A 55648-nucleotide genomic window follows, 5' to 3' on the forward strand; every position below is an offset into this window, starting at 1 on the left:
GCCTGCTCGTAACTGTGAATGCCATGTACCCAGGCCACGAACAGCGCGGCGATCACCACGATTTGACCGAATAGCCCGGCCGTCTTCGGCGAGGTTCGATCAGCCAGCACGCCCAGTACCAGGCGCAGCACCGCGCCGGAAAGGATCGGCGTCGCGACCATAAAGGCGCGCTGTTGCGTGGTCAGGCCGAGGTCAGCGGCGATCTGCACGCCCATCGGGCCGAGCACATACCAGACCATGAAACTCAGATCGAAGTAGAGAAAGGCGGAGAACAACGTCGGCGTATGGCCGGATTTCCAGAAACTCGTATTCATCGAACACCTCACTAGACAAGGGCAACCGACGCGCCGAGGCGGGCGACGGAGAATGCGATGGCCGCCAACCGATTCGATCTGGCGCCGCGTGAAGCTGTTGCGAGCCGCTGGGTCGTTGCCGCTCGCGCCCCGGTCCTTTGGGGCAAAAAAAAAGCGCCGCGAAACCGCCGTCAGTCTCAACGGGGCAACGCGACGCCTTTGTCATGTCTGTGAGTAACCGCCTTTGGCTACCTGTCTCGGGATAAGCAGAAGGTGTGCCAAGAGACGAAACTGCCGGTTTCAGCCGTATGCAGAGCCGTCAGTAGGCTTTTGATCGGAGGGAGCGCGCGCCCATGGTGCGCCGTGCTTCGAAGTGGGGCGCATCAGGCGAGGCGATTGACCTTGGGAAACTTCGCTCCGAACTCGGCGGGCATGGGCACCACCCGCGTGTCCAGATAGTTGTAAAAGACGAAGCCCGACTTGGCCATGGCGATCAGCGTGTCGTCGGCGGGGCGAGTGATGCGGAAGATGATGTCGCCGCCGTACTTGTTGAAGTCCATCACGCCAACCTCGAACAACAGCACGTCGCGGGCGTGAGCCTCGGCTTTATAGGTGGTCGCCAGATCCGTGACGATGATACCGCTGCCGTCCTTGCGAGTCTCGGCGATGCCATAGGCGAACAGGAAGCGCGCACGGGCTTCGGAAATCATCGAGATCATCGAGTCGTTGGCGAGGTGGTTGCCCGCGTTGATATCGGTGATGCGTACGGTCAACTGCGTGGTGAAACAGAACTGGTCTTCGGGAAATTGCAGGGTCAGGCGGGCCATGGTGCTCTCGTTTACTGGATGCTTGGTGCGGGCGCTGATTCTACGTGTCCGCGCGTCAGCCCCAAGCATGATTCAACCAACTGATAGCCCGTACGTCGCGCGCTGCAGATCAGGCAATGCTGTGGCGAATGCCCTGCAAGCGCTCGTCGATGATCGGCGTGATCAGCGCGTAGCATTCGGCTGGCGCCAGACTGACCCGCGGCGCGTTGATCAGGTTGCGTTCCAGGTGTTCGATGAGGTTGCTCAGGGTCTTGCCACCGAGCGGATCAGTGAGGCGCAGGCAGAGATAGCGCATCTGGATCTGCATATCCAGCGGGCATCTTTCGAAGTTGGCTGCACGCACCGCCAGGCCGCGCAACCGGCCGAGGTCTTCCAGCGCGCGACACGCCTCGCATAGGCCGGCCACCTGCGGGTTGCCCAGGTAGGCCAGGCGAAGCTCGAGCACATGAATGCTTTCGAGGACCTGCTCGATAAGGAGGCAGTGGGGTTCGAAGTTTGCCGGATTCCGGCGGACCTGCTGCCACAGAGCCCGCATCGTGGGGCGGTTTTCTTCGCCTTTCCATTCCTGCCAGAGTCGGTCGAGATGGCTCGCAACCGCCAACCGCTGCGCGGCTGCCGCGGCATCAGATTGCCCGCCCAGGCCGCGGTGTTTCTGCACGTATTGAAGGATTTCCAGCGAATGCTGCAGCGCCTGGACATCGGTTGCGCTCAGACGTTTGCGATGCCGTTCGGCTGCAACGCGGCTGAGATGGTTGCCGAGCAGCACCAGGCAGGCGGCCAGGGTCAGGGCGATCGATACTTCCATGGTCAGGCTTCCGTACGGCTGAGACGAGTGAGGTAAAGGGTCAGGCTGTGCAGTTCTTCGGCTTGGGTGCGCTGGCGCTCGACGCCGGTTTCGACGTGGTCGAGCTGTTCGCGCAACAGGCGGTTGCTGTCTCGCTGTTCGTCGAGGGCGGTTTGCAGGTGATCGAGTTCGGCCAGGCTCGACTGGCTGCGCCGCGCCAACTGATCGAGTTCGGCGGCCAATGCGCTGCTCCGCTCGCCGCTTTGCTCGAGCAATTGCTGATGCTGGACGACTTCGGCCTCGACGCGGCGAACCGCGTTTTCGGTGGTGGCGACCACGGCGGTGATGTCCTGAGCCGCGCGATCGCTGGTCAGTGCCAGCTGGCGAACCTCGTCGGCGACCACGGCGAAACCGCGGCCATGCTCGCCGGCGCGCGCCGCTTCGATGGAAGCATTCAGAGCGAGCAGCTGGGTCTGCTTGGCGACGTTCTGGATGCTCAGGGCGGCTTTGCCTACGGCGGTCGTGTCCTGCAGTAGCTGGCCGACCGCATCGCAGGTGCGCTGCATGCTCTGGCGCACCTCGCCCATGCTGGTGCTGACCGACGTCGCGTTGTCGCGGCCGGCTTGGCTTTGCCGATGGGTGTCGGCAAAGGCTTGCATGGCTTGCTGGCCCAGGGTGCTGACGCGCTCCAGGTTGTGGATAAGCGCCTTGCTGGCGTCGGTCATCGCCAGCACTCGCTCGGCTTGGTCGACACTGCTGTGCTCGGCGGTTCCGGCCATGCGCTCCAGGGCATCGCTGGCGAACCGCACTTCACTTCGCAAACGTTCGCTGCGCAGCGATTGAGCGCCAAAGGTGGCGACCAGATCCTCACGAGGCGCGCTGAGCCCCTGCTGCTGGCCGAGCACTGCCAGCAGATGATCACTGTGGCGCTGTTGCTCGCGGCGTTTGCGTTGTTGGGTCAGTTGCAGACCTACGGCGATGCAGGCGAGGGCCAGCGCCAGCAGTTGCTGCTGCCAGAGCCCCGCAATACACGCCATGGCCCAGGCGGCGAGCAATAGCCAATCCATGTACGACTGCAGGGCGGCCGATGACGCGAGTGGCGCGTGGTGCACCGGGTGCGTGCCGTTCAACGCTCTGTCCATGCTCATGATCCTTTTCTCGATTGCCTTCCTGATGGCTTGTCAGGCCGCTGGCCGTTGCTGGCGCTGGTAGAGGAACTCCAGGACCTGTGCCCGACAGGCGTGGTACTGAGCGTCATGCGCAAGGGTCATGCGATCACGTGGACGCTCGAGCTCGACGCGCAGGATTTCGCCGATGGTTGCGGATGGGCCGTTGGTCATCATCACGATGCGATCGGAAAGCAGCACGGCTTCGTCGACGTCGTGGGTGATCATGATCACGGTGTTGCCGAGGTCGGCGTGGATCTCCATCAGCGAGTCCTGAAGGTGCGCGCGAGTCAGTGCGTCGAGCGCGCCGAAGGGCTCGTCCATCAGCAGCACCTTCGGCTGCATCGCCAGCGCACGGGCGATGCCGATGCGCTGTTTCATGCCGCCAGAAATCTCGCTGGGGCGTTTGTCGCGGGCGTGGGTCATGTGCACCAGATCGAGGTTGTGCTCGATCCAGTCGCGCATCTCGCGTTTGCTTTTCTGGCTCTTGAAGACCTGTCGCACGGCCAGCTCGACGTTTTCATAACAGCTCAGCCACGGCAAGAGGCTGTGGTTCTGGAACACCACGGCGCGTTCCGGGCCGGGTTCGTTGACCTCGCGGCCATCAAGGATGACGCCGCCGGTTGTGGCCTGATACAGGCCGGCGACGATGTTCAGCACCGTCGACTTGCCGCAGCCGGAATGGCCGATCAGCGAGACGAACTCGCCCTTGGCGATGCGCAGGTTGACGTTCTGCAGCGCGCAGTAGAGTCCCTTGTCAGTGGGAAAGCTGATACCGACGCCGGTGAGTTCGAGATGGGCATTGTGCATGGTGGATTCCTCAGCGCAGGTCTGCGTTCTTGTCCCAGCTCACGCGGCGCTGGAGCATCAGCATGATGCGATCCAGGGCGAAGCCGATCAGGCCGATGACGATCACTGCGACCATGATCCGGCCGAGCGAGTTGGAGCTGCCGTTCTGGAACTCATCCCAGATGAATTTTCCGAGGCCAGGGTTCTGCGCCAGCATTTCCGCGGCGATCAACACCATCCAGCCGGTCGCCAGCGACAGGCGCAGGCCGGTGAAAATCATTGGAATGGCCGCGGGCAGGACGATGCGGCGCACGTGGCTGAGTGGCGACAGGCGCAGCACCCGGCTGACGTTCTGCAGGTCCTTGTCGAGGTTGGCGACACCCACGGTGGTGTTGATCACGGTCGGCCACAGGCAGCACAGCGCCACGGTCAGCGCCGAAGTGACGAAGGATTTCGCCATCAACGGGTCTTCGCTGACGTAGACGGCGCTGACCACCATGGTCACCAGCGGCAGCCAGGCCAGCGGCGACACCGGTTTGAAGATCTGGATCAGCGGATTGACGGCGCTGTACATCGTCTTGCTCAGTCCGCAGACGATGCCCAGCGGCACCGCGATCAGCGAGGCGAGGGCAAAGCCGGTCATCACCGTGTAGAGGCTGGTGAAGATCTGTTCGAAAAAGGTCGGCTTGCCGGTGTAGGGGCGAATCTTCACATCGGCATCGGGGTTCTTGGCCAGTTTGGCGGCGTTGCGTTCTTCCTGACGCTGGTAGAACGCCTCGGCTTTCTCGCGCGACTGGATGTGCGCATCGACCAGCCCGTTGAACTGCTCGGCCACCTGGCTCGGGCCGGGAAACTGACCGAGGCTGGTCTGGATATTCGCTGCCACCAGTTGCCAGAACAGCAGGAAGGCGAAGATGCCCACCAGCGGCATGAGCACCTGCGGTAGCCAGCGCTTGAGCCGGGCCTGACGGCCAGCCCTCAAGGTTTCTTTGATGTTCTGTACGACGGCTGGATTGCTCATCGACATGTCCTCTCCAGAAGGGGAGCCGCGCTCGGCTCCCGTAGGGCGGAATCAGAGCGTGGTATCGCCTTTCAGGCCGATCGCGAACTGTTCGAGGTAGGCGTTGGGCGTGCGTCCGTCATAAGTGATGCCGTCGATGGTGTCGGTCAGCGGCTCGCGCATACCGTCCTCGTCGGCGGCTGGGAAGTCCTCGGCGCTGAGCAGGCCATCGGCGATCAGCTCCGCTGCCGCCTCACGATAGATTTCCGGCTGGTAGACGCGTTTGGCGGTTTCCAGATACCAGCTGTCCGGCTTGGCTTCGGCGATCTGGCCCCAACGGCGCATCTGCGTCAGGTACCAGATGGCGTCGGAGTAGTAGGGGTAGGTCGCGTGGTAGCGGAAGAACACGTTGAAGTCCGGCACCTCGCGCTTGTCGCCTTTCTCGAACTCGAAGGTGCCGGTCATGGAGTTGGCAATGACGTTGGCATCGGCACCGACATATTCGGGGCGAGAGAGGATTTCTACTGCTTCCTGGCGATTGGCGTTGTTGCTCTCGTCGAGCCACTTGCCGGCGCGGATCAGGGCCTTGACCAGGCGTTTGTGGGTTTCCGGATTCGCTTCGGCCCAGGCCTTGGAGACGCCAAAGACCTTTTCCGACATGTTCTTGCGGATCGCATAGTCAGCCACAACCGGTACGCCGATGCCCTTGAACACCGCCTGTTGGTTCCACGGCTCGCCCACGCTGTAGCCATGGATGGTGCCGGCTTCCATGGTCGAGGGCATTTGCGGCGGCGGGGTGACCGAGAGTAAAGCCTTGGCGTCGATCTGCCCGCTGATGTCGCCTTTGTTCGGTGCGTAATAGCCGGGGTGAATGCCGCCAGCGGCGAGCCAGTAGCGCAGCTCGTAATTGTGGGTGGAGACCGGGAAGACCATGCCCAGGTTGAACGACTTGCCGCTGGCGTTGAGTTGATCGATCACCGGCTTCAATGCGTCGGCCTTGATCGGATGCTGAGGTTTGCCATCGACCATGGGCACGTTGGGCTTCATCTGCTCCCAGATCGCGTTGGACATGGTGATGGCGTTGCCGTTGAGGTCCATGGTGAAGGCCGTGATGATGTCGGCCTTGGTCCCGAAGCCGATGGTCGCGCCGATCGGCTGGCCAGAGAGCATGTGCGCGCCGTCCAGCTCGCCATCGATGACGCGGTCCAGCAGCACCTTCCAGTTCGCCTGGGCTTCGAGGGTCACGTAAAGCCCTTCGTCCTCGAAGAAGCCCTTCTCGTAGGCGATCGCCAGGGGCGCCATGTCAGTGAGCTTGATGAAGCCGAGCTTGAGTTCTTCCTTCTCGGGCTCGGCGGCCCAAGCGGCCATCGGCACCAGCTGCAGCAGGGCAGAGCAGCCAATGCTGGCCACCAGGGTTTTCAGCCATGTACGGCGGGTCTTGCGCATGATTTATCCCTCAATCGCGAAACGAAAAAAAGGCGCAACGGACGCCCCTTCTGCATAAGCAGAGCGAGCACCGTTGACGCCTTTGTCAATTCGTCCCGATCACCGCCGTTGGCGACCCGAAGACGTGGTATCGAAGGGTCTGCAAGGGGCTTGCCAGTTTGGAAAAAAGCACAACCGGTTAAATGGATGGTTATGGAAAACCCTTTAGATTCATAGAGTTGTAAGCCGTCGATGGGTTGTTTTAAGCGCGCATCCCAAGGATTCGCGGCCAAGCGTTCTCGGCATCAGGCGCACTTCGCGTGCAACCGTTGTTTGGCTGGGCTCTGTTTTGGTTCGCTTTTCAGGAAGACGGGGTGCAGGCCAATGTCAGCCGTGGCTGTGGATGGCTTTCCAGGTAGTGATTTGTACGTTTCAGAAGGCGTGGCCGAACACGTTCGGCCCTACGGATGGCGGTGGGCTGGAAGGTTTGAGGGGACATGCCTGCTTCGTAGGGCCGAATTCATTCGGCTATGGGCTATCCGGAAACAGCGATTGATGAGTGACGACACACCGTGATCACTGCCCCAGCAGATCGTTCATCGCGATGATCTGTTCGGCCACCTGGATCAACTTCTGCTGGCGGCTCATGGCCTGGCGGCGCATCAGGGTGTAGGCGTCTTCCTCATTGCAGTTGCGCATCTTCATCAGCATGCCCTTGGCCAGTTCGATACGCTTGCGTTCGACCAGTTGCTGGTCCCGTGCCTGCAGTTGCGCGCGGATCGCCTGGTCGCTTTCGAAGCGGGCCATGGCCACATCGAGGATCGGTTTGAGGCGTTGGGCCTGTATGCCTTCGACGATATAGGCGCTGACACCCGCGCGGATCGCCTGACGCATGGCGTCGGGATTGTCGTCATCGGTAAACATGACGATGGGTCGCGGCTGGTCGCGGCTGACCAGTACCACTTGTTCCATCACATCTCGGCCAGGGGAGTCGGTGTCGATCAATACCACGTCGGGACGAATCGCTTCGACCCGTTCGGGCAGGTCGATGGTCAGGCCGGATTCTTCGATCACTTCGAAGCCAGCCTCGACCAGGGCGGTGCGAAGGCGACCCACCTTGCGTGGCGTGTCGTCGATCAGGAGGACGCGAAGCATGGCTGTCTCCCTCAGCAAGGCAAGGACTGCACGGCGGAGTCCGCCAGGGCGTGCAGGGCAAAACTGCGGGCGTATCCGGCCGGATCGCTGCCATCCCAACGGCTGCCATCCATCAGTTCGGCGCTGCGCATGAGGGTATCCGGCAACGAGATGTTCAGCGCCCTTGCGGCGTCGCGAAACAGGCTGGTCTGCTGCACGCTGCGGGCAACGCCAAGGTAATCAGGGTCCTCTCGCAGCAGGCCCCAGCGGCGCAGCTGAGTCATGAACCAGAGGCCGTCGGAATGGTAGGGCATGTTCACCTCACCGTTACCGAAGAAGCGCAGCGGGTGTCTGTCGAGCCAGGCGTGCCCAAGGCCGTCTTCATATTGCCCCAGGAAGCGTGGCTCGATGGCCGACACCGGCGCGTCGACGTAGGCGCTGCCGGCGATCAGCTGTGCGGTGCTGCGTCGGTTCTCCTGGTTTTCATCGATGAAGCGGCTGGCCTCGAGTACGGCCATGACCAGCGCACGCGCGGTGTTGGGATTCTCTTCGACGAAGGCGCGGGTGCAGCCCAGCACCTTTTCCGGATGGTCGGGCCAGATCGACTGGCTGGTGGCCAGGGTGAAGCCCGTGTTTTCCCGAATCGCCTGGGCACCCCAGGGCTCACCGGCGCAGAAGCCATCGATTCGCCCTGCTTGCAGGTGCGCCACCATTTGCGAGGGCGGCACCACGAGGGTGCGCACGTCCTCAAGTGGATGAATGCCGTTGGCGGCCAGCCAGTAGTAGAGCCAGAGCGCATGCGTGCCGGTAGGAAAGGTCTGCGCCAGGGTGAGTTTTGCACCGCTCTGGCGCACGCAGCTTCGAAGCGCCTCCGAATCGGTCACTCCGGCGCCCTTGAGTGTGCTCGACAGGCTGATGCTCTGGCCGTTCTGCGCCAGGCCCATGAGCACCGCCATGTCCACTGCCGCGCTGCCGCCGATGCCCAGGTGTACGGCATAGATCAGTCCGTACAGGCCATGGGCTGCGTCCAGCTCACCCTCGATGAGCTTGTCGCGCACGTTGGACCAGGAGGTCTGCCTCTGGAGATTGAGTGTCAGGCCATAGGGTTGGGCGAAGCCCTGGGTGGCGGCGACGATCAGCGAGGCCGCATCTGTCAGGGCCATGAATCCGAGATTGACGACGCGCTTTTCCGGTGCATCGCTGCCTGCTACCCAGGCCAGTGGATCGGGTCGTAAGGGGGGATTGGAATGGGTCATGCTGACGGAACCTTTGCCATGCGGGGCGCGCGTGCTGTCGCAGGTGGCTGCTGGCGCGCAGGGGAATCATGCCCCGTGACGAAGCAAGCCACATGCCAAAGCAGGGCGCTGCCCCGGCCCGCCTGAATCTGGACACCGGGCTGTGCGATAAGTCCGCTCGCGGCGATCATGCCGGCGGGCGTAACGCGGTATCCGCGCTGCGATCAGCGGGGGTACAGCGGCGGCAAGGTGCCTGTGTCCTGCACGGCGGCTGCCGGTTGGGCCGTTGGCAGGTTCTGGATGGCCTGCCACAGCGCCTCACCTTGCCAGCGCTGGCCGGTCTCGCTGTAGAGCGCACCATTCAGGCCATCGAGCGCGTCCGACAGCGGGACGAATCGCGCGGCCATGTCCGCCAGCGTTTCGGGTTGCTGGCGTGCCCAGGCATCGAGTGCATGGCGAGTCGCCAGGGTGTCGTTGGCCAGGCAAGCCCGTTTGAGATCGTCGAGCAGGCTGCGCGGGGTAGGGCCGCTTTGAACCGTGCGGATCACCGCAGGCTGGCTACGGGCGCGCAGCCACAGGCCGAAGCCAAGCAGGGTGGTCAGGGCGAGGACGGCGCTGCTCAGTTGCCAAGGCCACAGCGATGGCGTCGGCGATTGCTGCTGGGGTGCATCGATGTCGGCCGGCGCGGGTTGTTCAAGCGCGGGGTTGGCAGCGACCTGAAGTGTTCGCTCGGGCAGCGTGCTTCGCTCCAGCCGGTCTTCAACCGTGTTCCACCAGACCAGCTCGACGGACGGCAGCAGGAATTCGCCGGCTCGTGTCGCCACCAGGGCTTCTCGCTGTTCGCGGCTGCCGCTGATCCCGGTTTCGGTGACCGCGTCGTTCAGCGTGGGTTGATCAGGGTATCGGCGCAGGCCCGGCACGACGGTCGATTCGACCGGCGGCAACTGGGCGCTGGACAGCCCCTCGGCCTTGACCAGCAGGCTGCGTGTCAGGGCTTCACCCAATTGAGCATCCTGCGGCTGCGGGCTCCAGGCTTCGACCAGGGTGACACGGGTCGCCGGTAACCAGGGCGCATCGGCCGGATAGTCGGCCGGCTTGGGTTTGACCTGCAGCGGGATTTCCGGCGATTTGACCTGGGTGGACTTGCCGAAGCGAGAGCCATAGTAGTCGCCGTTGGCCGCAACCGTCGTTGCGCTGAACAGTTGCGCCGGAATGCTCAGCGAACCGCTTTTCTGCGGAAACAGCGCATAGCGGACTTCAATCACGCCGTGGCGAATGCCATTGATGTCCTTTTCGTAGGTGCGCGGTTCGCCGAGCCGCTCGACCAGCGCGTCGCTCATCTGCAAGGGCGACAGCGTACTGTCGTCGTAGAGCGAGACCGAGTGGAAGATGCGTAGCGTCAATACCACCTGCGCTTGTACATAAACGGTTTCCTGGTCGAGGCTGGAGTCGATGAATATCGGCGCAAGCGTGTCGCCGCCCCCGGTGCTGGGTTCGGTGACATTCAGCGTGATGGGCTCGCTGCGCCATTCGCCCAGTTGCAGCGGCGGGATGACCACGTAGCCGGTCTGTCGGGGCTGAAGCGTGACCAGCCAGCGTGTCACGGCGCGCGCCTCGCCGTTGCTTGCCGAGAGCTGGTTGACCTGGCGGGAGCCGAATATCTTGAAGAGGTTGTCGAGCGGCTGCAGATCGGGTTTGCCGAACGCCGCCGAGTCGCCGGTCTCGAGCGTCAGTTCGACCGTCTCGTCCAGGCTCAGCTGCGTGCGGTCGACCCGTGCGGTGAGTGTCGCCGCACCGGCCTGAAAGCCGAGCAGAAGCAGAAATACCAGTGTCGTCAACCGCGTCATCGATTCGTTTCCTGGCGCTTGCGTTGTTCGTAGAGAAACTTGCGGCGTAGCAACTCGCCGGGATCGTCGGGAACCTTGCGCAGCCATTGCTGCATGGCCTGGTCCTGCTCAGGATCGATGTCTTCCTGGGGCTGCGCAGGTGGCTCGCCGGTCTCGCTCCGTTGGTTCGATTCAGGCGTCTGGGCCGCGTTCGCGCCTGCATTCGGGTTGCGGCTACTTGCCTCGTCCTGCTCGGGCGCCTCGGTTGCATCGCCTTGGGCGGCGGGCGAGCCATTCGTCGCGGACTGCTCGGGCTGATCAGCGTCGGACGGCGCGTCCTGGGACGGTGAGTCGCTGGAGGGCGGGTCCTGCCGCGCCTGCTGCTGGCGTTGGCGCAGCATATCTTCGACGATCGCCTTGTTGCGGCGGGCCGGCTCAAGCTCCGGGTCCATTTCCAGCGCCTGGTCATAGGCTTCGATTGCAGCCTCAAGCGCCTCGTTGCGGGCCAACGCATTACCGCGATTGTAATGGTCAACGGCGGTATCGCCCTGGGCGAATCGCTCGGCGGCGCCGGCAAAATCACCCGCCTGGTAGCGGGCATAGCCTTGCCAGCGGGGATCGTCGAAGCGCTCGGCCGCCTCGGCGGGTCGCTGGGACTCCAGCAGCCGCATGCCTTGCTGGTCCGGCCGCAGCCAGAGATCCTGTATGCCTGACGCGCTGGCAGGTTGCGGCATGACGATGAGCAGCGGCAGGCAGAACAGCCAGCCGCGGCGGCCGGCGCAGGCTGCCATTAGCAGCAGCGGCAGCAACAGCCAGTAGCCCTGGTCCAGCCAGGTGTCGAGTCGGGTAGCGTCATCGCGGGGCAGAAGCGCGCCGCTGCGCTCCAGCAAACCGAGGGCACGCAGATCGGCATCGTCGATGCGGGCATGCTGATAGCGTCCGCCGACGTCGGTTGCGAAACGGCGCATCGCACCCTCGTCCAGCCGCGGGATCAGGATCGCGCCCGTATCGTCCTTCAGAAAACTGCCGTCTTGCGTGGCGATGGGAGCACCTTGCGCCGTGCCGACGCCCAGTATCAGCAATGGCTGATCGTTCTCATCGAGCAGCGTGCGGATCGCGGCGCGCTCCGGTTCGTCCAGGCTGCTGCCGATCAACAGCAGCCGGCCGCGCCCATTGGCGCCTCGTGCGAGCAGCTCGATGCCATGGGCCACGGCCAGGTCCGCGCGGTGGCCGGGGGCAGGCATCAGGTCCGGTTGGAGCGCGTCCAGCAGGTTCTGGGTCGTGGCGATGTCGTTGGAAAGCGGCACCAGGGTGTGTGCGCTGCCGGCAAAGGCCACCACCGCGGTCTGGGCGTCCTGGCGCGTCTGCAGCAGGTCGAGGATCTTGCGCTTGGCCTGCTCGATACGCGTGGGATGCACGTCGGCTGCGAGCATGGCTGGCGTGGTGTCGAGCAATATCACCAACGGATCGGCGCGTGACGCGCTGGGTTGTTCGGCGTGCTGCCAGCTTGGTCCGAGCAGCGCCAGGCAGGCCAGTAGCCAGGCTGCACCGAGCAGCAGCCACGGGCGTCTGCTGTTGCGCAGCCTGCCGCGGGTCAGCAGCGCGGCGTGGAAGGCTTCGGGTAACAGGCGCTGCCAGCGGCCGATCTGCCGCTGACGGTGCCAGAGTCGCCATAGCAGCCAGATCGGTAGCGGCACGATCAACAGCCAGAAAGGCCTGAGCAGGTGCGGAAGCCATTCGATCACGGCCGTTCCCCACGCCAGACGAGGCGTTGCAGCGCGGGACGCCACAGGCTGTTTGCCACCAGCAGCAGGCTGATCAGTAGCGCGGCCGACAGTGGCCAGGCGTAGAGGGCATCGGCGACCCGCGCTTGCGTAGGCTGCTGCGCGGCCGGCTCGAGTTGATCGAGCGTGTCGCTGATGCTCTCCAGCTCGCCGCTCGATCGCGCGCGGAAGTATCGACCGCCGGTTTGCTCGGCGATGGCCCGCAGGGTCGGTTCGTCCAGTTCGGCACCTGCGAAGCCGAAACGCTGAAGCACGCCGCTGGCCTGTGATTCGGAGCCGATGCCAATGGTATGGATGGTTATCTCTTGCTCCGCAGCCAGGCGAGCGGCCACCAGCGGCTCGATCTCGCCGCCGTTGTTGGCGCCATCGGTCACCAGCACCAGGACTCTGCTTTGTGCCGGACGTTCGCGCAGTCGCTTGACCGCCAGCCCGATGGCGTCACCGATGGCCGTGTTGCCGCCGGCGATGCCGATGGCAGCCTCGTCGAGCCAGGTGCGTACCGTCTGCCGATCGAAGGTCAGCGGTGCCTGCAGGTAGGCCTTGCTGCCGAAAAGGATCAGCCCGACCCGGTCGCCGCGCCGTTCGATGATGAAATCGCCGAGCAGGTGCTTGACCAGCTCCAGGCGACTGACTTCCTCTCCCTGCCATTGCATGTCCGGGTAATCCATGGAGCCTGAAACGTCCACCGCCAGGAGCAGGTCGCGCCCGCTGGTGGGCAGTGGCAGGGGTTCGCCGAGCCACTGCGGTCGGGCGGCGGCAAACAGCAGGAGCAACCAGACCAGCAGGTATGGGAGCTGCTGACGCCACGCGGGCAGGGTGACCGCCGCGCGGCGACCGGCCAGCGATTCCAGCTCGCCGATGAAGCTGACCTTCAATGCGGCATCGCCGCTGTCCGCCGCTGGGAGCAACCAACGCAGCACCCAGGGCAGCGGCAGCAGCAGGAACACCCATGGCCAGGCCAGCTCAAACATGTTTGCGTATCCAGATTTGCACGGCCTGTTCAAGACCCTGGATGGCTTGATCGTCCAGCCGGCATTCGGCACGGTAGACGCCCTCGACCAGAACCATCCAGCGCGTCAGGCCCGCAGCCGGGCAGCGATTATCGAGAAAGGCCAGCCAGGCACGGCCGCTGAGCGTATGCGGATGATGGTCCGGATAGCGGGTGCGGCACAGGCGCTTGAGCAATGCGTTGAGCTGCTGCAGCCACTGGTTCGCCGGCTGCCCCCCATAAGGCTTGCTCAACTGGGCGAGTTCGTCGAGGGCAACCTGTCGTTGAGGGTCAATGGCCGCTTCGGTTGGCACCTCCTCGCGCAGACGGTGCTGCCAGGGCCGCAAACGCAGCAACACGATGATCGCGAGCACCAGCGCGGCCAGGAACCACCAGCCGGGAGCCGGCGGCCACGCGCTGATCGCCTCGGGCGCGATCAAGGGTTCGAGCTGGTCGAGCGAACTCATCGGTGCGCTCCGCTGGGTTGCACGCTGAGGTGTTCGCGCAATTGTTCGATAAGGTCACGCTGTGTATCCAGCGGCATCAACGGCAACCGCAGACGGTCGGCCAGGCGCCGCCACCGAGCGGTGCGGGCATCGGCCTGGCTGCGGTAAGCCTGGCGTATGGCCGGATCGTGGCTGTCGAGTTCCAGCCGCGCGCCGAACTGGGCGAAGCGCAACAGGCCGGCGGCAGGCAAGGCATGGTCGAGCGGATCGAAGACCGGCACCAGCAACAGGTCGACGTGGCGGGCCAGAAGCGTCAGTTGTTGTTCGGCTGAATCGCCCAGCGCGCGTTCGTCACAGATGATCACCGCCAGGCTGCCGGGACGCAGGACTTCGCGAGCGCGTCTCAAGGCGAGGCCGAAGGCATCTGGATCGGTGTCCTGATCGGTGTTCAGTCCGGCATTGGCGCGGGTCAGGCGGTCGAGCAGCTGCAACAGGCTCTGCTTGCTGCGCCTGGGTTTGATTTCGTGCTGCTCGCCATGGCCGAAGACCAGCCCGCCGACCCGGTCGTTGTGGCTCAGCGCGGCCCAGCCGATCAGGCTGGCTGCCTGCGCGGCGAGCACGGATTTGAAGACCAGGCCGCTGCCGAAGAACAACCGCGTGCTTTGCTCCACCAGAATGTAGATGGGTCGCTCGCGTTCCTCATGGAACAGTTTGGTGTGCGGCTCCTGGGTGCGGGCCGTGACGCGCCAGTCGATGGTACGAACGTCGTCGCCTGCCTGGTAAATGCGCACCTGGTCGAAATCCACCCCGCGCCCGCGGAGCTTGGAGTGATGCAGACCGACCAGTGGGCTGCGACGGTGCGGGGTAGAAAACAGCGGGACTTCACGAACCCGGTGACGCATGTCGATCAGCTCGGCCAGGCTCACGCGGATCCCCGCGCCCGGAGAAGGCGACTCATGGCCGCCGGCCGATGGCAGGGGTTGCATCAGGCCACCGCTACCACATCGAGAATTCGTTGCAGTACCCGATCCTGATCGATGCCGGCGGCTTCGGCCTCGAACGACAGGATCAGCCGGTGGCGCAGCACATCGAACAGCATGGCCTGAATGTCTTCCGGGCTGACGAAATCGCGCCCCGCCAGCCAGGCGTGGGCGCGCGCGCAACGATCCAGCGAGATCGAGCCGCGGGGGCTGGCGCCGTAGGCGATCCAGCCCGCCAGTTCGGCGTCAAACTTGGCGGGTGTACGGGTCGCCATCACCAGCTGGACCAGGTATTCCTCGACCGCATCGGCCATGTACAGGCCGAGGATTTCCTTGCGCGCGGCGAAGATCGCCTGCTGCGAGACACGATGATCGGGCGGGGTTTCGCCATGAATGGCCTCGCCGCGGGCCTGCTGAAGAATGCGTCGCTCCACCGAGGCATCTGGAAATCCAAGCTTGACGTGCAACAGGAAACGGTCGAGTTGCGCCTCGGGCAATGGATAGGTGCCTTCCTGCTCGATGGGGTTCTGCGTGGCCATCACCAGAAACAGCGGCGACAGGTCGTAGGTACTGCGGCCGACGCTGACCTGACGTTCGGCCATGGCTTCGAGCAACGCCGACTGGACCTTTGCCGGGGCGCGGTTGATCTCGTCGGCCAGCACCAGGTTGTGGAAGATGGGGCCTTGCTGAAAAACGAAGCTGCCTGTTTCCGGGCGATAGATCTCCGTCCCGGTGATGTCGGCGGGCAACAGGTCAGGGGTGAACTGGATGCGATGGAACTCGGCCTCCAGGCCTCCCGCCAACTCCTTGATCGCGCGGGTCTTGGCGAGACCCGGAGCGCCTTCGACGAGAAGGTGGCCATCTGCCAGTAATGCGATCAACAGCCGCTCGATCAGCCGTTCCTGGCCAAGAATCTGGGTTGAAAGAAACTGTCGCAACGCGACGAGTGCTTCACGGTGGTCCATCGCTGGGCTCTTCTGCTGGGGCGTGTCAGGGCGGTCGCTCGACGGTCACGACTTTAATTCATTTGCCGAGCGACAGGCTATGCGCCGCTCGGCAACTTCGTCATGCAAGAGGGCCGCAGAGGGGCTCGCATTATCGTCACGTCGACCGATTAAATGTGACGGCGTAGCCGCCCGCGACGCCAGAACAGGGTAGGTTCGCGTTAGCGCAGTCCCTGCCTTGTGGACTAACGTGGAACTTACACGTTGCGTTGCCAGTCAGGTGCCGCGACTGCCCAAGTCGAATTTCCAGCCAGAATGGAGCGAAAAAATGGCGTTCTTTACAGCTGCCAACAAAGCCGACTTTCAGCAACAACTGCAAGTGGCGTTGGCGCAGCATGTCGACGAGAAACTCCTGCCACAAGTGGGACTTTTCGCCGAGCAGTTCTTCGGGATTGTCGCGCTACCGGAGCTTACCGAGCGGCGCATGACCGACCTTGTCGGCTCCACCCTGGCCAGTTGGCGTCTGTTGGAACGTTTCGATCCGGGCCATCCGGAGGTACATGTATTCAACCCTGACTACGAGAAGCATGGCTGGCAGTCGACCCATAGCGTGGTCGAGGTGCTGCATCCGGATATGCCGTTCCTGGTCGACTCCGTGCGGATGGAGCTGACCCGCCGTGGTTATGCGATTCATACCTTGCAGAACAGCGTGCTGCAGGTCCGTCGGGACGCCGATGGCGGCCTGCTCGAATTGCTGCCCAAGGGCCGCTCCGGCGAAGGCAGCGAGGCCGAGTCGCTGATATTCGTCGAGATCGATCGCTGTGCCAGCGCCGCAGCCTTGCGCGAACTGGAGCAGTCGCTTCACGGGGTCCTGGCTGAAGTGCGCCTGGCGGTGAGCGACTTCCCGGCGATGAAGGCCAAGGCCGAAGAACATCATGCCCGGCTGAGCACCCTCCAGCCGGCGAGCGATGCCCAACTGGCCGAAAGCATGGATTTCATGCGCTGGCTGGCCGATGACCATTTCACTTTCCTGGGCTATGAGGAATTCACGGTCATCGATCAGGGCGACGGTGGCCGCATCATTTATGACGAGTCGTCCTTACTGGGCTTGTCGCGCATCCTGCGCACGGGACTGCAGGAAGACGATCAACTGATCATGCCGCCGGCGCTGGCCTATCTGCGTGAGCCGCTGTTGCTGTCGTTCGCCAAGGCGGCGACGCCGAGCCGGGTGCACCGGCCGGCCTATCCGGATTTCGTTTCCATCCGTGAATTCGACGAGCAGGGCCGGGTCGTCCGCGAGTGCCGCTTCCTTGGCCTGTTCACCTCATCGGTCTATACCCAGAGCGTGCGTCGGATCCCCTACATCCGCAGCAAAGTCGCGGAAGTGGTGAAGCGCTCGCAGTTCGATGACTCGGCGCATCTGGCCAAGGAGCTGATCCAGGTGCTCGAAGTGCTGCCGCGCGACGAGCTGTTCCAGATGACGCTCGACCAGCTGTTCAATACCGCCATCGCCATCGTGCAGATTCAAGAGCGAAACAAGCTGCGGCTGTTCCTGCGTATCGATCCTTACGGGCGGTTCTGCTACTGCCTGGCCTATGTGCCTCGCGACAGTTATTCGACCGAGACCCGTTTGCGCATCCAACAGGTGCTGATGGATCGCCTGGGGGCCAGCGGCTGCGAGTTCTCCACGTACTTTTCCGAGTCCGTGCTGATCCGCGTGCAGTTCCTCCTGCGCCTGGATCCGAACAAGCAGGTGCAGTTCGATCCGCTGCAGTTGGAGAACGAGGTGGTGCAGGCCTGCCGGACCTGGCAGGACGACTACACGAGTGTTGTCATCGAGCGTTTCGGCGAGGGGCAGGGCACCGGCATTCTGGCCGATTTTCCGAAGGGCTTTCCGGCGGGTTATCGCGAGCGCTTCGCACCGCATTCAGCTGCGGTGGACATGCAACATGTACTCAGCCTGAGCGAAGAGCGCCCGCTGGTGATGAGCTTCTACCAGCCGATCACGGCGGCGGAAAATCGTCTGCACTGCAAGCTTTACCACGTCAATACACCGCTGCCGCTATCGGACATGCTGCCGATCCTTGAGAACCTCGGGCTACGCGTGCTCGGCGAGTTCCCTTTCTATCTGCGGCGCAAGGACGGTCGCGAATACTGGATCCATGACTTCGCGTTCACCTACGCCGAAGGGCTCGAGATCGACCTGATGGAGATCAACGAGCCACTGCAGGATGCCTTCATCGCGATTCACAATGGCCAGGCGGAAAACGACGCCTTCAACCGGCTGGTCCTGACGGCAGGGCTGACGTGGCGTGAGGTGGCCTTGCTGCGGGCCTACGGTCGCTATCTCAAGCAGATCCGCATGGGCTTCGATCTGGGCTACATTGCCAGCGCGCTGCTCAACCACACCGATATCGCGCGCGAGCTGGTGCGTCTGTTCAAGATGCGCTTCTACCTGGCGCGCAAGCTCGGCGAGGACGACCTGGCCGACAAGCAGGCGAGGCTCGAACAGGCCATCATCACCGCGCTCGACGACGTCGCGGTGCTCAACGAAGACCGGATCCTGAGGCGCTACCTGGCCTTGATCAAGGCCACGTTGCGCACCAACTTCTACCAGACCGATGCCAACGGCAAACCGAAAAGCTACTTCAGCTTCAAGCTCGAGCCGCGCGCCATCCCGGAGATGCCCCGGCCGGCGCCGAAGTTCGAGATATTCGTCTACTCGCCACGTGTCGAGGGGGTGCATCTGCGCGGCGGCAAGGTGGCCCGCGGCGGCTTGCGATGGTCCGACCGCGAGGAAGATTACCGGACCGAGGTGCTGGGTCTGGTCAAGGCGCAGCAGGTGAAGAACGCGATTATCGTGCCCGGCGGCGCCAAAGGCGGTTTCGTGCCGCGCCGGCTGCCCACCAACGGCTCGCGCGACGAGATACTGGCCGAAGGGATCGCCTGCTATCGGATATTCATCAGCGGCCTGCTGGATATCACCGACAACCTCAAGGACGGCGCTGTCGTCCCGCCGACCAATGTGCTGCGCTACGACGAAGACGATCCTTACCTCGTGGTCGCGGCGGACAAGGGCACGGCAACGTTCTCCGACATCGCCAACGGCATCGCGGCCGAGTATGACTTCTGGCTGGGCGACGCCTTCGCATCGGGTGGTTCGGCCGGTTACGACCACAAGAAGATGGGCATCACCGCCAAGGGCGCCTGGGTGTCCGTTCAGCGCCACTTCCGCGAACGTGGCATCGATGTGCAGCGCGACAATGTCAGCGTGATCGGTATCGGCGACATGGCCGGCGACGTGTTCGGCAACGGCCTGCTGATGTCCGAAACGCTGCAACTGGTCGCCGCGTTCAATCATCTGCACATTTTCATCGATCCGACGCCGGATGCCGCACGCAGCTTCATCGAGCGCAAACGCCTCTTCGATCTGCCGCGCTCGTCCTGGACCGATTACGATCCTTCGCTGATTTCCGAGGGCGGCGGCGTGTTCCCGCGCTCGGCCAAGCGCATTGCAATCACTGCGCAGATGAAGGCGCGGTTCGAGATCGAGGCCGATCATCTGACGCCGGCCGAGCTGATCCACGCGTTGCTCAAGGCTCCTGTCGACCTGCTCTGGAACGGTGGGATCGGCACCTACGTGAAGAGCACCGCCGAGAGCCACGCCGACGTTGGCGACAAGGCCAACGACATGCTGCGGGTCAACGGCAACGAGTTGCGGGCCAAGGTCATCGGCGAGGGCGGCAACCTGGGCATTACCCAGCTGGGACGCGTCGAATACTGCCTTCACGGCGGCGCGGCGAACACGGACTTCATCGACAACGCGGGTGGGGTGAACTGCTCCGACCACGAGGTCAACATCAAGATTCTGCTCAACGAGATCGTCAGCGCGGGCGACATGACCAGCAAGCAGCGCGACCAGCTATTGTTCGACATGACCGACGCGGTCGCCGAACTGGTGCTGCACGACAACTATAAGCAGACGCAGGCGCTGTCGCAGGCGGAGCGTCGCGCCCGGGAGGGCGGCGGCGAATACAAGCGGCTGATCGGCGCCCTGGAGGCCGACGGGCTGCTGGACCGTGCGCTGGAGTTCTTGCCCAGTGACGAAGCCCTGGCCGACCGCGCGAACCTCGGCAAAGGACTGACGCGCGCCGAACTGTCCGTGCTGATTTCCTACAGCAAGATCGACCTGAAGGAGGCGCTGTTGCAATCGCGTGTGCCGGATGACGCCTATCTTGCGCGCGAAATGGAAAGCGCCTTCCCGCAACTGCTGGCCGAGCAGTATCGCCCGGCGATGCTGCAGCACCGGCTCAAGCGGGAGATCGTCAGCACCCAGATCGCCAACGACCTGATCAACAACATGGGCATCACGTTCGTCCAGCGGCTCAGGGAGGCCACGGGTCTGAGCGCTGCGAATGTCGCCGGCGCCTATGTGATCGTGCGCGACATCTTCCATCTGCCGCACTGGTTCCGTCAGATCGAGGCGCTCGATTACAAGGTGCCGGCCGATCTGCAACTCACCCTGATGGAGGAACTCATGCGGCTGGGCCGCCGCGCGACCCGCTGGTTCCTGCGCAATCGTCGCAACGAGCTGGATGCGGCGCGCGACGTCGGGCATTTCGGCCCACGCGTCGCGGCGCTCGGCCTGAAACTCGACGCCTTGTTGCAAGGCGGTACGCGGGAGCTCTGGCAGGCTCGTTACGAGCGTTACACCGAGGCCGGCGTCCCTGAGTTGCTGGCGCGTATGGTCGCGGGTACCAACCACCTGTACACGTTGCTGCCTATCCTGGAGGCTGCCGACGAAACCGATCAGCCGCCGGCGGACGTGGCCGCGGCCTATTTCGCCGTCGGTGGTGCGCTGGAATTGCCCTGGTATCTGCAGCAGATCACCGGGCTTCCGGTCGAGAACAACTGGCAGGCGCTGGCACGGGAAAGCTTCCGCGATGATCTCGACAGCCAGCAGCGGGCCATTACGGTCTCGGTGCTGCAGATGAGCGATGCGCCTGAGCCGCTCGATGCTCGGGTACAGCTCTGGCTGGAGCAGAGGGCGTATCAGGTCGAGCGCTGGCGCCGGATGCTGGTCGAGCTGCGCGGTGCCAGCAGCGTCGACTATGCGATGTATGCGGTCGCCGGGCGTGAGCTGCAGGATCTGGCCCAGGACAGCGCGCGCCGCTGACCCCGGTTCGATCACCGGTTCTTCCTGGTGATCGAGCGCTGACAACGAAACGCCGGTGCATTGCACCGGCGTTTGCGTTCAGGGGTGGCGCTTAGCGTGCCGTGACGAGCCGCCAGCCTGGGGCGGCGTGCTGAGCCGGCGAACCGGTCAGTCCATCTGTCCCGGACAGTTGCCGAGCCGGAAGCGGGTGATCTGTGGCAGGTCGCGCAGATAGCGAACCATGTCGGGTGCGCCGGCGAGCTTGAGCCCTTCGCCCAGCGCATTGGCTGCTGGCTGACGCTTGTCCAGCAGCAGCAACTCGGAGTTATTGGCATTGCGCAGAAGCGTCAAGCGGGCATAAGGGATCTTTGCGTCGAGCAGCAAACCCATGAAATGCCGATCGCTCCAGGCTTGCGCCGGCATGGTGACGGCGTGGTACTCGTTGTTCAGCGCGTGCAATCCACTCGTATCGAGCCGGTAGTCGGTCAGCTCGCATGGCAGGTTCACCTCCAATCCGCGCAGCCGCGCATAGGCGATGGCGCATGCAAAGGCTTCGGCATGGTGTTCGCCCGACCAGTAGATTCGTTCGCCCAGCCAACTGGCCTGACGAAGCTCGATCGGCGCCTGGGCCTGGAAATCGGGCAGGGCGGCGGTAATGGTGCGCAGGAAATCCTTGTAGCTGATCACGCGGAGCTGGCGGCAGGCGGGTGTGGCGGCAAAGGCTTCGAACGTTGGGTAGGTTGCCCCATCGGCGCTCTGCCCGCCGAGGCCATCGATCTGGCGCAGGTCAATCACCGGATGCGTGCTTTGTTCGCGGCGCACAAGCCGCGTCAAGGCGGCACGGGCGCGGGCCTTGTCCTCCTGGATCGGCCCTGACAGGGCGCTTCTCGGGAGATCGACGAATCGCTGCAGGCACGGGCCGTCGTTCCAGAAGATGCTCGGCGCGGGCTCGGTGAGCGGGGCGAAGGGCAGCCGTAGCTGGCTGGCGTGTTCGAGGATCTGGCGCGGCGATTGGCCGGTCAGTCCAAGGCGTTTGGCGAATTTGACGATTCGGGAGGTCACGGGCATCCTCGGCTCGAGCAAGTTCATCATTGTGGATGAACGCGCAGGACGGTGGAAGTGTGACGGTGCCGACTGCCCTGCGCGCGGCGGGTCCCGGGGGTTCGTTCGTCGATAGGGATTTCAGGCAGCCGTGGTGTGCCACCGGCGGTGCACCGATATGGCAAAATCGCTGTGCTGATCACTGAGGAGCCTCCATGCCAAGCCTCGTGCTGGATATCGCGCTGCCAGCGGAAAAACTGCTGGCCGTTTATCAAGGGCGCGCCAATCGTATCCTGATCAAAAGCCGGGAAGGAAGGCGCGTCAGCTTGCCGGCACATCATCTGCGACCCTTTCTGACAACCTCAGGCGTCTTTGGTTCATTCGAGATCGAATTTTCATCCGAAGGGAAACTGCTTCGCTTGCGCCCGCTGGGTTGAGGCGCAAGCGCCGCGTTGTCCAACACACGGGCTGCCGACGCCCTGCGCCGGGGCCGGATAAACGCTTGTGAGCGTCAGGTTGCAGGGGCTTGGACGGCCCCCTCCTGCTATACTCCCGCGCCACACTTTCCAGGATTTAGGCTGCGTATGTATAACCTGGCCCGCCAGTTGCTGTTCAAATTCACCCCCGAAACCGCTCATGAACTATCGCTCGATCTGATCGGCGCGGGTGGCCGCCTGGGGCTCAACGCCATGCTGAACAAGGCGCCTGCAAGCTTGCCGGTGCGGGTCATGGGGCTCGAATTTCCCAACCCGGTCGGGCTGGCTGCCGGGCTGGACAAGAACGGCGAGGCGATCTGCGGCATGTCCCAGCTGGGTTTCGGCTTCGTCGAGGTGGGTACCGTGACGCCAAGGCCGCAGCCCGGCAATCCGAAACCGCGCATTTTCCGCCTGCCTGAAGCCGAAGCCATCATCAACCGCATGGGATTCAACAACCACGGCGTCGATGCCCTGCTGGAGAGGGTCGATGCGGCTCGCTACAAGGGCATCCTGGGCATCAACATCGGCAAGAATTTCACTACGCCGGTCGAGCGCGCCCAGGACGACTACCTGTGGTGCCTGGACAAGATCTATCACCAGGCCAGCTACGTGACCGTGAACGTCAGCTCTCCGAACACACCGGGGCTGCGCAGCCTGCAGTTCGGTGACTCGCTCAAGCAACTGCTCGATGCACTGGGCCAGCGCCGTGAAGACCTCGAAGTGCTGCACGGCAAACGCGTGCCGCTGGCCATCAAGATCGCGCCGGACATGAGCGACGAGGAAACCGTACTGGTTGCCGACGCCGTGTTTCAGACCGGGATGGACGCGATCATCGCGACCAATACCACGCTCGGTCGTGAAGGCGTGGCAGGGCTCGCCCATGCCGACGAGGCGGGAGGGCTTTCGGGGGCTCCGGTGCGTGAAAAGAGTACCCACACCGTCCGGGTGCTGGCCGACACACTGGCCGGCCGTCTGCCGATCATCGCGGTCGGAGGCATTACGGAAGGGCGGCATGCGGCTGAAAAGATCGAGGCCGGCGCAAGCCTGGTGCAGCTGTACACAGGCTTTATCTACAAGGGACCGGCGCTGATCCGCGAGGCCGTGGATGCCATCGCCGCGTTGCACGCTCGCAAGGAAGTGAATCGCTGATCGGTTTGCCCGGTGGGGCTCCCTGAGGGAGCCCCGGGCTTCAAGCCCGCCGCCCGGGTGGGGCGTGCCAGTTGAAGTCGGTGTGATCGTGTCAGCCGACTGCGTGGAGTTCGTTCAATCGATGAAGGCCGGCGGCGCCGGTCAGACCGTCCCAGTTGTCGCCGCGACCCTCCCGCCAGCCGTTAATCCAGGCTTGGCGAACTTCAGGATGAGAAAAGGGACAGAGGTCGCGAGATTTACCGTGTATGCCATGCTGATAACCGCGAAGAAATGCTCGTTCCATCGGATCACGCTTGAGTCTTCTCATTGGGTATTGCCCTCAGTGGTTGACTGGTGTTCCTGTTGACTTGACCTCATGGCGAGGTCGGCAGATAGACTGCCAGCGAAGCCCGCTGCCGGCGTGGCGGGCGCCTACCGAACATCGTTGCGATGCCGGACTGACTCGAGTTCTAACCCAAATGGTTCCAATGCGGGAATGATCGTTTTGTAATAAGCAAGTCATCAAACCGTAGCAGTGCCCATAAGCCACGCGAGGCGTACGTCTCGAGGTGGCGGCCAGCGCGCTGTTGCAGCTGCCTGTCGACGAATGCCGTCGCAACCGCTCACCTATCGAAACGACCTCCGGAGTGGCCATCCAACCGGACCGTACAATTTCTGGACATGCCATGACTGATCGCCACGAACTTATCCTCACCTGCCCCAAGGGGCTGGAAGGCCTGCTGCTTGAAGAAGCCATCGGACTCGGGCTGGAGGAGGCGCGTGAGCAGACCGCCGCCATCCGAGGTTTCGCAGCCATGGAGGTCGCGTATCGATTGTGCCTGTGGTCGCGCCTGGCGAACCGGGTGCTGCTGGTGATCGATCGTTTCGCCACCGTCAACGCCGAAACGCTCTATGACGGTGTCCACCGCATCGACTGGTCGGAGCATCTGGAAGCGTCCGGCAGCCTGGCGGTCGAGTTCAGCGGCCACGGTTCGGGAATCGACAACACTCACTTCGGCGCGCTGAAGGTCAAGGATGCGATCGTCGACCGGCTGCGCACCGCTAGCGGCGAGCGACCCAGCATCGATAAGCTGAACCCGGATCTGCGCGTCCACCTGCGTCTGGATCGCGGTCAGGCCGTTCTTTCACTGGATCTTTCAGGACACAGCCTGCACCAACGCGGGTACCGTCTGCAGCAGGGCGCCGCGCCGCTGAAGGAAAACCTGGCGGCCGCCGTTTTGATTAGAGCGGGCTGGCCACGTATTGCCGCGACCGGCGGCGCGCTGACCGACCCGATGTGTGGTGTCGGCACCTTTCTCATCGAAGGCGCCATGATGGCCGCTGACATCGCGCCCAATCTACGCCGTGAACGCTGGGGTTTCAGCGCCTGGCTGGGTCATGTTCCGGCGATCTGGAACCGTCTGCATGCCGAAGCACAGGCACGCGCCGAAGCGGGGCTGACCCAGAGGCCGCTGTGGATACGCGGCTACGAGGCGGACCCACGGCTGATCCAGCCCGCCAGAAACAACATCGAGCGCGCCGGTCTGGCGGACTGGATTCGCGTGTATCAGGGCGACGTGGCGACCTTCGAGCCTCGCCCCGACCAGAATCAGAAGGGCTTGGTGATCTGCAACCCGCCCTACGGCGAGCGGCTGGGTGATGAAGCGAGTCTGGTTTACCTCTACCAGAACCTCGGCGAACGGCTGCGACAGGCCTGCCTCGGCTGGGAGGCGGCGGTGCTCACGTCGGCGCCCGATCTTGGCAAGCGCATGGGTATCCGCAGCCACAAGCAGTACGCCTTCTGGAATGGCGCGCTGCCGTGCAAGCTGCTGCTGGTCAAGGTCGAGCTGGATCAGTTCGTCACCGGCCAGCGCAAGGCCTCGGTTGAGGGTACGGCCGAGGAGCAGCCTGCCGCGGAACGTGCGCGTCTCAGCGAAGGCGGCCAGATGTTCGCCAACCGGCTGCAAAAGAATCTGAAACAGCTCGGCAAGTGGGCCCGCAGGGAGGGCGTGCAGTGCTACCGGCTATACGACGCCGATATGCCTGAGTACGCGTTGGCCATCGATCTGTACGGTGACTGGGTGCACGTTCAGGAGTATGCGCCGCCACGCTCGATCGATCCCGAAAAGGCCCAGGCGCGCCTGTACGATGCGCTGGGTGCGATCCCGCAGGCGCTGGGCGTTTCCCGTGACCGCGTGGTCGTCAAGCGCCGCGAGCGCCAGAGCCGGACGCGTCAGTATGAACGGCAGGCCAGCCAGGGCGCTTTTCTCGAGGTGGCGGAAGGCGAGGTCAAGTTGCTGGTCAATCTCACCGATTACCTCGACACCGGGCTGTTTCTCGACCACCGGCCCATGCGGCTGCGTATTGCCCGCGAAGCGGCGGGCAAGCGCTTTCTGAACCTGTACTGCTACACCGCGACGGCGACCGTACACGCCGCCAAGGGCGGCGCGCGCAGCACCACCAGCGTCGACTTGTCGAAAACCTACCTGGATTGGGCACGGCGCAATCTGGCGCTCAACGGCCTGTCAGAGCGGCAGCGTCTGGAGCAGGCGGATGTGATGACTTGGCTGCAGGAGGATCGAGGCGAGTACGACCTGATCTTCATCGACCCCCCGACGTTCTCCAACTCCAAGCGAATGGAAGGCGTCTTCGATGTGCAGCGTGATCACCTGGGCCTGCTCGATCTGGCCATGGCGCGGCTGGCGCCCGGCGGCACGCTGTACTTTTCCAATAACTTCCGCAAGTTCGTGCTCGACCCCAGCATCGCCGAGCGCTACGCCGTGGAAGAAATCACCGGCGCGACGCTGGATGAGGACTTTCGCCGTAATAGCAAGATCCATCGAGCCTGGAAACTACAGGCCCGCTGACCCGGCTGCGGCTGCGGCTACGGCTTGCGGCGACCGGGCCGGTCCGGTTGGCCCATCGCCCCTGGCGTGCTGAATCCGAAACCCGCGCCGATCGCGTCCGGCGATCGGCGTGCAGGGCCTAGCGTTGCGCGGTGCTTTCGTTGGCCGGGCGGTTATAGAGGCTGACCAGCACCTGGTCCAGTACCGCGGAGGCGCCCCACGGACGCGGATGGTTGAGTATCGCGACCACCGCCCAGGTATTGCCATCGTTGTCCCGGCTATAACCGGCAATGGCCCGCACCGTGTTCAAGGTCCCGGTCTTGATGTGGGCCTTGCCGGCAACGCCTGTGTTTCGCAGACGCTTGCGCATGGTGCCGTCTATCGCTGCCAGCGGCATCGAGGAGATGAATTCCGCCGCGTATGGGCTTTGCCAGGCCGCTTGCAGCAGGCTGGCCAGTTCGCGAGCACTGACGCGCTCGGCGCGCGACAGGCCCGAACCGTTTTCGATGACCAGATGCGGGGAGATCAAGCCCTTCTTCGCCAACCATTGACGGATCACCCGTTGCGCGGCCATGGAGTCGTCGGCATCGGCCTCGTTGCGGAACTCGGCGCCAAGGCTCAGGAACAACTGCCGCGCCATGGTGTTGTTGCTGTACTTGTTGATGTCGCGAATGATCTCCACCAGGTCCGGCGAATAGGCGCGCGCGATCATGCGTGCATCCTTGGGCACTTGCGCGACGCGGTCCTCGCCCAGGATGCTGCCACCCAATTCCTTCCAGATGGCTCGGACGGCGCCGGCGGCGTATCGCTGATGGTCGAGCAGGGAGAGGTAGGTCTGGCCGCTGCATCCGGCCGCCAGCTTGCCGGTCACGACGACAGTCACACCGTCGGCGTCCTCGATCGGGTTGTAGCGGATATCGGGCCATCCGGGGCACTTGGCCTTGGGCAGCGCCTGGATGCGATTGTCGATGCGAACCGTGGCAATCGGCGGCTCGACGATGACGTTGACCTTGCCATCGTCGTTGCGAGCGATGAACCGAAGCGCCTTGAGATTCACCAGCAAGGAGTCGGGCCCGACCAGGAAGGGCTTGTTCTTGTCATTGCCGTCATCATCGAATATCGGCAGCGAAGGTTGTACGAAGTGGCTGCGGTCGAGCACCAGGTCGCCGGTCACGGTCTGCACGCCATTGGCGCGCAGGTCGCGCAGTAACAACCAGAGCTTCTCCATATTGAGCTTCGGGTCACCACCGCCCTTGAGGTAGAGGTTGCCGTTGAGGGTGCCGTTCTCGACAGGGCCATCGGCATGGAATTCGGTTTTCCATTGATGGTTGGGCCCCAGCAGCTCCAGCGCTGCGTAGGTCGTGACCAGCTTCATGGTCGAGGCGGGGTTCACGGACACGTCGGCATTCACGAAAGTCGGCGAAGCGTTGCCGTTGAGCGGCAGCATGACGACCGACAATGCGCTGCTTTCTATTTTGTTCGCCTTGAGCGCCTGTGCCACACGGGGCGGCAAGGTCTGGTTGACCGTTTCGGCGAAGGCTGCGAATGCAAGTGGGAGGGTCAGCGTAGCAATGGCGACACGGCCCAGGAATCGGTTGAAGGCACTGCTCCGATGGACTGAAGCAGACAGAATAGAGATCGACGACATGAAAAGTTCCCTACAGCGTTCAGGGAAAAATGGCGGGCCCATTATGCCCAGGTCAGAGAAGTGACGTGCTTCTCATCCGACAAGCGTAGCCGGCCACCCCCGATCGCTGCAAAAAAGAATTCCGCCTGGTTGGCGGATGCTGCCTGTAATCGCACAAGCGCGGCGTTGCTGTTAGAGTGCGCGCCGTCATCATGTTAGAAAAAGGACCGATTCAATGGCTACCAATCGCTCGCGCCGCTTGCGCAAGAAACTCTGTGTCGACGAATTCCAGGAATTGGGCTTCGAAGTCAATCTGACCTACCGTGACGGCCTCGAGGCCAAGGCGGTGGACGACTTCCTGGAGGCGTTCCTGAACGAGGCCATCGAAGCCAACGGCCTGGGCTACATCGGTGGCGAGGATTACGGTTTCGTGTGCCTGGCCAGCCGTGGCTCGGTCAATGAAGAGCAGCGCGGCCAGGTCGAAGCCTGGTTGAAGGGCCGCAACGAACTCGCGGAATTCAACGTAAGCCCGTTGATGGACGTCTGGTATCCGGAAAACGAGATCAACGTCAAGGCGTGATCGAGTCTTTGCTGTCCTGATCGGTTGCGGTTGTTTGTCCGGATCTGCGCAACGCAATCCGGGCAACCAGCCGACGCGACATATACATGAGTAACGTAACGCTCAGCGCCACGCCGACGCCTATGGCGGCATTGATCAGGCGGACTTGCGGCAATTCCCAGTCTTGCGCCAGGGTTTCGGCCAGCAATACGAAGCTCAGCGTCGTCTGCAGGACGAACAGCCCGTAGTGATGCGCCTGGAACGCCCGGCTCAGCATCACCAGCGGCAGCATGATCATGACCATCATCGGCGGGTCGGCCAGGCTGTGACCCATGTAGATGAGCACCGCTGCGGCACAGAAAATACCGATACTCGCTTGTAGGGCACGAACCAGGCCCCGTTGAAGATCCATCTGCAAGGTAGTGAATACCGCCAGCGTCAGCCAGTACCCCCTCGGAAGTTCGGTAAGGGTCACGATCAGGCCACCGGCAGCGGCGGCGAGAACGTAAGTCAGTGCATGCAGGCGCCATTGCCGGATCGGCGTACGCCGCGCACGACGACGCAACACTTTCATCAAGCTGAACAGCCGAGGCATGTACGGCCACATGCGTAAGCCATGCATGCCGCGTAATCCGAAGGCCAACAAGGTGACCCACAGACCGCCCAGGGCGAACAGGGCGGCAATCGCCTGAGGATTGTTGAAATCACCGATCCCGTGTTGTCCCTGGCCAAGGCACAGGCAGATCGCCAGGCCGATCCCGAGCTTGCCGGCCTCGCTGCCATAGCGTTGCAGCCAGGCCAATAGCAGGCCATAGAAGGCAAACAGGCCCAGGCTGACCAGCGGATGAGTCGCTGACCAGAAGCCGAGCCCGGCGCTACCCGCGCCGAGGCCGATCAGTAACAGCATCCGCAGCATGCCGAGGCGGTGCAGCGGGTTCGCCTTGGCGGCCTGGAAGGCGCCGACTGTGGCCCATAGAAACCCAGGATGGCCACTGAACAACCCGAGCAGCAGAGGCAATGCACAGCCGAGGCCGGCAACCGCTGCGGCGCCCCAGGCGGGGCGGCCAGGCTGCCAGCCGACCATTTTCCACAGCGGCTTCTTCATCTGGCTCACGTCGGGCTCGAACGTCCGGTCATTTCGCTGGCCATCTCAGTGGCGTAACTGTCGGTCATGCCGGCGATAAAGTCGATCATCCGTACGAAAGACTGATACAGCGGCCAGTCGGGGTGGGGCGCGTTGCTGCCGAGCAGATCCAGTATGCGGCGGTTCTTGAAGGACGGGGTTCGTCCGCCATGCTGTTCCAGCGCAGCACCGCAGAAGGCGTTGAGCAGAATCTCCAGCGTTGTGTAGGCGCCAATCTCGTGCAAGGTCTTGCGTTTGTCCTGGAAGATCTTTTCCCGCGCCATGGCTTTGGCTTGCACGACGCACTGCTTGGCCGGGCCGTGCATGTGCTCGACCAGATCTGCGGCGAGGTTTCCAGCCAGCAGCGCCTGCCGCTGTTCGACGAAGGCGCGGGCGGCGGCGTTCGTGAGGTGCTCGATGGCCTTGCCTCGGAGTATCGCCAGCTTGCGCCTGCGGGAGTCCTTGGGGCCGAGCTGCCTGTACGTCTCGGGCAGGTCGTCGCCGACCAGGTTCAGCAGCAGCGCCTCGACTTCGGCGTACTCGAGCAGGTCCATTTCCAGACCATCTTCCAGATCGATCAGCCCGTAGCAGATGTCGTCCGCCGCCTCCATCAGATAAACCAGAGGATGGCGCGCCCAGCGTTGTTCATCCAGCTTGGGCAAGCCGAGCTTCGAGGCGATCTGTTCGAGCAGCGGCAGTTCGCTCTGGTAGCAGCCAAACTTGTGCTTCTTGTAACCGAGCGCCTCGGCGTGTCGCGACGTCCATGGATACTTGAGGTAGGTGCCAAGCGTGGCGTAGGTCAGCCGCGTGCCACCGTCGAATTGGTGGTATTCGAGCTGGGTGAGCACGCGGAAACCCTGCGCGTTGCCCTCGAAATTCAGAAAGTCCGCTCGTTCGGCATCGCGCATGTCATCCAGCCAGCCGCGGCCTGCGGCCTGTTGAAACCAGTGGCGAATAGCATCTTCGCCCGAATGGCCGAATGGAGGATTGCCGATATCGTGAGCGAGGCAGGCAGACTGAATGACCATCCCGAGATCAGCCGGGCTGCACCAGTCCGGCATTTCGTCGCGCAAAACCTCGCCCACGCGCATGCCGAGTGAACGTCCGACGCAACTGACTTCCAGGGAATGGGTCAGGCGTGTATGGATATGGTCGTTACTGGAAACCGGGTGTACCTGGGTCTTGCGCCCCAAGCGGCGAAAGGCGCCGGAGAAAATGATCCGGTCGTGATCCTTGTGAAACGGACTCCGGCCCAGCTCTTCGTTGCTGTGGACGGATTTTCCGAGCCGTTCACGGGTTAGCAGGGTGTGCCAATCCAAAGAGCAACCTCCTTGATGTCGCCAGTGGGGCCGGTTTGTCAGGTGCCTTGTCACGGTCAGCCGCGAACGCGGTCGTGTCGCTTCGAGTGTACGAGTACATACGGGCAGGTGCAGCCTACAGCAGTTGCCGAGCGCCCGACCATACGCACCTCGCATGGGCGGGCTGTCGGCGGTGGTGGCTGGGGTAGTCGCGGTCCTGTGGCGGGTCAGTGCCGCATCTTGCGGATCACGGGATAAAGCAGAATGCCGAGCCGGGCCAGCTTGCCGACTTTCCCGAGCCGACGACCGAAGAGCGCGAGCGCCATGGTCGTTGCGACCATCAGCGGCCCTTTGCCAACGGAGTGGTCGGATGCGGAGCCGCGGTTGGCAATCATGCCCTTGATCCGCTGAATCGGGTGAACCAGCGGCTGCGAGTGATATAGCACCTGTTGGCGGTTCATCTCCATGCGCAACCGAACCAGATCTTTGCGCATGGCCAGATTGCTGGAACTACTCAATGGAAGGCTCATGGCAGTAAACGCTCCCGATTGCGGGCCAGTTCCTCGACCGTTGCCTGGAAGGGCGAGGCGCTTTCCCTGGCGATACGGACGGCGCGGCTGATGCAGACCGCAAGGGAAACCGCGTACAGCACGCAGAGCACCAGGATCGCCGCGATAGGATTGCTGTCCCAGAAGGCGATCACGATTGCCGCTGAAAGGCCGACCAGGATCAGCAGCCCGAGTATCAGGCTGATACTGGCGAGAAGAAAGAGCTTGAATATCCGCGTCCTTTCTTCCTGGATCTCTATTCCGAGCAGCTCCAGATGCCCTTGCAGCAGGTCAGCGAACGCGCTGCCCATTTTCTTCAGCGAGGGCGCTGGCGCGTCGTCGGCGTACTTGGTTTCCATTGGATCCATACCCCACATCAGCGGCGGGTGATCAAGCCGAAGAGAAAGCCGACGCCTGCGGCAATGCCGAGCGATTGCCACGGGTGAGTATGGACATACTCCTCGGTGCACTGGATGGCCGCCTGGCTTTGCTCGCGCAAGGTGCCTTCCTGCTCCTTGAGCATCTGACGGGCACGATCGAGGTTGGCGCTGATCTTGCCGCGCAGCTCTTCGGTCTGGGTACCCGCGGTTTCCTGCGTGTGCTTGAGCAAGCGCTCGGTATCGCCAATCAGCGTATGGAACTCTTCGATGAGCGCGTTTTGTGCAGCCTGGAGGTTGCGGCGGTGTGCGGATTTATCGACCAGCGGGGAGGCGGTCGTTCCCGTGGATGCATCAGGAATGGGGGTGTTGTCGCTGGTGCCAAAGGTGGATTCGATAGACATCTGCAGCTCCTATGTGAGTCTCGCAGGGACGACGAGTCCCGGTGCCTAGAGTTTCGAGCCTGTTGCCGGCGCAAGGTTCCCGCTTCGTTTGACTCGATTTACGGCCAACCCCATCTGGACTGGCGCGCCTGTTTAAGTCGTTGCGATACCCTGCAACTTCGGAGAATAAAAGAAAACCCGCCGAAGCGGGTTTTCTTTTTCTACTGCATATGCATGCTGTAGCCGCTATTACATCAGCGGAATGGTGTAGCTGACGATGAAGCGAGTCTGATCGATCTCGCGACCTTCGCCACGGTAGGTGCCGTTACGCAGCTTCACGCCCAGGTTCTTCAGAGAACCGCTCTGCAGAACGTAGCCGATATCGGTATTGCGTTCCCACTCTTTGCCGTTGCGGTTGGCACCGATGTCTTCGCCTTTCAAATACCGGGTCATGAAGGTCAGGCCCGGCACGCCCAAGGCTGCGAAGTTATAGTCATAACGCAGCTGATAGGACCTTTCGTTCGGATCGGCGAAGGTGGGGTCGATCATGACGTAGTTCACCAGGAACGCGTCGCCGCCAGACAGGTAGGGGTAGCCGGTATTGCCGCTCATGTCCTGATAGGCTGCGCCGAATGAGTGGCCGCCCAGGCTGTAGGTGAACATTGCGCCGAATGCCTTGTTATCGACGTTGGTGTTGCCATCGTCGGTAGAGCGAGCGTAGCGAATGTCGCTCTTGAGCGATTGCTTCTCGCCCAGCGGCAATACATGGATCACGTTGAAGATGTGCTGCTTGTAGTTCTTGTCCAGATTGCCGTAATCGTAAGAAGTGGTCAGTTCCTTGTTCCACTGATACTTCAAGCTGGCGAAATCGAACTTGTCAGAAGCTACACCACCAGCCCCGCCATTGGACATTTCCATATCCGCAAAACCGGCTTCGCTGCGCAAGCTGGTTTCGGTCATGCGGCCGAAGGAGGCGGTCAGTCCCTGGATCTCTTCGGATGTCAGCATGCCGCCGCGGAAGGTCTGCGGCAGCAGGCGCGAGTCGCTCGGCAGAATAGTCGGAAGCTTCGGGATCATCTCGCCGACTTTCAGCGTGGTCTTGGAGATACGGGCTTTCGCGGCGCCGCCAATACGGCCGTAGTCATCCGGCGCATAGCCATCGTCATTGGTGGGCAGCAGACCTGTGCCGGTGCGATCCGGGCTGGAATCGAGTTTCAGGCCCAGCAGGCCGATCGCGTCGACGCCGAAGCCGACAGTGCCCTCGGTATAGCCGGACTGAAAGTTGAGGATGAAGCCTTGGCCCCACTCTTCAGCTTTGGACTGTGGGGCGCCATCCTGGCGGTTGTCTGAGTTGTGGTAGAAGTTGCGCAGCTCCAGGCTGGCCTTGCTGTCTTCTAAAAATGCAGCTTGAGCCATGGTAGGGATGGCCAGTGTTGCTCCCAGAGTGGCAAGGGCCACGCCCCGGGCGATTGGGGTCTTGAGCATTTCTTATTTCTCCTCGTTGGATGATGCTCTGAAGTCGCTCTTACGGCGCCGTGCAATTAAGCACTACATAGGTATTTGAACCCTTAGACCTTGGTCTTTAGGCTTAAGCAAGGAAGTGCACGCTACATCACTCGGCAATTGTGTTTACTTCAATTCGAAGCAGGCATCAAGTATTACTGCCGATACGCAACGCACTTCCGGCCCCGCGACTCTATGGTCGCTTGGGTTGCGGCATCCTAGCCGTTTGCCAGCGTCCCGTCGATTCCCGAAATCAAACCATCGTTTGAGTGCGTGCAAAATCACACTTTTCGGGTTTGGCCCACCCATGGATCGAGGCTGCTGCTGTTCTTCCGCATCATGGCGAGCCTGCTAGAATTGCACGGCCAGCCTCGACGAGCCGTTGTTATGCACCTTCCCGAATGCCAGTTGTTTGGAACGCTGGGTTGCCACCTGTGCGAGCAGGCCGAGGCGACTATTCTCCCGTTGGTAGAACATGGCTTGCTCGTCGAACTGGTGGATATAGCGGACAGGCCGGAGTGGGTCGACGATTATGGGCTGCGCATACCGGTGCTTCGGCGAGTCGATACCGGCGCTGAACTGGACTGGCCATTCGAAGTAGAACAGGTCGTGTGGTTCTTGCGGCGGTAGCCTTCACGATGAACAGCGAGCGGCAGTAGGCCGCCATCGAGCCGCAGCCACGTCGTCGCAGTTGCCGCGTATAAAGAGAGAACGCGGCGGCCAGCGGCTATCGAACCGCCGGCCCTGAAACAAGAAAACCGGCGCAAAGGCCGGTTTTTTTTGGGGATCAGAGACAAGGTGACCTGTCTTGATATCGGGAAATGGTCGGAGCGGTGATCTTTATGTACGGGCTGAATATTTGAGGACCCGGCCAAGATGCTGTGGCCAACGACTTGGAGAACCTGCTGCCGAGAGCGTTCATGGCCAGGGCCGAACGCCCGATGAAGAACGACTCTGCCGACATAGACGGCTATTCCACACTGCTGGTAAAGGTTGAGGTGGATGGCGCCGAACTGGTGGCGGTCTTTACCGTGCAGCGCAAGGCGGACGGGCGACAGTTTTACAACGCGGTTACCCTGGCAGACGGGCAAAAAAAGCCCCGGTAGTCTCTCCGAGGGATACCCTCGATGAAATCGAGGAACACGCCACATCGGCCTATACCGGGGTTACAGCCTTTGTACGCCGGGTGCTTGATCGGGTCAACCCTCAGTCGGTCGACGTTGAATTGGCCCCGGCCACTGGCGAACCGATTATGCAGGGTATGGCCAGCCGATACCGGCTGATCGGTCGCCGCGAGCCGATCGAGCTGAGCGTGCGCAATGCCAAGCGGCATTTGACTGGCCGCCTGGCCGACCTCAAGCCGTCGATGCTCGGCGCCTTGCCGTTGAGCTACCTGCGTGATTTCGCGCCGCAGTCGATGACCGCGCTGAACGCCTATATCGATGAAAAGCGCGCCATGGATGCCGACCGCAATGAAATGCACACCCGCTATGACGCGATCGCGCAGCGTTGGCTGAAATTGCGCTGGACGGATCGCAAGGCTGAACAGCGCATGGCCGATCTGATGCACGCCGCGACCCTGGAAGGCGTGGACCCGAGCCAGCCGATGAAGGACAGCTATACCCCCGAGCAGAAAGCGGTCTACAACCGCCTGCGCATGCAGTACCAGTCGCTACCGGAAGGGCACCGCGCGATGTTTGGCGAGGCGCGTGACGCCTATAAGCAGCAGATAAGCAGCCTTGAAAGCGTGATCGAGGAAAACATTCGCAAGTCTGCCGAGTACGCCAAGAAGCGCGCCCGTCGTGATCGTGACGCTGATATCCAGCGCGCCAAGGACGAGCTGGCCGGCGAGGAACTGGCCGAGGCGCTGGAGGCCGCCGAGAAGCGCTACAACGGCCGCGTGGCATCGGCCGAGAAGGGCGGAATATCAGTTGGGCGTTCCACAACGCCGAGCGCTACAACCACAGCTTTTGCCCGGTAGGTTTGACGCGCAGGTAGAGGCCCTGGCCGTCGTGCTCCCGGTATGCTTTACCTTCCGGCTTCAGGGTGGCTATGGCGGTATCACTCAATGGGCGACGCTTGATATCCGTGCGCTTCCTGGAGCAAAGAGATAGGGCGAGTTAAGGCTATGCACCCTGAAACAAGAAAACCGGCGCAAAGGCCGGTTTTTTTGGGGATCAGAGACAAGGTGACCTGTCTTGATATCGGGAAATGGTCGGAGCGACTGGATTCGAACCAGCGACCTTCTCGTCCCGAACGAGACGCGCTACCAAGCTGCGCTACGCTCCGAAGATGGCGCGCATTTTACAGAAAAAGTTTTGCTTCACAAGCATTTAGCGTGGGGTTTTTTTCGACGGTGCCGAGCCGTGGGCTCGACACCGGAGGGGCGTGTTATCAGAGTTCCTTGACGGTACGAACCTGATCCTTGTTGACCCTGCCCGGGTTGCCGTCGAGACCTTCGAACTCATAGAAGCCGGCTTCGTCATCATATTCGGGGCTGTCCAGCGTCTGGATTTCGCGGCCATCGTTAAGGGTGATGACGCTGGGGTTCGAGCAGCCCGCAAGAAGGGTCAGGCCGACCAGTAGTGCCAAGGCGGGTCCGGTTGCTGCGCGCATGATGGTTCTCCTCTGAGTGGTTGCGTCTGTGACGGCGATCGGCGGCGCTAAGTTCCCGGTGGAGGCGTTTGTGCGCCGAGCAGGTCGGGCGAGTTCAGGTTGGCCAGCCGGGGGTCGTTGCGTTCGAGATCCAGGGCGCGCGCATGCAGCGCAAGCAGTATTTTCCGATTGCTGCGCTCTCCGGCTTGCCAGGCGTTCTCGATAGCGGGTGCAAGGCTGATCGGCATGACGCAGAACAGCGGTTCCCATTGCCCGCCTCGTCGCGCCATCACCGGGGTGGCGGGCCCGGCAAGCGCCGTGTCATGGAGTTGGACGAGTAACTCCTCGTCGATCATTGGCGCGTCGCACGGTACGACCATCAGCCACCGATGGCGAGCCGCCGCAAGGCCTGCGCGTATGCCGGCAAGGGGACCGGGGAAATCGGGTTCGTCGTCGCCGACGAGCCGATCGGCATACGCGGCGTAATGCTGTTGGTTGCGGTTGCAGGACAGCAGCAGGTCATCCGTCAAGGGGCGGGCGATGCGATACGGCCACGCCACGAGCGGCTTGCCGTGCCAGTCCACCAGCCCCTTGTCCTGTCCGCCCATCCGCTGGCCACGGCCGCCGGCCAGCAGCAGAATCGAGCAATCGGCAAGCGTGCGTTCGTGCATCAAGTGCTCCGCCAAAAGCCTGTGATATAACACCCGAAACCGAGACCAACAACCGGAAAGCCCGCATGAACCACCTTGCTGATCAATCCTTCGTGCCGTTGAACATTGCTGTCCTGACGGTAAGTGATACCCGCACGGCGCAGACCGATACTTCCGGGCAACTGCTCGTCGACCGCCTGCTCGCGGCCGGGCATCGGCTGGCTGCTCGCGTGTTGCTCAAGGACGATCTGTATCGGATTCGTGCGCAAGTCGCGAGCTGGATCGCCGAGGATACGGTGCAGGTGGTGCTGATCACCGGAGGGACGGGGTTCACGGCGCGCGACAGCACGCCGGAAGCCGTTGGCTGCCTGCTCGACAAGCAGGTCGATGGATTCGGTGAGCTGTTTCGCCAGATATCGGTCAGCGATATCGGCAGCTCGACGGTCCAGTCCAGGGCGCTGGCCGGTCTGTCGAACTCGACGCTGGTCTGCTGTTTGCCGGGATCGACCAACGCCTGCCGGACCGCCTGGGATGGCATCCTCGCCGAGCAGCTCGATGCACGGCATCGTCCGTGCAACTTCGTGCCCCATCTCAAGCAGGCTGAACCCTGCGAGAGCCGTTCGTGATGGCGGGGGAATCGCCCGCGCTGATGCCAGTGGAGCAGGCGCTCGAAGCGCTGCTCAGGCAGGCGGAAGCTGCGCCGATCGAGGACGTGGAGAGCGTCTCGATCGACGATGCCGATGGCCGGATATTGGCCGAACCCGTGATCGCCACGCTGAACCTGCCGCCATGGCCAAACAGTGCGATGGACGGGTATGCCGTTCGCGAAGCGGACCTGGTCGGGCAGCCGCTCCGAGTCTGCCAGAAGATTTTCGCCGGCACCCAGCCGGCGCCGCTGGAGCCCGGATGTTGCGCCCGAATCTTCACGGGGGCGCCGATGCCCGAGGGCGCCGACAGCGTCGAGATGCAGGAAAACGTCGAGGTGCTTGCCGATGGCCGCGTGCGTTTTGTCGAGCCGGTACGGCGTGGACAGCACGTCCGCCCCCTCGGCGGTGAAGCGCAGGTGGGCGACGAAGTGCTTGCTGCGGGTGTGCGCCTGGGGCCGATTGAGTTGGGGCTTGCTGCTTCATTGGGTGTCGCGCGCCTGAAAGTGACGCGAAAGCTCAGGGTGGCGCTCCTTTCCACCGGCGATGAACTGGTCGATCCGGGCGAAACGCTGCAGCCCGGGCAGATCTATAACAGCAATCGCGTGTTGTTACATCACTGGCTGCAACGCTTGGGCTGCGAGGTCGTGGATGTCGGCATTGTGCCGGACGATCATGCCCGGGTTCGTCAATGCCTGGCCGGCATGCATCAGGCTGACCTGATGCTTTCCACCGGTGGCGTGTCGGTTGGTGAAGCCGATTTCCTCGGCCAGGTCCTTCGGGAGGAGGGGCAGCTGACACTCTGGAAACTGGCAATCAAGCCAGGCAAGCCGCTGACATGCGGTCACTACCGAGGGGTCCCCGTCATTGGACTGCCTGGCAATCCGGCCTCCACCTTGGTCACCTTCGGTCTGCTGGCGCGGCCGTATCTGTTGCGAAGGATGGGCGCGCGGCAGGTCGAGCCGTTAAGCGTTGAGGTGCCGGCGGGCTTCAACTGGACCAAGCCTGGAAAGCGACGTGAATATCTTCGGGCGCGTCTCGAGTCGGGCAGGGTGGAGCTTTACGCCAACCAGAGTTCATCGATCCTGCGCAGCGCAGCCTGGGCGGATGGATTGGTCGAGGTTCGCGAACACAGCCTGGTGAAAGAGGGTGATCCGGTGCGATTCATCGCCTTCGCCCAACTGCTTGGCTAGGACGGCATCAGGCTGCGTTCCGCGCAGTCGGCACGCTTGCGCGTAGCGCACTACGTCGGAAACCGGTGCCGCTCGGCGCCGCCGATAAACTGATCGCGATTCTCATTGTCTATCTGTCCCATCGCAGCCGGGTCTGGCTGCGGTGTGTTCATAACAAGGAGAACGTGATGCAGGAGAGAAATGCCTGGGTCGATTACGCCAAAGCCATCGGGATCATTCTGGTGGTCTATGGACACGTTGCCCGCGGGGTGTTCAACGCCGGTCTGCCGATGGATGAAGACAACTATCTCCTGGTCGACAGCATCATCTACAGCTTCCATATGCCGCTGTTTTTCTTCCTGTCGGGGTTGTTTTTCTACGACTCACTGATGAAGCGTGGAAAAGCCGGTCTGATCGTCAACAAAGTGGATACGGTCGTCTATCCGTTCATCGTGTGGTCGTTGTTGCAGGGCCTGATCGAGGTGGTGTTGTCGAACTACACCAACGGTGACGTGACGTTGGGGCAAGTGTTTTCGCTGCTCTGGTCGCCCCGCGCGCAGTTCTGGTTCCTCTACGCGTTGTTCCTGGTCTTCGTTGTCTGCTCATTCGTCTATGCCCGGGCGGACCGCCGTTACTTCCTGCCGATACTGCTGGTATTCGGCGCGCTCTATGTATTCAAGCAAGACCTGGCGATGGGCAATATCGGCCGGTTCATCTTCGGCAATGCCGTGTTTTTCGCGCTCGGCATATGGTTCAACGAGATCAAAGCGTATTTTCTGGCCCGCTATGTTCCGCTGACGTTGTTCTTCGGGACGCTGTTCGTCGTCGGGCAGTACCTGTTCCACATCACCTTCGGCTTGAACTGGGAAGTCGGTGGCGTGCCGGTGCTCGCGCTGGCGACGGTTTCGATCTTTTTCATGATCGCGCTGTCGATGTGGCTGGGGCGGGTAAGGATGCAATGGCTGCTGTTCATCGGCGCGTCTTCGATGACGATCTACCTGATGCATATCCTTGCCGGAAGTGGCGTTCGGGTCATTCTCGGCAGCTTCATGGGGATTGACTCGATTGCCGTGCACCTGCTGGTCGGGACGCTGGTCGGGCTGACGGCTCCGCTGCTCGCTCAGCTCATCATCACGCGTTATGACCTTTACTGGCTGCTGGCCCCTCCGAAGTCGTGGTCCGCGACCCGCCTGCGGACGCGCAGGGCCGTGGCGCACTGAGCCGGCGCGTTGCACCTTGCCTGCTGCAAGCGAAGGCAAGGTGCGCGAAGGTCAGCGCCTCGGTCAGCCGCAGCCGATCCGCTGAATGTGCAGCGACTCGTCTGTCGTCAGGTTCAGCCGTTGCGCGTTGTATTCCAGCGTGACCACGTCGCCAGGCCGAAGAACGCGCGCCGTCGCAGCCCCGCTTTCACGGCGGGCCTGATCGAGCAGTGCCGGCGTGGCGCGTTCGCCGACCAGGCCCTGCACAGCTGCTGCGTCGCACCGCCCGGTCGTGTCCTGTGGTAGCGGCGCGGGGTCCGATGGGGATGTCTGGCAGCCGATGAGCATGAGGCTGCACAGCGCCAGGGCCGCTGAGCGTTTGGCTTGCATGTCGTTCTCCTGTGATCGTGGTTGCGCCTGTTGACCAAGCGTGGGCCGTTTATCGACGTTAATGTGACCCATTCGTTGAAACCATAACGTGCAAAGGGAACTGGCGGAACAGCGGCGCCGTCTTAATGTTGGTGGCCCCCTGCAAACCGCGCTGGGCTTACGAACAAAAAGATAAGGAGTTCCGCCATGTTCAACTCGTCCATGATGAAGCGTTTGGCCAGCCTGTTGGCAGCGATGCATTTCATGCTGTTCGCACAGATACCGCTGGCACAGGCGGCCATGATTGGCACCCCGGAAATCATTGCCGAACAGCAACAGCAGGTCGATCGGCAGCAATTGCTGACGATGCTTGAAGACGAAGAGGTTCAGAAGAAGCTGGTATCGATGGGCGTCGAGCGCGATCAGGTCGAACAGCGGATCAATAGCCTGACGCCGGCGGAACTCGCGCAGTTCAATCAGCAACTGGATCAGGCACCGGCCGGTGCCGGTGTGGTCGGCATTATCGTGCTGTTCCTGGTGATCTTCATCATCACCGACCTGCTGTGCGCCACCAACATCTTCAACTTCGTCAACTGTATCAACCGTTGATACGGCGACTGGCCCTGCTGTTTGCCGCCGTCCTGCTCGGGGGGTGCGCGCGAACGCCGATCGTTCCGATTGACGTCGCGGGCCTTCCCGAACGGGTCGAGTTGCAAACGGTTCCCTTCTTCCCTCAGCAAGACTATCAATGCGGGCCAGCGGCGCTTGCCACGATGCTTACGCAACGCGGCATCGATACGGGCCCCGAAGAGCTGGTCAGCCGAGTCTACCTGCCGCAACGCAAGGGCAGCCTGCAGGTGGAGATGGTCGCTGCGGCGCGCGCTCACGATCTGCTGGTTTATCCGTTGGAACCGCGTCTGCAGGCGGTGCTGTCCGAAGTGGCCGCGGGAAACCCCGTGCTGGTGCTGCAGAACCTTGCCTTCGATCGCTGGCCGCAGTGGCATTTCGCGGTCGTGGTGGGATACGACCTGGCGGCGCAGAGCCTGGTACTGCGATCGGGCACGACCCGACGCTGGACCGGCAGTTTTCGGCAATTCGAGCGAAGCTGGGCCAAGGGCAATCGCTGGGCAGTGGTGACAGTCGAGCCCGACCGGTTACCGCGCACGGCTCAGGAAACGGTGTGGCTGAAGGCGGCGAGCGACCTCGAGCAGACGGGCCGCGCAGCGGCGGCACTGAGCGCCTATGAAACAGCTGCCGAGCATTGGTCCAGCGGCCTGTCATGGTTCGCACTCGCTAACGCCCGGTACGCCCAGGGCGACAAGGCTGCAGCTGAACGCGCACTGCGAACCAGCGTTCAGCGTGACGCGTCCTTCGCGCCTGGCTGGTTCAATCTGGGGCAGCTACTGGCGGAGCGGGGCTGCGGTACGCAGGCCTTCGCAGCGCAAGCATGCGCAACACAGCTGGCGCCTGAGGACGAGCGGTTCAAGGCGCAGCGGCCTGCTCCCCGCAACACCGCTGACGCCTGCGAGGCGGCACCGGCATGTCCCGTTCAGTGAGCGTCAGAAACCGATTCTGTCGCGCAGGCTGTAATAAAGCGCGCCGAGCGCACTCAGTGGTGCGCTGAACGCCTGTCCGCCCGGAAACGGATAGTGCGGCAGGCTGGCAAAGGCGTCGAAGCGCTCGGCCTGTCCGCTGAGGGCCTGCGCGATGACTTTCCCGGCGATATGGGTGTAGGTCACGCCGTGGCCGCTGCACCCTTGCGAGTAATAGAGATTGCCGTCAAGCCGGCCTACTTGCGGTAAGCGAGACAGCGTCATCAGAAAATTCCCGGTCCAGGCGAATTCCGTTTTGATTCCGCGCAGTTGCGGGAACGTCTTGAGCATCTTCGGGCGGATGATCGAGTCGATATCGGCGGGGTCCCGGGCGCCGTAAACCACACCGCCGCCGTATATCAAACGCTTGTCGGCGGAGAGGCGGAAATAGTCCAGCAAGTAATTGCAATCCTCGACGCAGTAGTCCTGCGGCAGCAAGGTCGCCGCGAGTTCAGGGTCCAGGGGCTCGGTGGCGATGACCTGCGTCCCACAGGGCATGGATTTGGCCGCCAGCTCAGGAACCAGATTGCCCAGGTAGGCATTTCCCGCAACGACCACGAACCTGGCGGTTACCTGGCCTTGCCGGGTATGGACGCGCGGCGTGTTGCCGCGCTCGATGCGGATGGCCGGGCTTTGTTCGTAGATGACGCCGCCGAGCGATTCGACGGCCGCCGCTTCGCCCAGGGCCAGATTGAGCGGATGAATATGACCCCCTCCATGGTCCAGCATCCCGCCGACGTATCGCTCGCAGGCAACCACGTTCCGGATGCCGGCGTGGTCGAGCAGCTCCAGCCGATCGTAGCCGTAGCGCTCCCAGAGCGCCTTCTGGGATTCGAGATGGTGCATCTGCCTGGCGTTGAAGGCGGCGAATACGCCCCCGTTCTTCAGATCGCAGTCGATGCCATACCGCGCCACGCGATCGCGGATGATCTGCCCGCCTTCGAATGCCATGGCGCCGATCAGTCGCGCCTCGTCATGCCTGACGCTGCGCTCGACGGTATCGATGTCGCGGCTGTAGCTGTTGACGATCTGCCCGCCGTTGCGCCCGGAAGCGCCGAAGCCGACCTTCGCTGCTTCCAGCACCGTGACGCGAAACCCTTGCTCCAGCAAGAACAGCGCGGTCGACAGTCCGGTATAACCGGCGCCGATGACGCAGACGTCGGTCTCGACGTTGCCGTTCAGCGCGTCGCGGGCCGGCGCCGGGTTGGCCGACGCGGCGTAATAGGAGGAAGGGTAGGGAGTGTGCGACATTCTGCTTGCCCTGTTTTGAATATTTGACGCCGATGCTATCTCGGGAGGCCCCTGCGGCGCCATAGCGCCGCAAACGGCGCGCCCTTCATCCAAAAATTACGAATATCAGTGGCTTAGCGAAAAAACCGCTTGACTCCGTCGGGCGTATCTCTAAAATGCGCGTCCATCGGAGGCACATAGCTCAGTTGGTTAGAGCACCACCTTGACATGGTGGGGGTCGTTGGTTCGAATCCAATTGTGCCTACCAATTCCGAAAAGGGTCGCGCCAGCGACCCTTTTTTTATGCCTTGCTTGTCAGTGCGGCGGCTTTCTGAAAGCATCCGTGCTCCTTATTTCCAGTGACTTCGGTCCGTCCCGATCGCCTCAGGGCTCCTGCCACCGTGCGGCAGGTTTATTCGGCGGGTCGCTTTCCTGGCTCATCCCAACCCATGTGGCCTTTGGTAGGGGTCACCGCTAGGAGAGGAGGCGCCATGCCCACCATTACTCTTCCTGACGGCAGTCAGCGCTCGTTCGATCATCCCGTTTCTGTCGCACAGGTGGCCCAATCCATTGGCGCGGGTCTCGCCAAGGCCACGCTTGCCGGCAAGGTAGACGGTCGGCTGGTCGATGCTTGTGATCTGATCGAGCAGGACGCGAGCCTGCAAATCATCACGCCGAAGGACGAAGAGGGCCTGGAGATCATTCGCCACTCCTGTGCGCACCTGGTCGGGCATGCGGTCAAGCAGCTCTATCCCACCGCGAAAATGGTCATCGGGCCGGTCATCGCCGAAGGGTTCTACTACGATATCGCCTTCGAGCGTCCGTTTACCCCGGACGATATGGCGGCTATCGAGCAACGCATGAAGGCGCTGATCGATACGGAATACGACGTGATCAAGAAGGTCACGCCGCGTGACGAAGTCATTGAGGTGTTCAAGGCGCGCGGCGAGGAATACAAGCTGCGGCTGGTCGAGGACATGCCCGACGAGCAGGCGATGGGCTTGTATTACCACGAAGAGTACGTGGACATGTGCCGCGGGCCGCATGTGCCGAACACGCGATTCCTGAAGTCATTCAAGCTGACCAAGCTGTCCGGCGCCTACTGGCGCGGCGACGCGAAAAATGAGCAGCTCCAGCGGATCTACGGCACGGCGTGGGCGGACAAGAAGCAACTGGCCGCCTATATTCAGCGCATCGAGGAAGCCGAAAAGCGCGATCACCGCAAACTCGGCAAGCGCCTGGATCTGTTCCATACCCAGGAAGAAGCGCCGGGCATGGTGTTCTGGCACCCGAACGGCTGGACCCTGTATCAGGTGCTCGAGCAGTACATGCGTGTCGTGCAGCGTGAAAACGGCTATCAGGAAATCCGGACGCCCCAGGTCGTCGATCGCAGCCTGTGGGAGAAATCCGGGCACTGGGCGAACTACGCTGAAAACATGTTCACCACGGAGTCGGAGAGCCGCGACTACGCGATCAAGCCGATGAACTGCCCCTGTCACGTGCAGGTGTACAACCAGGGTCTGAAAAGCTACCGCGAACTGCCGCTGCGTCTTGCCGAGTTCGGGGCGTGCCATCGTAACGAGCCGTCCGGTGCCTTGCATGGCATCATGCGCGTTCGTGGATTTACTCAGGACGATGCGCATATCTTCTGCACCGAAGAGCAAATGCAGTCCGAGTCCGCGGCATTCATCAAGCTGACCCAGGCGGTATACGCGGACTTTGGGTTTGTCGATATCGAACTGAAATTGTCGACCCGGCCGGAAAAGCGAGTCGGTTCCGATGAGCTGTGGGATCGCGCCGAGGCGGCCCTGGCCGCCGCGCTGGACAGCGCGGGCCTGCCCTATGACCTGCAGCCCGGCGAGGGCGCGTTCTATGGGCCGAAGATCGAGTTCTCGTTGAAAGACTGCCTGGGGCGTGTATGGCAGTGCGGCACGCTACAGCTCGATTTCAATCTGCCGATTCGCCTCGGCGCCGAGTATGTCAGCGAGAACAATGATCGCCAGCATCCGGTCATGTTGCACCGCGCCATCCTCGGCTCGTTCGAGCGTTTCATCGGAATTCTGATCGAGCATTACGAGGGCGCCTTTCCGGCTTGGCTGGCGCCTACGCAGGCCGTGGTGATGAATATCACCGACAAACAGGGCGATTTCGCACTTGAAGTCGAGAAAACGCTCAATCAAAGCGGCTTCCGTGCCAAGTCCGACTTGAGAAACGAAAAGATCGGCTTTAAAATCCGCGAGCATACCTTGCTCAAGGTTCCCTATCTCTTGGTTATCGGAGATCGGGAAGTAGAGACACGAGCCGTTGCTGTGCGCACCCGCGAAGGCGTCGATCTGGGCTCCATGCCCCTGGATGACTTCGCGCAGTTGTTGACGCAGGCGGTTTCCCGGCGTGGTCGCCAAGAATTGGAGTAATGACTATTAAGCGTGAAATGAGACAGGATAAACGAGCTGCACCCAAGGCCCCGATCAACGAGAATATCTCGGCTCGTGAGGTCCGTTTGATTGGTGCTGATGGCGAGCAGGTTGGCATCGTCTCGATTGATGAAGCGCTTCGTATAGCTGAAGAAGCCAAGTTGGATCTGGTGGAAATTTCCGCCGATGCGGTTCCTCCTGTATGCCGGATCATGGATTACGGCAAGCACCTCTTCGAAAAGAAGAAGCAGGTCGCTGCAGCGAAGAAGAACCAGAAGCAGATCCAGGTCAAAGAAGTAAAGTTTCGTCCAGGGACGGAAGAGGGCGACTACCAGGTCAAGCTACGCAACCTGGTACGTTTCCTGAGTGACGGGGACAGGGCCAAGGTTTCGTTGAGATTCCGCGGTCGTGAGATGGCGCATCAGGAGCTGGGGATGGAATTGTTGAAGCGGGTCGAGGGTGACCTGGCTGAATACGGTTCGGTCGAACAGCATCCAAAGATGGAAGGACGCCAACTGATCATGGTCATCGCTCCCAAGAAGAAAAAGTAACCACCAGGGCACTGGCAGGCCTTGCGGTTATTTGAAATCACCCACACTGTGGAGTACCGAACATGCCAAAGATGAAGACTAAAAGTGGCGCTGCGAAGCGCTTCAAAAAGACGGCGAATGGCTACAAGCACAAGCACGCTTTCAAGAGCCACATCCTGACCAAAATGTCTACCAAGCGTAAGCGTCAGCTGCGTGGTACATCTCTGATGCACCCGTCTGACAACGCAAAAGTAGAGCGCATGCTGCGCGTTCGTTAATTCGGTCAAGACTCAGAGGAATAACTCATGGCTCGTGTTAAGCGTGGCGTCGTCGCTCGTCGCCGTCACAAGAAAATTCTGAAACTCGCCAAAGGCTACTACGGCGCTCGTTCGCGTGTGTTCCGTGTTGCCAAGCAGGCGGTAATCAAGGCTGGCCAATATGCCTACCGTGACCGCCGTCAGCGGAAGCGTCAGTTCCGCGCTCTTTGGATCGCTCGTATCAACGCTGGTGCTCGTGTAAACGGTCTGTCCTACAGCCGTTTCATTGCTGGCCTGAAAAAAGCAGCCATCGAGATCGACCGTAAGGTTCTGGCCGAGTTGGCAGTGAACGAAAAAGCAGCTTTTGCTGCGATTGTCGAAAAAGCCAAAGCTTCTCTGGCCTAAGCCCATCGACAATCGAATCTTCGGATTCGTAGCGTCACCGATAGGGGAAGAGCCTTGTGCTCTTCCCCTATTTCGTATCTGAAGGGGCATTTGCAAAAGTGCACCTCGCGTAAAGCCTGAATGCTGATCGCCGGGTGCGGTTCTGCAAGAACCTCTGGAGGTTGTACATGGAAAACCTGGATGCACTGGTCTCGCAAGCGCTTGAGGCGGTGCAACATAGTCAAGACATCAATGCCCTGGAGCAGATCCGGGTCCAGTACCTCGGCAAGAAGGGCGAGCTGACGCAGGTCATGCAGACCCTGGGCAAGCTGTCCGCTGAGGATCGCCCCAAAGCGGGTGCGCTCATCAACGCAGCCAAGGGCCGGGTCCAGGACGAACTGAACACCAGGAAAGCTGCCCTTGAACAGGCCGCGCTGAGCGCCAAGCTGGCTGCCGAGCAGATCGATGTGACATTGCCAGGCAGGGGAGAGGGCTCAGGCGGGCTGCATCCGGTGACCCGCACGCTCGAGCGGATCGAGCAATTCTTCAGTCATATCGGCTACAGCGTTGCCGAGGGGCCGGAAGTCGAAGACGATTACCATAACTTCGAAGCGCTCAATATTCCGGGCCATCACCCTGCGCGGGCGATGCATGACACCTTCTATTTCAACGCCAACATGCTGTTGCGCACCCATACGTCGCCTGTTCAGGTGCGCACGATGGAATCGCAGCAGCCGCCTATCCGCATCGTCTGTCCGGGCCGTGTCTACCGGTGTGACTCGGATATCACCCATTCGCCGATGTTCCATCAGGTTGAAGGCCTGCTCGTCGATGAGGGCATCAGCTTCGCGGACCTGAAAGGCACCATCGAGCAGTTCTTGCGGGTGTTCTTCGAAAAGCCGCTGGGTGTTCGTTTCCGTCCCTCCTTCTTTCCGTTCACTGAGCCATCGGCCGAGGTGGACATGCAATGCGTCATGTGCAGCGGGAAAGGTTGCCGTGTCTGCAAGCAGACCGGCTGGCTCGAAGTGATGGGCTGCGGGATGGTGCACCCGAACGTGCTGCGCATGTCCGGTATCGACCCTGAAAAGTATCAGGGCTTCGCTTTTGGCATGGGAGCCGAACGGCTCGCCATGTTGCGTTATGGCGTCAACGACTTACGCCTGTTCTTCGATAACGACCTGAGGTTCCTGGCGCAATTTCGCTAGGCCCAGAGTCCAGTCAAGAATCTTTAGGAGAGCAGGATGAAATTCAGCGAGCAGTGGTTGCGTACGTGGGTTAACCCAGAAGTTTCCCGTGATGAGTTGGTAGCGCGGCTATCGATGGTAGGCCTTGAAGTCGATGCGGTGACTCCGGTCGCCGGTGAATTCAGCGGCGTAGTCGTGGGTGAGGTGCTGAGCACCGAACAGCACCCGGATGCCGACAAGTTGCGCGTGTGTCAGGTCAGTAACGGAAGCGAGACGTTTCAGGTGGTCTGTGGTGCGCCGAATGTCCGCCCCGGCCTGAAAATTCCGTTCGCGATGATCGGTGCCCAACTGCCCGGCGACTTCAAGATCAAGAAAGCGAAGCTTCGCGGTGTCGAGTCCAACGGCATGCTCTGCTCCGAAACCGAACTGCAGGTCGGTACTGATGACAGCGGGCTGATGGAGCTGGCTGGCGACGCGCCGGTCGGCAGTGATTTTCGGGCATATCTCGGTCTTGACGACGCGAGTATCGAAATCGGCCTGACGCCGAATCGTGGCGACTGTCTCTCTATTGCTGGGCTTGCGCGCGAAGTGGGCGCGATATACGGCGCACCGGTCGCACCGTTCGACATCGCTCCGGTGGCCGCCAGCCATGACGAGGTGCGCCCGGTCGAAGTGCTCGCGCCCAACGCCTGCCCGCGCTATCTCGGGCGCGTGATCCGAAACGTCGACCTGTCGCGGCCCACGCCACTGTGGATGGTAGAGCGCTTGCGTCGCTCCGATGTCCGCAGCATCGATGCGGTGGTGGACGTCACCAACTATGTGATGCTCGAACTGGGCCAGCCGCTGCACGCGTTCGATCTTGCCGAGATCAATGGCGGTATCAGGGTCCGTATGGCAGAGGAGCAGGAAAAGCTCGTCCTGCTCGACGGCCAGGAAGTGACCCTGCGGGCCGATACGCTGGTCATCGCGGATCATCAGCGCGCCCTTGCGATTGCGGGCGTGATGGGCGGTGAGCACAGCGGCGTAAGCGCCTCCACCCAAGACCTGTTCCTTGAAAGCGCCTTCTTCGACACCATTGCGCTCGCCGGCAAGGCGCGCTCCTATGGTTTGCATACCGATGCATCGCACCGTTACGAGCGTGGGGTCGATTCTCGGCTGGCACGTCGAGCGATGGAACGGGCCACCGCGCTACTGCTGGACATCGTTGGAGGCAGCGCGGGACCTGTAATCGAAGCCGTTAGCGAAGCCGATCTTCCCAGCGTCTCACCGATTCTGCTGCGCCAGGATCGCATCGAGCAGATACTGGGCTTGAGCATGGCGGGTGAGCAGGTTGTCTCGCTGCTCTCGGCGCTGGGCCTGGGCGTGGCTGAACGAGGTGACGGTTGTTGGGACGTCAGCGTTCCCAGCCATCGATTCGACATCAGTCTCGAAGTGGACCTGATCGAAGAGCTGGGCCGCCTGTACGGCTACGATCGCCTGCCTGTGCGTTATCCCCAGGCTCGACTGGCGCCCGAAGCCAAACCCGAGGCCCGCGCAGAGCTTCCTGCTCTGCGTCGGTTGCTGGTTGCGCGCGGCTACCAGGAAGCGATCACCTACAGCTTCATCGATCCGAAGATGTTTGAGCTGTTCAGTCCCGGCGTCGAGCCGTTGCAACTGGCCAATCCGATTTCTTCGGACATGGCCGCCATGCGCGCGACACTCTGGCCGGGTTTGATCAAGGCCCTGCAATACAACCTCAACCGTCAGCAGACACGTGTGCGCCTGTTCGAAAGCGGCCTTCGCTTCGTCGGCCAGCTCGATGGATTGAAGCAGGAACCCATGCTGGCCGGCGTCATCACCGGTAGCCGCCTGCCGGAAGCCTGGTGCAACGAAAGAGCGCCGGCTGACTTCTACGACATGAAAGCCGATGTCGAAGCCTTGCTCGGATACGCCGGCGATGCCTCGGCGTATGGTTTTGCCGCCGCCGAGCACCCGGCGCTGCATCCTGGTCAGACCGCACGCATCGAGCGCGACGGGCGCCTGGTCGGTTATGTCGGCAGCCTTCATCCCGAGCTGGCCGCCACCCTCGGTATCGATCAGCCGGTCTACCTGTTCGAACTGCTGGTCGCCGAGATCAGCGAAGGCCAGTTGCCGCGCTTCAGCGAGTTGTCCCGCTTCCCGGAAGTGCGCCGCGACCTGGCCATTCTGGTGGCGCGTGAGGTTTCGGCCGACGATGTGCTCGGGTGCATTCGTCAGGCCGCAGGCGAGAACCTGACAGACCTCAAGCTATTTGATGTGTATCAGGGTAAAGGTATTGATCCCCTTAGCAAAAGTGTGGCAGTCGGCTTGACCTGGCAACACCCTTCGCGCACTCTAAACGACGACGAGGTGAGTGGTGCGATGCAGCAAATCCTCTCCTCCCTGGAAGAAAGGTTCAACGCCACGTTAAGGAAATAGCGTATGGGGGCTCTGACGAAAGCTGAAATGGCGGAACGTCTATATGAAGAGCTAGGCTTGAATAAGCGCGAGGCCAAGGAACTGGTCGAGCTGTTTTTCGAGGAAATCCGTCAGGCGCTCGAGCACAACGAGCAGGTGAAGTTATCCGGTTTCGGCAACTTCGACCTGCGCGACAAGCGACAGCGACCGGGACGAAACCCGAAAACCGGCGAGGAAATCCCGATCACGGCGCGTCGCGTCGTGACATTCCGGCCAGGGCAAAAACTAAAAGCCAGAGTCGAAGCGTATGCTGGAACCAAGTCATAACGACGAACTGCCGACGATACCTGGCAAACGCTACTTCACCATTGGCGAAGTCAGCGAGCTGTGTGCGGTCAAACCGCACGTGCTGCGCTATTGGGAGCAGGAATTTCCGCAACTGAATCCTGTGAAACGGCGCGGTAACCGGCGTTATTACCAGCGGCAGGATGTCCTGATGATCCGGCAGATCCGCTCGCTGCTCTACGAGCAAGGCTTCACCATCGGCGGCGCTCGGCAGCGGATGTCAGGCGACGAGGCCCGCGAAGACACCACGCAGTACAAGCAATTGATCAGGCAAATGATCACCGAGCTCGAGGACGTGCTGCAGGTGCTCAGGAATTGAACGGTTCTGCATAAAAAACTTTCACATATTCAGTCGCTTAATGTATAGTTCGATCCGCTTTCAGCAGAGCTGAAAGCACCGTCGGGGCGTAGCGCAGCCTGGTAGCGCACTTGCATGGGGTGCAAGGGGTCGAGTGTTCGAATCACTCCGTCCCGACCAATACAATCGATGACAAAGCCACCTTCGGGTGGCTTTGTTGTTTTTGCCTTAGTAACTTTCCGAGTCACTAGGGTGTTTTTCTCTATTCCTGCCTTCTTTCAGGATCGTTAGCGTAGGTGCGCGTGATTCGGTCGCTGATACCTTGTTGGCGGCTTCGATCAACTGGTCCCGCTCTGCGGCTGGGTAGTGGCTGATGATGCTGTCGTTGCGCCATCTTTTTGGTCCGTGAATTCGGTGCGCTGTGCCCCGGAGCTGTCTGTCGCTGCCTCGATGAATGCGGTAGCGCTGTCGGTAGCTGGCGCGGGCCATCACACCGAGAGTAAGCCGCGGAAGCCTCTGGCTGCGTAGTAGGACTGTGCGCCGTTGTGGTAGATGAATGAACGGCCATAGCGGCGGTCGCCGAACAGCGCCCCGCCAAGGGCCCGTACGTCTGCGGGCGTTTTGATCCAGCTGGACGTCTTTGTGTCGAACTCGCCCAGCGTCTGCAGGGCTTGGTACTGTTCTTCGGTCAACATTTCGATGCCCATTTCGCACGCCATGCCCATGGCGCTGCGTTGGGGCTTGTGCTCGTTGCGTGATTCAAGCGCGGCGTCGTCATAGCAGATGCTGCGCCGACCGGCCGGGGTTTCCCTGGAGCAATCGCAGAACCTGTAGCGCCCGGTTTCATGGTCGTGGCCGATCACGTCTGGTTCGCCCCCGGTCGCCTCCATGGCATGGAGCGTTTCGAGGGCGCGGGGGTCGCGTTCGAGTCTGGCGTGAACGTCGCGCCAGGCGATGCCCGGATGACGATGCATGTTGTGTTCGAAGCGATTTTCCAACCGGTCGAGCAACTCGTTGCGTTCAAAAGCGTTCATGGCACGCGCCTCGCTGAAGTTCGATGCCGGGAACCTTAGTACAGCTTAGTCGCCGGGCGCGGCTTTCAATACCCAGGAATTGGGCGCGTCGGGTTTGCTCGTGCTGTGTGCTGCAGGCAGGGCGTCAGGCTGGCGCGTCACTGCTCACAGCGCGGGGCCCTGTTCCGGCACGTAGACCATCCGACCGTCGTTCAGGCGATAGGTGATCCCGGCCTTGGCGCCCTGGCCCTCGCCGATCTCGCCACTGGACTCGTATTGCTTCAGTTCCTGGCCCTCTTTGATCAGCATGCGCATGTTCGCTTCACCTGGATTTTCAACCACCACGACGTTGTTCTGGCTGAAAGGGTTGAGCGGGTTTTGGACGATGACGATCAGCAGGATGCCAATGACGACAAGGAACAGGTCGATCAGGTTCACCACAGAAAGCAGCGGGTCGTCGTCTTCGTCATGGTCGAGAAACCGCATCACTGGTGTGCTCCGCGCTCGATGACGCGTAGCTCCTGCAGTAGCCAGCGGCGACGTACAGTGAGGACGAAGAAGGTGATGCTCGAAGCGATGAGCGCGAGGATGACCGAGGAAAAGGCCACGACGAGATTTTCGCCGATGCCCTTCGCGTCGCTCTGGGTCAGTGCCAGCAGGGCAGGGCCCATTGGGATCATGGTGGCGACCAGGCCGAGCATCGGTGCGCTGCGCGAGGTTACGCGCAGCCATTCCAGGCGTTGCATGATCCAGAGTTCGAGGTCATCGCTGGTACCGCCGCGCATGGCGTGGTGTGCAGCCAGAACCGAGCGGTAGCGGCCGCTGCGGCGTTGCCAGGCTTCCATCGCGAAGCTGCCCAATGCGAGGAAGGCGTAGCCCAGCGCGGCGAGGATTAGCAGCATTACGGGGGCGAGAAAGAGGCGTGTCAGTTCGTAGAGGCTGGTTTCAAGTGCGTTCATGAGATGTCTGTTCGATCAGGGTTCGAGGGATGGTGCGATGTGGCGGTTGGCGCGTGCTTGGCGCAGGGCGCCAAGCAGCAGGCACGCGGTGAGGGTTGCGAGGCCGAACAGAAGCCGCCAGGGCCTCGGCGCGTCGGTGGGTTTTTCCGCGACCGCCTGCATCACGTGGCCGCGGACCGTTTCGCCAGTAGCGTCGCTGTCTGCCGAAACGGGCGTGGCGACATCCGGGGCGGCGGACTGGGCGAGACCGAACCCGGCGGCCATCTGTTCGATGAAGGCGCGAGTGACCGCCTGGCCTGCATCGGCGCCTTTGTCGGTGGTAAGCGTCTGCCAGCGCTCGGCCAGCTCGCGGCGGGTCTGGTCGGAGGCATCCCAGTAGCCTTTGCGGATCGCTTCAGCCATGCGTTCGATCAACTGAGCCTGGGCCGTCGGGTTGTGCGTCTCGAACCAATGGTCGAGGCCGAGCGCGCGCTGGTCCATTACGAAGGTTTCATGCAGGGCCTGCCATTGATCGGCGCGCACCAGGGTGCGGTCAGCCGCTTGCCAGCCCCAGAGATTGTTGGCGAGGTTCAGCACTTCCAGCGTCCCGGCGTAGCCTTCCTGCTGCATGGCGGTGATCCAGTGCGGGTTCAGGTAGCGGCTGCGCAGTTCGATGGCGAGGTAGTTTGCGGCGCTGGCAGTGCGGGGCTCGGCTTTGCGGAGATCGGACACGTAGAGCGACGGGCTGGCGCCATCGAGGTGGCGAATCGCCAGGGAAAGTCCGCCGAGAAACTCGAAAGGGTGGTCGGTCGACAGCACGCCGCCAAGCTCACTGGAGCGGGCCATTACCGCGGCCTGAACGCCTTTGAGTTGCTCGGCGAACAGGTTCTGGCCGTCAATCTTCTCGCCCCAACTATCGGTCCCGTAGCCGTACTGCAACCTCGACAGGAATTGCCTGGCCAGGTCCGACTCGTTGTCCCAGCGAGTCGAGTCCAGGGTGAGCTGGGGGACGCCCGTGCCGTAATCGCCGGGCTCGTTTCCGAACAGTCGCAGCTGGGACAGACGATCGGCACGACGGGCTTCGATCCCCTGTTCGCGCAGCTGTTGGGCGAGCGCTCGGCTGTTGGCGGCGAGGGTATTGCCGGGTTCGTCCAGCGCCGCGAGGCGCTCCACCACATCGGCGAGCTGCCGCATGAAGCCATCGAACTGGTCGCGGTAGACGCTGGTGACCTGGATCACGACGTCGATGCGCGCTCTGTCGAGTTGGGCCGCCGGAATGATTTCAAGGGTGCGAACCCGCCCGCCATCGTCCCAGACCGGGCGTACACCCAGCGCGTGCAGGACCTGGCTTTCGAGAATGCCGAGGTGGCGCATGGCTTCGGAGGACCATAGGCTGAACGCCAGCTTTTCGGGTAGCGCGCCGTCGTGCTCGTCACGGTAGCGATCCACTAATTGGGCCAGCGCCTTGCCGCCTGCCTCGTACGCCGCGCGGGTCGGTAATTTGTCCGCTTCGAACGCATACAGGTTGCGCCCGCTCGGTACGTCTGGATTGCGCACCGGATCGCCGCCGGGCCCAGGTGCGACGAAGCCACCGGCGAGGCCGGCGAGCAAAGCCTCGATCTCGCCCGGGGCGGAGCGCTGCGCATCGAGCAGGCGGGCGTATGCGATCTGTTCTCGTAGCGCGGGATCGTCGATCGAGTCCAGAGGCTCACCGTCGCGCAGGTAGCGCTCGAGGGTCCGGTAGGGAAGGCTCGCTTTCAGCCCCGCGAAGTCCTCGGCAAGCGGTTCGTCGATCATCTCCAGCGCCCGCAGATAGGGCTCGCCCAGCTGTTGCAGCACGGTCGCAAGCCGATGTTCGGCGGGCGCGGGCTCACCAAAGGTGTGCAGCCCGAGCGGCAGGTTGGCCTGGGCCAATGCGTGCAGGTGGTCATGCAGCGTCTGCAGGAACCGCTCGGGGTTGGCACGCATCCGGGGTTCGTCCCAGCCCATGTCGTCCAGCAGCCTGGTTTGCAGCGCGATCTGGCGGATGCGTTCGGCAGTAGCCTCGCGCACGGCGCCTTCATCGAGCTGCTGGTATTCATGGAGCAGCGCGTGCACATCGCGCAGCTCGTCGTAGAGGCCGGCCGGCGCGAAGGCAGGCGTCTGATGGCTGACGGTGACGGCTCGACCGCGTCGACGCGCTTGAATCGCCTCTGCGATATTGTCCTGGATGTACGGATAGAACACCGGCATGTCGCCCAGCGCAAGGAAGGGATAGTCGCTTGCGGCCAGGCCGCGATCCTTGCCAGGCAACCACTCCTGAGTGCCATGGGTGCCGAAGTGGATCAGCGCATCGGCTTTGATCACCTCGCGCAGCGCCTGGTAGGCCGCAAGGTACAGGTGATCTGGCGGGACCTTGCTGTCGTGGTAGGCATCGCCGGGACGGCCTGCGCGGGGCGGCTGCGGTAGCCACACCAGCTTGCCGAGGCGCGCCGCGGGGATGACGAAATGTGCGTGCCCCTCTATGTCACGCAACGCCCAGTGCTCGGCAGGTTTACCCCAGCGTTGGAGCAATGCGATGCGGCGCGAATCTGGTTGGTCGGCGAGCCAGCGTTGATAGGCCGATAGCGGTACGGTGATGGCAAGGCCGTCGGCCAGCAGGCTGTCGAGGGTCTGTGGTCGATAGTAGCCGCCGAGCAGGCGCTGCGCCGTGTCGATCAGTCGTGTCTCGTCCACGGCGGGCACATCGTAACCG

Annotated in this window: 53 protein-coding genes, 3 tRNA genes and 1 pseudogene (2 of these 57 only partly in view); 23 read left to right on the top strand and 34 right to left on the bottom strand. The window is 62.2% G+C overall.

What is annotated here, in order from left to right:
* The 15 genes from GQA94_RS11685 to GQA94_RS11755 form a co-directional block, all read right to left on the bottom strand.
* Nucleotides 1–314, bottom strand: partial view of a nitrate/nitrite transporter gene (locus tag GQA94_RS11685; protein WP_158188187.1) — the beginning only. 898 nt of this gene lie to the left of the window's left edge; 314 of the gene's 1212 nt are visible here — the first part of the coding sequence; the start codon lies at nt 312–314; its stop codon lies beyond the left edge, outside the window.
* 362 nt (nt 315–676) lie between these two features.
* Complete coding sequence (locus GQA94_RS11690; RefSeq protein WP_158188188.1) at nt 677–1120, bottom strand: thioesterase family protein; 444 nt, start codon at nt 1118–1120, stop codon at nt 677–679.
* 109 nt (nt 1121–1229) lie between these two features.
* Complete coding sequence (locus GQA94_RS11695; protein ID WP_233270152.1) at nt 1230–1925, bottom strand: hypothetical protein; 696 nt, start codon at nt 1923–1925, stop codon at nt 1230–1232.
* A 2-nt stretch (nt 1926–1927) separates the two neighbouring features.
* A complete protein-coding gene (locus tag GQA94_RS11700; RefSeq protein WP_158188189.1) occupies nt 1928–3046 on the bottom strand; it encodes a methyl-accepting chemotaxis protein in 1119 nt (372 codons plus the stop codon).
* 39 nt (nt 3047–3085) lie between these two features.
* The gene (locus tag GQA94_RS11705) at nt 3086–3880 is read right to left on the bottom strand and encodes an ABC transporter ATP-binding protein (protein WP_158188190.1); all 795 of its coding nucleotides are present in this window, start codon (nt 3878–3880) and stop codon (nt 3086–3088) included.
* A gap of 10 nt (nt 3881–3890) precedes the next feature.
* Nucleotides 3891–4880 (bottom strand): ABC transporter permease, encoded by a 990-nt coding sequence (locus GQA94_RS11710; RefSeq protein WP_158188191.1) that lies wholly within the window; start codon nt 4878–4880, stop codon nt 3891–3893.
* Between the two features lie 51 nt (nt 4881–4931).
* Nucleotides 4932–6305, bottom strand: coding sequence for a CmpA/NrtA family ABC transporter substrate-binding protein (locus GQA94_RS11715; RefSeq protein ID WP_158188192.1), 1374 nt, complete (start codon nt 6303–6305; stop codon nt 4932–4934).
* A gap of 555 nt (nt 6306–6860) precedes the next feature.
* A complete protein-coding gene (locus GQA94_RS11720; RefSeq protein ID WP_158188193.1) occupies nt 6861–7439 on the bottom strand; it encodes an ANTAR domain-containing response regulator in 579 nt (192 codons plus the stop codon).
* A gap of 11 nt (nt 7440–7450) precedes the next feature.
* The gene (locus tag GQA94_RS11725; protein ID WP_158188194.1) at nt 7451–8674 is read right to left on the bottom strand and encodes a CmpA/NrtA family ABC transporter substrate-binding protein; all 1224 of its coding nucleotides are present in this window, start codon (nt 8672–8674) and stop codon (nt 7451–7453) included.
* A 203-nt stretch (nt 8675–8877) separates the two neighbouring features.
* Nucleotides 8878–10500 (bottom strand): BatD family protein, encoded by a 1623-nt coding sequence (locus GQA94_RS11730; RefSeq protein WP_158188195.1) that lies wholly within the window; start codon nt 10498–10500, stop codon nt 8878–8880.
* Nucleotides 10497–12224: a VWA domain-containing protein gene (locus tag GQA94_RS11735; protein WP_158188196.1), complete on the bottom strand. Its 1728-nt coding sequence runs from the start codon at nt 12222–12224 to the stop codon at nt 10497–10499. The genes GQA94_RS11730 and GQA94_RS11735 overlap by 4 nt, the downstream gene beginning before the upstream one ends.
* On the bottom strand, nt 12221–13234 hold the full coding sequence (locus GQA94_RS11740; RefSeq protein WP_158188197.1) for a vWA domain-containing protein: 1014 nt from the start codon (nt 13232–13234) through the stop codon (nt 12221–12223). Before GQA94_RS11740 ends, GQA94_RS11735 begins: the two co-directional genes overlap by 4 nt.
* A complete protein-coding gene (locus GQA94_RS11745; RefSeq protein WP_158188198.1) occupies nt 13227–13718 on the bottom strand; it encodes a DUF4381 domain-containing protein in 492 nt (163 codons plus the stop codon). Before GQA94_RS11745 ends, GQA94_RS11740 begins: the two co-directional genes overlap by 8 nt.
* Nucleotides 13715–14683, bottom strand: coding sequence for a DUF58 domain-containing protein (locus GQA94_RS11750; protein ID WP_158188199.1), 969 nt, complete (start codon nt 14681–14683; stop codon nt 13715–13717). Before GQA94_RS11750 ends, GQA94_RS11745 begins: the two co-directional genes overlap by 4 nt.
* On the bottom strand, nt 14683–15642 hold the full coding sequence (locus GQA94_RS11755; protein ID WP_158188200.1) for an AAA family ATPase: 960 nt from the start codon (nt 15640–15642) through the stop codon (nt 14683–14685). Before GQA94_RS11755 ends, GQA94_RS11750 begins: the two co-directional genes overlap by 1 nt.
* 307 nt (nt 15643–15949) lie before the next feature.
* Between GQA94_RS11755 and GQA94_RS11760 the strand changes: the two genes are divergently transcribed.
* Nucleotides 15950–20797, top strand: coding sequence for an NAD-glutamate dehydrogenase (locus GQA94_RS11760; protein ID WP_158188201.1), 4848 nt, complete (start codon nt 15950–15952; stop codon nt 20795–20797).
* Between the two features lie 147 nt (nt 20798–20944).
* Here GQA94_RS11760 and GQA94_RS11765 read toward each other — a convergent pair whose 3' ends face one another.
* Nucleotides 20945–21868, bottom strand: a complete 924-nt coding sequence (locus tag GQA94_RS11765) for a DUF6685 family protein (RefSeq protein ID WP_158188202.1) — start codon at nt 21866–21868, stop codon at nt 20945–20947.
* 164 nt (nt 21869–22032) lie between these two features.
* On the opposite strand from GQA94_RS11765, the gene GQA94_RS11770 reads away from it, so the two are divergent.
* Entirely contained in the window at nt 22033–22254 is a 222-nt protein-coding gene (locus GQA94_RS11770) for a DUF2835 domain-containing protein (protein ID WP_158188203.1), read from the top strand.
* Between the two features lie 147 nt (nt 22255–22401).
* Nucleotides 22402–23442 carry a quinone-dependent dihydroorotate dehydrogenase gene (locus GQA94_RS11775; RefSeq protein ID WP_158188204.1) on the top strand — a complete coding sequence of 347 codons (1041 nt, stop codon included), beginning with the start codon at nt 22402–22404 and terminating at the stop codon, nt 23440–23442.
* 91 nt (nt 23443–23533) lie between these two features.
* On the opposite strand, the gene rmf is transcribed toward GQA94_RS11775, so the two are convergent.
* Nucleotides 23534–23749 carry a ribosome modulation factor gene (gene rmf / locus GQA94_RS11780; protein ID WP_021207445.1) on the bottom strand — a complete coding sequence of 72 codons (216 nt, stop codon included), beginning with the start codon at nt 23747–23749 and terminating at the stop codon, nt 23534–23536.
* A 358-nt stretch (nt 23750–24107) separates the two neighbouring features.
* Here rmf and rlmKL point away from each other — a divergent pair, with 358 nt between their 5' ends.
* On the top strand, nt 24108–26288 hold the full coding sequence (gene rlmKL, locus GQA94_RS11785) for a bifunctional 23S rRNA (guanine(2069)-N(7))-methyltransferase RlmK/23S rRNA (guanine(2445)-N(2))-methyltransferase RlmL (protein ID WP_158188205.1): 2181 nt from the start codon (nt 24108–24110) through the stop codon (nt 26286–26288).
* Between the two features lie 118 nt (nt 26289–26406).
* On the opposite strand, the gene dacB is transcribed toward rlmKL, so the two are convergent.
* The gene (gene dacB / locus GQA94_RS11790; protein ID WP_158188206.1) at nt 26407–27915 is read right to left on the bottom strand and encodes a D-alanyl-D-alanine carboxypeptidase/D-alanyl-D-alanine endopeptidase; all 1509 of its coding nucleotides are present in this window, start codon (nt 27913–27915) and stop codon (nt 26407–26409) included.
* Between the two features lie 214 nt (nt 27916–28129).
* Between dacB and GQA94_RS11795 the strand changes: the two genes are divergently transcribed.
* The gene (locus tag GQA94_RS11795; protein WP_158188207.1) at nt 28130–28474 is read left to right on the top strand and encodes a YggL family protein; all 345 of its coding nucleotides are present in this window, start codon (nt 28130–28132) and stop codon (nt 28472–28474) included.
* Here the strand turns inward: GQA94_RS11795 and GQA94_RS11800 are convergent.
* The 6 genes from GQA94_RS11800 to GQA94_RS11825 form a co-directional block, all read right to left on the bottom strand.
* Nucleotides 28464–29537: an FUSC family protein gene (locus tag GQA94_RS11800; RefSeq protein WP_423835437.1), complete on the bottom strand. Its 1074-nt coding sequence runs from the start codon at nt 29535–29537 to the stop codon at nt 28464–28466. The two genes, GQA94_RS11795 and GQA94_RS11800, sit on opposite strands and share 11 nt — an antisense overlap.
* Nucleotides 29538–29563: 26 nt before the next feature.
* Nucleotides 29564–30895, bottom strand: a complete 1332-nt coding sequence (locus tag GQA94_RS11805; RefSeq protein ID WP_158188208.1) for a deoxyguanosinetriphosphate triphosphohydrolase — start codon at nt 30893–30895, stop codon at nt 29564–29566.
* 206 nt (nt 30896–31101) lie between these two features.
* The gene (locus GQA94_RS11810; protein WP_158188209.1) at nt 31102–31404 is read right to left on the bottom strand and encodes a hypothetical protein; all 303 of its coding nucleotides are present in this window, start codon (nt 31402–31404) and stop codon (nt 31102–31104) included.
* Complete coding sequence (locus tag GQA94_RS11815) at nt 31401–31781, bottom strand: phage holin family protein (RefSeq protein ID WP_158190089.1); 381 nt, start codon at nt 31779–31781, stop codon at nt 31401–31403. Before GQA94_RS11815 ends, GQA94_RS11810 begins: the two co-directional genes overlap by 4 nt.
* Nucleotides 31782–31798: 17 nt before the next feature.
* Nucleotides 31799–32203, bottom strand: a complete 405-nt coding sequence (locus GQA94_RS11820) for a DUF883 family protein (protein ID WP_158188210.1) — start codon at nt 32201–32203, stop codon at nt 31799–31801.
* Between the two features lie 228 nt (nt 32204–32431).
* Complete coding sequence (locus tag GQA94_RS11825; RefSeq protein WP_158188211.1) at nt 32432–33667, bottom strand: OprD family porin; 1236 nt, start codon at nt 33665–33667, stop codon at nt 32432–32434.
* Between the two features lie 405 nt (nt 33668–34072).
* On the opposite strand from GQA94_RS11825, the gene GQA94_RS11830 reads away from it, so the two are divergent.
* From GQA94_RS11830 to GQA94_RS11840, 3 genes are all read left to right on the top strand, one after another.
* Nucleotides 34073–34315 (top strand): glutaredoxin family protein, encoded by a 243-nt coding sequence (locus GQA94_RS11830; protein WP_158188212.1) that lies wholly within the window; start codon nt 34073–34075, stop codon nt 34313–34315.
* A 263-nt stretch (nt 34316–34578) separates the two neighbouring features.
* Entirely contained in the window at nt 34579–34791 is a 213-nt protein-coding gene (locus tag GQA94_RS11835; protein WP_158188213.1) for a hypothetical protein, read from the top strand.
* Between the two features lie 260 nt (nt 34792–35051).
* Nucleotides 35052–35666 (top strand): hypothetical protein, encoded by a 615-nt coding sequence (locus GQA94_RS11840; RefSeq protein ID WP_233270260.1) that lies wholly within the window; start codon nt 35052–35054, stop codon nt 35664–35666.
* On the opposite strand, the pseudogene GQA94_RS23390 reads toward GQA94_RS11840, so the two are convergent.
* From GQA94_RS23390 to mobA, 4 genes and pseudogenes are all read right to left on the bottom strand, one after another.
* A pseudogene (locus GQA94_RS23390) lies at nt 35647–35769 on the bottom strand (Arm DNA-binding domain-containing protein); the annotation flags it as partial. The gene GQA94_RS11840 and the pseudogene GQA94_RS23390 overlap by 20 nt on opposite strands.
* Nucleotides 35770–35897: 128 nt before the next feature.
* A tRNA-Pro gene (locus GQA94_RS11845) sits at nt 35898–35974 on the bottom strand.
* Nucleotides 35975–36079: 105 nt separating this feature from the next.
* The gene (locus tag GQA94_RS11850) at nt 36080–36301 is read right to left on the bottom strand and encodes a YgdI/YgdR family lipoprotein (RefSeq protein ID WP_158188215.1); all 222 of its coding nucleotides are present in this window, start codon (nt 36299–36301) and stop codon (nt 36080–36082) included.
* A 47-nt stretch (nt 36302–36348) separates the two neighbouring features.
* Nucleotides 36349–36951 (bottom strand): molybdenum cofactor guanylyltransferase MobA, encoded by a 603-nt coding sequence (gene mobA, locus GQA94_RS11855; protein ID WP_158188216.1) that lies wholly within the window; start codon nt 36949–36951, stop codon nt 36349–36351.
* 65 nt (nt 36952–37016) lie between these two features.
* Here mobA and moaB point away from each other — a divergent pair, with 65 nt between their 5' ends.
* The 3 genes from moaB to GQA94_RS11870 all read left to right on the top strand — a co-directional run bounded on the left by moaB (nt 37017) and on the right by GQA94_RS11870 (nt 39966).
* On the top strand, nt 37017–37556 hold the full coding sequence (gene moaB, locus GQA94_RS11860) for a molybdenum cofactor biosynthesis protein B (RefSeq protein WP_158188217.1): 540 nt from the start codon (nt 37017–37019) through the stop codon (nt 37554–37556).
* Nucleotides 37556–38767: a gephyrin-like molybdotransferase Glp gene (gene glp / locus GQA94_RS11865; protein ID WP_158190090.1), complete on the top strand. Its 1212-nt coding sequence runs from the start codon at nt 37556–37558 to the stop codon at nt 38765–38767. Before moaB ends, glp begins: the two co-directional genes overlap by 1 nt.
* 167 nt (nt 38768–38934) lie before the next feature.
* Nucleotides 38935–39966: an acyltransferase family protein gene (locus GQA94_RS11870; RefSeq protein ID WP_158188218.1), complete on the top strand. Its 1032-nt coding sequence runs from the start codon at nt 38935–38937 to the stop codon at nt 39964–39966.
* 63 nt (nt 39967–40029) lie between these two features.
* On the opposite strand, the gene GQA94_RS11875 is transcribed toward GQA94_RS11870, so the two are convergent.
* Nucleotides 40030–40335: an I78 family peptidase inhibitor gene (locus GQA94_RS11875; RefSeq protein WP_158188219.1), complete on the bottom strand. Its 306-nt coding sequence runs from the start codon at nt 40333–40335 to the stop codon at nt 40030–40032.
* A gap of 186 nt (nt 40336–40521) precedes the next feature.
* Between GQA94_RS11875 and GQA94_RS11880 the strand changes: the two genes are divergently transcribed.
* Together GQA94_RS11880 and GQA94_RS11885 are read left to right on the top strand one after the other, a co-directional pair.
* Nucleotides 40522–40923, top strand: a complete 402-nt coding sequence (locus GQA94_RS11880) for a PA2779 family protein (RefSeq protein ID WP_158188220.1) — start codon at nt 40522–40524, stop codon at nt 40921–40923.
* The gene (locus tag GQA94_RS11885) at nt 40920–41870 is read left to right on the top strand and encodes a PA2778 family cysteine peptidase (RefSeq protein WP_158190091.1); all 951 of its coding nucleotides are present in this window, start codon (nt 40920–40922) and stop codon (nt 41868–41870) included. Before GQA94_RS11880 ends, GQA94_RS11885 begins: the two co-directional genes overlap by 4 nt.
* Nucleotides 41871–41873: 3 nt before the next feature.
* On the opposite strand, the gene GQA94_RS11890 is transcribed toward GQA94_RS11885, so the two are convergent.
* Nucleotides 41874–43157, bottom strand: coding sequence for an NAD(P)/FAD-dependent oxidoreductase (locus tag GQA94_RS11890; protein WP_158188221.1), 1284 nt, complete (start codon nt 43155–43157; stop codon nt 41874–41876).
* A gap of 170 nt (nt 43158–43327) precedes the next feature.
* Here GQA94_RS11890 and GQA94_RS11895 point away from each other — a divergent pair.
* The 10 genes from GQA94_RS11895 to GQA94_RS11940 all read left to right on the top strand — a co-directional run bounded on the left by GQA94_RS11895 (nt 43328) and on the right by GQA94_RS11940 (nt 51143).
* Nucleotides 43328–43404 (top strand) — tRNA-Val (locus tag GQA94_RS11895).
* Nucleotides 43405–43627: 223 nt separating this feature from the next.
* Nucleotides 43628–45550, top strand: a complete 1923-nt coding sequence (thrS, locus tag GQA94_RS11900; protein WP_158188222.1) for a threonine--tRNA ligase — start codon at nt 43628–43630, stop codon at nt 45548–45550.
* Nucleotides 45550–46101, top strand: a complete 552-nt coding sequence (gene infC, locus GQA94_RS11905) for a translation initiation factor IF-3 (protein ID WP_019339385.1) — start codon at nt 45550–45552, stop codon at nt 46099–46101. The genes thrS and infC overlap by 1 nt, the downstream gene beginning before the upstream one ends.
* A gap of 62 nt (nt 46102–46163) precedes the next feature.
* Nucleotides 46164–46358, top strand: a complete 195-nt coding sequence (gene rpmI / locus GQA94_RS11910) for a 50S ribosomal protein L35 (RefSeq protein WP_019339386.1) — start codon at nt 46164–46166, stop codon at nt 46356–46358.
* Between the two features lie 27 nt (nt 46359–46385).
* On the top strand, nt 46386–46742 hold the full coding sequence (gene rplT, locus GQA94_RS11915) for a 50S ribosomal protein L20 (protein ID WP_019339387.1): 357 nt from the start codon (nt 46386–46388) through the stop codon (nt 46740–46742).
* Between the two features lie 167 nt (nt 46743–46909).
* Entirely contained in the window at nt 46910–47926 is a 1017-nt protein-coding gene (pheS, locus tag GQA94_RS11920) for a phenylalanine--tRNA ligase subunit alpha (RefSeq protein WP_158188223.1), read from the top strand.
* Between the two features lie 36 nt (nt 47927–47962).
* A complete protein-coding gene (gene pheT, locus GQA94_RS11925; protein WP_158188224.1) occupies nt 47963–50341 on the top strand; it encodes a phenylalanine--tRNA ligase subunit beta in 2379 nt (792 codons plus the stop codon).
* 3 nt (nt 50342–50344) lie between these two features.
* Nucleotides 50345–50647, top strand: a complete 303-nt coding sequence (ihfA, locus tag GQA94_RS11930; protein ID WP_003282572.1) for an integration host factor subunit alpha — start codon at nt 50345–50347, stop codon at nt 50645–50647.
* The gene (locus GQA94_RS11935) at nt 50628–50984 is read left to right on the top strand and encodes a MerR family transcriptional regulator (RefSeq protein WP_158188225.1); all 357 of its coding nucleotides are present in this window, start codon (nt 50628–50630) and stop codon (nt 50982–50984) included. Before ihfA ends, GQA94_RS11935 begins: the two co-directional genes overlap by 20 nt.
* A gap of 82 nt (nt 50985–51066) precedes the next feature.
* A tRNA-Pro gene (locus GQA94_RS11940) sits at nt 51067–51143 on the top strand.
* 308 nt (nt 51144–51451) lie between these two features.
* On the opposite strand, the gene GQA94_RS11945 is transcribed toward GQA94_RS11940, so the two are convergent.
* The 4 genes from GQA94_RS11945 to cobN form a co-directional block, all read right to left on the bottom strand.
* Nucleotides 51452–51997: a DUF4256 domain-containing protein gene (locus tag GQA94_RS11945; protein ID WP_158188226.1), complete on the bottom strand. Its 546-nt coding sequence runs from the start codon at nt 51995–51997 to the stop codon at nt 51452–51454.
* A 144-nt stretch (nt 51998–52141) separates the two neighbouring features.
* Nucleotides 52142–52462, bottom strand: coding sequence for a DUF2149 domain-containing protein (locus tag GQA94_RS11950; protein ID WP_158188227.1), 321 nt, complete (start codon nt 52460–52462; stop codon nt 52142–52144).
* Entirely contained in the window at nt 52462–52935 is a 474-nt protein-coding gene (locus GQA94_RS11955) for a MotA/TolQ/ExbB proton channel family protein (RefSeq protein WP_158188228.1), read from the bottom strand. The genes GQA94_RS11950 and GQA94_RS11955 overlap by 1 nt, the downstream gene beginning before the upstream one ends.
* Before the next feature lie 15 nt (nt 52936–52950).
* On the bottom strand, nt 52951–55648 hold the 3' portion of the coding sequence (gene cobN, locus GQA94_RS11960) for a cobaltochelatase subunit CobN (RefSeq protein WP_158188229.1). Its footprint extends 1190 nt past the window's final position; 2698 of the gene's 3888 nt are visible here — the last part of the coding sequence; its start codon lies beyond the right edge, outside the window; its stop codon occupies nt 52951–52953.

Origin of the sequence: Stutzerimonas stutzeri (assembly GCF_009789555.1) — a bacterium.
In the GTDB taxonomy this organism is placed as follows: domain Bacteria; phylum Pseudomonadota; class Gammaproteobacteria; order Pseudomonadales; family Pseudomonadaceae; genus Stutzerimonas; species Stutzerimonas stutzeri_R.

What these genes read in the sequence shown, in the direction of transcription:
- GQA94_RS11690 (WP_158188188.1), bottom strand. Translation starts at nt 1,120, where the DNA reads ATGGCCCGCCTGACCCTGCAATTTCCCGAAGACCAGTTCTGTTTCACC.
- GQA94_RS11695 (WP_233270152.1), bottom strand. Translation starts at nt 1,925, where the DNA reads ATGGAAGTATCGATCGCCCTGACCCTGGCCGCCTGCCTGGTGCTGCTC.
- GQA94_RS11700 (WP_158188189.1), bottom strand. Translation starts at nt 3,046, where the DNA reads ATGGACAGAGCGTTGAACGGCACGCACCCGGTGCACCACGCGCCACTC.
- GQA94_RS11705 (WP_158188190.1), bottom strand. Translation starts at nt 3,880, where the DNA reads ATGCACAATGCCCATCTCGAACTCACCGGCGTCGGTATCAGCTTTCCC.
- GQA94_RS11710 (WP_158188191.1), bottom strand. Translation starts at nt 4,880, where the DNA reads ATGAGCAATCCAGCCGTCGTACAGAACATCAAAGAAACCTTGAGGGCT.
- GQA94_RS11715 (WP_158188192.1), bottom strand. Translation starts at nt 6,305, where the DNA reads ATGCGCAAGACCCGCCGTACATGGCTGAAAACCCTGGTGGCCAGCATT.
- GQA94_RS11720 (WP_158188193.1), bottom strand. Translation starts at nt 7,439, where the DNA reads ATGCTTCGCGTCCTCCTGATCGACGACACGCCACGCAAGGTGGGTCGC.
- GQA94_RS11725 (WP_158188194.1), bottom strand. Translation starts at nt 8,674, where the DNA reads ATGACCCATTCCAATCCCCCCTTACGACCCGATCCACTGGCCTGGGTA.
- GQA94_RS11730 (WP_158188195.1), bottom strand. Translation starts at nt 10,500, where the DNA reads ATGACGCGGTTGACGACACTGGTATTTCTGCTTCTGCTCGGCTTTCAG.
- GQA94_RS11740 (WP_158188197.1), bottom strand. Translation starts at nt 13,234, where the DNA reads ATGTTTGAGCTGGCCTGGCCATGGGTGTTCCTGCTGCTGCCGCTGCCC.
- GQA94_RS11745 (WP_158188198.1), bottom strand. Translation starts at nt 13,718, where the DNA reads ATGAGTTCGCTCGACCAGCTCGAACCCTTGATCGCGCCCGAGGCGATC.
- GQA94_RS11750 (WP_158188199.1), bottom strand. Translation starts at nt 14,683, where the DNA reads ATGCAACCCCTGCCATCGGCCGGCGGCCATGAGTCGCCTTCTCCGGGC.
- GQA94_RS11755 (WP_158188200.1), bottom strand. Translation starts at nt 15,642, where the DNA reads ATGGACCACCGTGAAGCACTCGTCGCGTTGCGACAGTTTCTTTCAACC.
- GQA94_RS11760 (WP_158188201.1), top strand. Translation starts at nt 15,950, where the DNA reads ATGGCGTTCTTTACAGCTGCCAACAAAGCCGACTTTCAGCAACAACTG.
- GQA94_RS11765 (WP_158188202.1), bottom strand. Translation starts at nt 21,868, where the DNA reads ATGATGAACTTGCTCGAGCCGAGGATGCCCGTGACCTCCCGAATCGTC.
- GQA94_RS11770 (WP_158188203.1), top strand. Translation starts at nt 22,033, where the DNA reads ATGCCAAGCCTCGTGCTGGATATCGCGCTGCCAGCGGAAAAACTGCTG.
- GQA94_RS11775 (WP_158188204.1), top strand. Translation starts at nt 22,402, where the DNA reads ATGTATAACCTGGCCCGCCAGTTGCTGTTCAAATTCACCCCCGAAACC.
- rmf (WP_021207445.1), bottom strand. Translation starts at nt 23,749, where the DNA reads ATGAGAAGACTCAAGCGTGATCCGATGGAACGAGCATTTCTTCGCGGT.
- rlmKL (WP_158188205.1), top strand. Translation starts at nt 24,108, where the DNA reads ATGACTGATCGCCACGAACTTATCCTCACCTGCCCCAAGGGGCTGGAA.
- dacB (WP_158188206.1), bottom strand. Translation starts at nt 27,915, where the DNA reads ATGTCGTCGATCTCTATTCTGTCTGCTTCAGTCCATCGGAGCAGTGCC.
- GQA94_RS11795 (WP_158188207.1), top strand. Translation starts at nt 28,130, where the DNA reads ATGGCTACCAATCGCTCGCGCCGCTTGCGCAAGAAACTCTGTGTCGAC.
- GQA94_RS11800 (WP_423835437.1), bottom strand. Translation starts at nt 29,537, where the DNA reads ATGGTCGGCTGGCAGCCTGGCCGCCCCGCCTGGGGCGCCGCAGCGGTT.
- GQA94_RS11810 (WP_158188209.1), bottom strand. Translation starts at nt 31,404, where the DNA reads ATGAGCCTTCCATTGAGTAGTTCCAGCAATCTGGCCATGCGCAAAGAT.
- GQA94_RS11815 (WP_158190089.1), bottom strand. Translation starts at nt 31,781, where the DNA reads ATGGAAACCAAGTACGCCGACGACGCGCCAGCGCCCTCGCTGAAGAAA.
- GQA94_RS11820 (WP_158188210.1), bottom strand. Translation starts at nt 32,203, where the DNA reads ATGTCTATCGAATCCACCTTTGGCACCAGCGACAACACCCCCATTCCT.
- GQA94_RS11825 (WP_158188211.1), bottom strand. Translation starts at nt 33,667, where the DNA reads ATGCTCAAGACCCCAATCGCCCGGGGCGTGGCCCTTGCCACTCTGGGA.
- GQA94_RS11830 (WP_158188212.1), top strand. Translation starts at nt 34,073, where the DNA reads ATGCACCTTCCCGAATGCCAGTTGTTTGGAACGCTGGGTTGCCACCTG.
- GQA94_RS11840 (WP_233270260.1), top strand. Translation starts at nt 35,052, where the DNA reads ATGCTCGGCGCCTTGCCGTTGAGCTACCTGCGTGATTTCGCGCCGCAG.
- GQA94_RS11850 (WP_158188215.1), bottom strand. Translation starts at nt 36,301, where the DNA reads ATGCGCGCAGCAACCGGACCCGCCTTGGCACTACTGGTCGGCCTGACC.
- mobA (WP_158188216.1), bottom strand. Translation starts at nt 36,951, where the DNA reads ATGCACGAACGCACGCTTGCCGATTGCTCGATTCTGCTGCTGGCCGGC.
- moaB (WP_158188217.1), top strand. Translation starts at nt 37,017, where the DNA reads ATGAACCACCTTGCTGATCAATCCTTCGTGCCGTTGAACATTGCTGTC.
- glp (WP_158190090.1), top strand. Translation starts at nt 37,556, where the DNA reads ATGGCGGGGGAATCGCCCGCGCTGATGCCAGTGGAGCAGGCGCTCGAA.
- GQA94_RS11870 (WP_158188218.1), top strand. Translation starts at nt 38,935, where the DNA reads ATGCAGGAGAGAAATGCCTGGGTCGATTACGCCAAAGCCATCGGGATC.
- GQA94_RS11875 (WP_158188219.1), bottom strand. Translation starts at nt 40,335, where the DNA reads ATGCAAGCCAAACGCTCAGCGGCCCTGGCGCTGTGCAGCCTCATGCTC.
- GQA94_RS11880 (WP_158188220.1), top strand. Translation starts at nt 40,522, where the DNA reads ATGTTCAACTCGTCCATGATGAAGCGTTTGGCCAGCCTGTTGGCAGCG.
- GQA94_RS11890 (WP_158188221.1), bottom strand. Translation starts at nt 43,157, where the DNA reads ATGTCGCACACTCCCTACCCTTCCTCCTATTACGCCGCGTCGGCCAAC.
- thrS (WP_158188222.1), top strand. Translation starts at nt 43,628, where the DNA reads ATGCCCACCATTACTCTTCCTGACGGCAGTCAGCGCTCGTTCGATCAT.
- infC (WP_019339385.1), top strand. Translation starts at nt 45,550, where the DNA reads ATGACTATTAAGCGTGAAATGAGACAGGATAAACGAGCTGCACCCAAG.
- rpmI (WP_019339386.1), top strand. Translation starts at nt 46,164, where the DNA reads ATGCCAAAGATGAAGACTAAAAGTGGCGCTGCGAAGCGCTTCAAAAAG.
- rplT (WP_019339387.1), top strand. Translation starts at nt 46,386, where the DNA reads ATGGCTCGTGTTAAGCGTGGCGTCGTCGCTCGTCGCCGTCACAAGAAA.
- pheS (WP_158188223.1), top strand. Translation starts at nt 46,910, where the DNA reads ATGGAAAACCTGGATGCACTGGTCTCGCAAGCGCTTGAGGCGGTGCAA.
- pheT (WP_158188224.1), top strand. Translation starts at nt 47,963, where the DNA reads ATGAAATTCAGCGAGCAGTGGTTGCGTACGTGGGTTAACCCAGAAGTT.
- ihfA (WP_003282572.1), top strand. Translation starts at nt 50,345, where the DNA reads ATGGGGGCTCTGACGAAAGCTGAAATGGCGGAACGTCTATATGAAGAG.
- GQA94_RS11935 (WP_158188225.1), top strand. Translation starts at nt 50,628, where the DNA reads ATGCTGGAACCAAGTCATAACGACGAACTGCCGACGATACCTGGCAAA.
- GQA94_RS11945 (WP_158188226.1), bottom strand. Translation starts at nt 51,997, where the DNA reads ATGAACGCTTTTGAACGCAACGAGTTGCTCGACCGGTTGGAAAATCGC.
- GQA94_RS11950 (WP_158188227.1), bottom strand. Translation starts at nt 52,462, where the DNA reads ATGCGGTTTCTCGACCATGACGAAGACGACGACCCGCTGCTTTCTGTG.
- GQA94_RS11955 (WP_158188228.1), bottom strand. Translation starts at nt 52,935, where the DNA reads ATGAACGCACTTGAAACCAGCCTCTACGAACTGACACGCCTCTTTCTC.